Raw genomic sequence first — 57,671 nt, 5'->3', positions numbered from 1 at the left:
TTTCTCCCCCTAATAAATGGTTTCACAGCAGTTGATACTTTAAACCAATACGCCCTCCCCGATTGGCTTAATCCAGACCGTCGACTAGGTACTTGGGGTAACGTCATTCCAACGACCGACTTGAATTACTATCGCCTACAACGTCAAGAATGGATTTGCCCAAATGCTGAAGTCAGTAGCCAAAATGCACATTGGTGGACCAATGGACTGTACTTACAAAATCAAAACAATCAGTTTTATATGTACCGAAATCCAAATTTGATTTTAACTTGATTTTGCAGAAGTTAGTTTATACAAAAATACATAACGCAACATACGCTTACTCATCTCCTGTAAAACGATGCTATTGTTTAAAGTGTTTATTTTTTAATCTTAAACAACATCAGAACAAAATCATTTGATGACAATACCAAAATTTTGGAGAATGAAATGAAGAAAATTATTGCTAGTTCATTAGTTATGCTTTTTGTTTTAGCCGGCTGTAATACCGTCAAAGGTATTGGTGAAGATGTCTCTTCAGCAGGTAATGCTGTATCAAATACCGCTGAAAAAACCCAAGATGAAATCCGCAAGTAGTTAATATTTGCATCAAAACCTTATCAATTGATAAGGTTTTTTTATTGCTAAGTTTCGCATTCCAGAGATTAATCGCCTATTATAGTGCCGACTGTTTTATTGACTTTGAAATGCGCATGACCTCTTCTGCTACTCTCGATTTAAGCCTCCAACTTTTACGTCAGCCATCGGTTACACCTGTGGACCACAACTGTCAAAATATTATGGCTGAACGCTTAAAAAAAATTGGTTTCAACATTGAATCTATGCGCTTTGATGATGTTGATAATCTATGGGCACGAAAAGGTACTGAAGCACCTGTATTCTGCTTTGCGGGTCATACTGATGTCGTTCCTACAGGTAATTTAGATGCTTGGAACTCAGACCCATTTGCCCCTGAAATTCGTGATGGCAAGCTTTATGGTCGTGGCAGTGCAGACATGAAAACTGCCTTGGCTGCAATGGTGGTTGCATCTGAGCGCTTTGTTGCAAAACACCCAAATCATAAAGGCTCAATCGCGTTCCTCATCACATCAGATGAAGAAGGTCCATCGATCAATGGCACAGTCAAAGTGATCGAAACACTTGAGGCCCGTAATGAAAAAATGAAGTGGTGTTTGGTGGGTGAACCTTCAAGTACTCATCAACTGGGTGATATTGTTAAAAATGGTCGTCGTGGTTCACTCAATGCAGTACTGACTGTCAAAGGAAAACAAGGTCACGTGGCTTATCCACATTTGGCCATTAACCCGATTCACATGGCCTCTAAAGCCGTTTCTGAACTCTGTGATACGGTTTGGGATCAGGGCAACGAATACTTCCCTGCGACATCGTTCCAAGTGTCTAATATTCAAGCTGGTACAGGGGCAACCAATGTCGTCCCAGGTACCATGACCGTGACTTTCAATTTCCGTTATTCAACTGAATTAACCGCTGAAGAATTAAAAGCACGTGTTTTAGAAATTTTGGATCGTCATGGTTTAGTCTACGACATTAAATGGACACACTCAGGCTTACCATTCCTGACGCCAGTGGGTGAGTTGGTGAATGCGGCTAAAAATGCTATTCGTAATGTGACTGGTGTAGAAACTGAGCTTTCAACCTCAGGCGGAACATCTGATGGTCGCTTTATTGCTCCTACAGGTGCTCAAGTACTTGAACTTGGTGTTCTCAATGCCAGCATCCATCAAATTGATGAGCATGTGAATGTGGCTGATCTTGAACCGCTTGCTGAAATTTACGAACAAATTTTAGAAGGCCTTTTGGCATAAGCATTCAAACCCACATAAAAAAGGAACTCAGTTGAGTTCCTTTTTTATTACATTCAAACTTAAGCTTAAAGACCTAAACTCGCCTGAATTTTATTTAAATTCGGTACGTGGTAAGTCTCATCCCCCATACGGACTAGCTGGAAAATGGTGGGATCATTCACAGGGCTTTCATCATCAACAATTTCAGAAATACGTAAACGAATTGACTTCGGCATTTCATTACACATCAAAGCAAAGCGTTGAGAAGCATCATCTCCCTCAATCACCAGTGCCACCCCTTCCATTTGGTCTGGACGGTTGATGGCATAAACAGGCAGATGAAGATCGTGCCATTCCACCGTTTTCACTTGCGTATCACTATCGAGCGCTGAAAGTACAATATTTTGAGGCAAGAGCATGGGTTTTTTACCATGACACTCAATAATATAAGCATCAATAAAACCCGTTGATACTGTAATCAGATATTGCAATTCTTGCTGACTGATTTGCTCATTCATGCTCTTTGAAACATTTGCATTCATTTATTTACCCCTGCTTTTCAGCCAATAACTGCTGAATGTTGGCAAGTAACTCTGCCTCTTGGAATGGTTTGCCCATGTAGTGCGTCACGCCCAAGCTGAAAGCACGTTCACGGTGTTTTTCACCCGTACGCGATGTAATCATAATAATCGGCAAGTTCTGGTGAATTTCGTGGTGACGAACCAAGTTCGTTACTTCAAAACCATCCATACGTGGCATTTCAATATCCAGCAACATCAAGTCTGGTTTAACGCTCTCCAGCTGCTCCATCGCATCGACACCATCTTTTGCAGTCACAATATCAAAGCCTTGACGCTCTAATAAGCGCGATGTGACCTTACGAACCGTAACTGAGTCATCCACAATCATCACTAAACGACGCGTATCCTGATGACGACCAAAGTCACGATGATCAGCTGCATGCGTTACACGCTTGGTACTTAAAATCTGACGTGCAATGTTCTGACCATCTAAAATTAAGCATACATGGCCATCACCCAAGATCGTTGCACCCGCAATTGCACCAATGCTGGCAAACTGTTGTCCAACCGGCTTCACTACAATTTGCGCACGTGAACCAATCAGCTGATCAACCAATAATGCAATGGTTTGTCCACTGTTGCCTTTAATCAACAACACTGGCAATGAATGTCCAATATTACTCAAACGTGGAATCGGCTGATTGGATAAAAACTCAGATAAATACCGCAGTTTATAACTCACACCATCGATTTTGAATTGGTCATCTTTGCTGTGGAAATAGTGATCCAGTGCTGTTGGAGCAATACGCACAATACGATCAATCTGCGCTAATGGAATCGCATATTGTTGATCACCGGCTTTCACCATCAACGCATCACTAACCGCTACCGTAGTCGGTACGCGAATAATGAAGGTCGTACCGAATCCAATTTCCGATTCAACCGTGACATGTCCACCCAGTGCTTTAATTTCACTTTGTACCACATCAAGACCAACACCACGTCCAGAAATTTGCGTCACTTCTTTGGCCGTACTGAAACCCGGATGGAAAATAAACTGTAAGATTTCTTGTTTGTCTAGCACTTGATCGGCTTTAATTAAACCTAAGTTTAGCGCTTTCGCTTTAATCGTGCTTTCATCAATACCCTTACCATCATCTTTAAAACTGACGATAACGTCTGTACCTTGACGGCTAATGTTTAGTTCAATTTGGCCTGTCGCTGATTTTTTCGCAGCGCTACGTTGTTCCGTATCTTCAATACCGTGGTCGATTGCGTTACGTAGCATATGCTCAAATGGTGTTACCAAACGTTCAAGAATCGTACGGTCTAATTCACCTTCAGTGTTATGAACGACCAATTCCGTTGGACGGTTCAAGGTTGATGCGGTCTGACGTACAATACGCTGCAAACGTGGCAACATACGTGAGAACGGCACCAAACGTGTCCGCATTAAGCTTTCTTGAATCTCCGCTTGAATGCGGGATTGTTGTAATAACAAACCTTCCGCATCACGAATTTTTTCAGCCAAAGTGCTCTTGAAGTCGACCAAATCCGAAGCCGATTCGGCTAAGGATTTGGACAATTGATTGAGCGATGAATATTGGTCCATCTCCAAGGGGTCAAAGTCTGCGTAGCGCGAGTTTTCAGAACCGTGCTTCGCAATAATTTGACTTTCAAGCTCTCCTTCCATTCGACGTAACTGATCCGCCAAACGCTTAATTGCAAGCTCCATCTCGTTCAACGTATTGCCGAGTTGACCTAAATCCATCTCGATACGCGAACGGTTAATCGCATTTTCACCTGACAGGTCGATCATTTTCTCAACCAAATCAGCTGAGATACGGATCATCTCATTACCGCCATCCAAGTGAGTCGTTTCTTTCCACTCACCCAGCATTGCTGGCGGCTCAGTACCATCACCCTGCACAAACTCAAAACTTGGTACCGCATTGAGTAAATCAATTTGAGTTACACGCGTCGGTAATTGCGCAATCACATCCACATAATCAATAGATGCTAAGCTATTTTTCAGACCATCATAATTACTAAAATCACGTTTGAAGATGGCTTGTTTTAACCATTCAAACGCGGTTTGCAATAATGGGTCATATACGTTTGAACTAAAATTATGTACAGCAAATTGCTCAAATGTAGTTTCTAGCTCATAAGCAATCGCACCAACGGGTTCATTCTCCGCCATACGCGCGCCGCCTTTTAAGCTGTGCGCGGCACGTTGCAATTGTAGTAACACACTACGGTCACTACGTTGCTCAGTCCACTGTTTCAGTAAGCCATCCGTAGTCGCTAAAATTTCTTCGGCTTCTTCCAAGAAGGTTTCTTCAACAATTGATAAAAGACTGGCTGCTTCTTCTTGGACAAGTGACGGAGTATCCAGCTGTTCAACGACAGTAACGTCCGTGTTATCAACTACACTCGACGATTCAATCGCAGGTGCTGACTCAACCGAAGCTGCCTCAGCTTCAATCGTTCTATCTACATTAGATAAAGGTTCTTCAACTGCCGCAACAAACGCTTCAACTAAAGGCTCAGATGCTGTAGTTGTAACAGGCGTACCCTCAACCAGGCTCTGAATGTTATGCAGTACATTGATGGTCGCTGTTGCTGGATAATCAACCTTCTCCGTACGAATAACCTGAATTCGGTCTGCGACGTCATCCTGTACTAAGCGAATGATGCTGATCAACTGTGGCGTTGTGGCTATTTGCTGACGAATCACACGCTCATAAATAGACTCTAATTCGTGTGCAATCGAACCAATAAAAGGTGCAGAAATCATATTGGCACCACCTTTTAAGGTGTGCAAATAACGCATTAAATTATTGAGTGCCGCGGTATCATTGCCATTTTTAGACCAAGTATTGAGATCCTGATCCATCCCCATCAATAATTCTTCGGCTTCTTCCAAGAAGATATCGAGCAAATCATCATCAAAATCGGTATTGGCCGTATTCGATTGCTTGTACTGATGATCCGATGCAATTTGCTGCGAAATCTGCGCAAGATCAAGGCTTGGTTGTAAAGTATTTCTAGAAACAATAGCCTCAGCAACAGGTTCAGTTACCGTCGTCGAAGTCGATTCAACATCTTGCTGTACGAAGGCCATTAATTCATTCAGAACTTTATGCACTTCTTCAGTCAGAATGACGCGCTGACCCGCAGCTAAAGTGTCAAATAAATGGATAAATTCTTGATGTGCCTGACCAAATAACTCGTATGCATAATCTACATTGAGTAATTCTGGCTTTTCCAGTAAGGCTTGATAACCAGCATATAGCTCAGAAGTAAAGTCATGAATTCCTTGAGCAGCACGGTTATTGGTGAATTCTAGCAATTGTTTTGCTTGTTCACCTAAGTGCTGAATATATTCAGGATATTCAACCTTAGCACGCTGATCAAACTCAAACTCGGCATCAAGCAACAGATCAATATTTAACTCGATCAGCTTCGAGACCATACCTTGTGGGTTTAGCTCATCATCTACGTCTTCAATACTGAAACCATAGTTATCCCAAGCCGTAGTGAACGTGGCGTAAATCACGTCAAGCTGTTCGTTCGTACCACGCCCAAGCACATGTAAATAATCACGTACAAATTCAGCATATTGGGTGAGTAAAGAGATTTCCTTCGAGGTAGAAACGATCTCTTCTTGAACCAAGGTTTTAAATAGATTTTCGACTTTTGAGCTGGCATTAAAAACATGCTCAATTTGCGCCATAGACGAACTACCACGCAATGTATGTAAAGCACGGATTAAACTATTGTAATCTTGTACTTTGGTTTCATCCGCATTTAAGAACTGATCGATAGTCGCTAAATGGTCTTCCGCTTCTTCAATGAAGATCGCTAAAGTTTCTTCAAGGACATCATGTACTTGATCATTCTGTTCAGATGCGTCTGCAACTTGCGGCTCAGATTCAGCCACTTCGATATCTCTCAGCTCTAATCCCGTCACGACATCATTACTATTTAGATGATTAGACAGTTGTAGCAACTCTTCTAGAGCAGGTTCTAAACTTTGATTTTGTTGTAATTGTTGTCCAATTAAAACCAATGGACGAAGATCAAGATCAATTTCCTGCACCGCTTTGAATATCGGATACAGTTTAAATTGATACAGTTTGAATACTGTTTTAGCGAATTTTTGAACCGTTGCCGTGAGAGGCACAGCCCCTGAAATCACACGATTTAAGGTATCTTCAACCGCCCATGCTGTTTCACCTGCTGACTTTGCCCCCACCATACGACCAGAGCCTTTTAAGGTATGGAAGTGACGACGTATGCTCAACAAAGTTTCTTGATGGGTCGGTTCAGCGTACCACTTTTCAAATAATGGATCTAAGTCAACGAAGATTTCTTCAATTTCTTCAACAAAAATTTCAAGAATTTCTGCATCTTGATCTAGATAACTATCTTCCGGAAGCGTTGTCGTTTCAACTAAATGTTTTAATATTTCTTTCATAGCTAAGGCTTCTTGCGTTGTCAGCTACCCAAAAAAGGTGCATAAACTTCATTATAACCATCATCCCAAACCAGTCTTTTTGCTCAAGCTAATTGAGTTGATGTGTATCCTGATTTTGGTATGCCACTCAAGCAATGAGCAGCATACCTCCCCCAAAGCAAGCGCTTAATCAGGCAGTTTAAAGTCTGTTACAGACTCACGTAACGCTTCCGCCATGTTCGCAAGTTCAGAGACTGAACGTGCTGTATCGAACGTCGCAGTGGTGGTTTGTGAGGTAATTTCTTGTACGACATTCATCGTAGTTGCAATATGACCTGCAGACGCGGATTGTAGCTTTGCTGCATCCGAAATGTTTGCAATCAATTTCGCCAAATTACCCGATACGTTTTGAATCTCATCCAGTGCAACACCCGCATCCTTAGATAAGTTCGCACCGCGTACAACCTCAGACGTGGTTTGTTCCATCGAAATTACAGCTTCGTTGGTGTCGGTCTGAATGGTTTTTACCAGTGTTTCAATTTGTTTGGTTGCTGAAGCTGAACGCTCTGCAAGACGCTGTACTTCATCTGCAACTACGGCGAAACCACGACCTGCTTCACCTGCCATCGATGCTTGGATCGCTGCGTTTAAAGCCAAGATGTTCGTTTGGTCGGCAATATCGTTAATCAAGGCAACGATGTTACCAATTTCTTGCGAAGATTCACCCAAACGTTTAATACGTTTAGAGGTTTCTTGAATCTGCTCACGAATGATATCCATACCTTCAATTGAACGGTTTACAACGTTCGCGCCATTTGCAGCAATTTTTACTGAACGTTCTGCTACCACCGCTGATTCTTCAGCGTTTGAAGATACTTGGTCAATTGACATTGCCATTTCGTTAATCGCGGCAGATGCACCCGCAATTTCTTGCGCTTGGTGTTCAGATGCCTCGGCTAACTGGTTAGTAATCCCCTGTGTACTTGCCGTATATTGTGCAACCTCTTGAGAGGTTTCAGTAATACGCGATACAAGGTCACGTAATTGGTCAATTGCGAAGTTAATCGAGTCGGCAATTGCACCCGTGAAGTCTTCAGATACCGTTGCATATGAACGTAAGTCACCATCTGCAAGATCGGCAATTTCATCCAGTAAACGTAAAATCGCGTTTTGGTTACGGTCATATTCATCTTGTAGACGAGATACACGTTTTTTATCAGATTCGCCACGAAGTACGAGTAATTTAAATACGCAGAATAAGAAAGCAATCAGGGCTAGAATTAGACCTAAGGCAGGAATTGCAATCGCTAAACCTGTACCACCTGACAATTTGTTCAAATTGCTTAACAAAGCATCCGACTGTTCAAAAATCGATGATGACGCTTGGCGTACTTTAACGATTTGTGATGAGTTCTTTAAGACGGTTGCTGCTGCTGACTTCAGTACATCATCATATTCAGATTGAATACTGGTTAAAGAGTCACGCATTTCAGGGTCATTAATACGCTCTACACCTAAGTCCGCACTGCCATTTAACTGTGCGTTTAAATATGACGCGAAGGTTTCTGTATCTGAGCTAAAGTCATCCGCAGATTCACGTGAGTTGGCTGAACCGGTTAATACCGAACCAATTGAACGTAAAATACGTTCCGCAATGAATACTTGGTTTTTTGCAATCACGACTTGGTTGGCTGGCACATTTTGACGTGCCATTTGGTCAACCATTAAGTTGTATTCGGCCTGAATCCCAGGAATACTTTCACTAATCGCGATGTTGGTATCATAGAGTTGGTTAATGATTTTTTGTTGTGAGGCAATTAAATCAATATTTTCAGAAACTTTTTTCCACTGTGCATCTACTTCACGCAGTGCATCTGTACTCGCGTGAATATCTTTTACTGTTTCTAAATTTTCAGCAAAAGACTTTTGTGATTCTGTCAATTTTTTAATGGCTTCAGGTGTACCTGATGCTGTTGCTTCAGTTGCCTGACGCGAAATCGTTTGTGATAAAAGACGTAAATCACCCAAGCTACGGGTGAATTCGTTATTTCGAGGTACGCTATAGAATAGGTACAACAGTAAGAAAATTGCCAGTACGATACAAAATGCCGCACCCAAAATTAATGGCTTGGACTTTTCACTATCACCAAATACACGTGAAAACTGTTCCGTCTGTGATTGAAGTTTTGCTACTAAAGCATTTCCACCTGAGCGGTTACTGCTTCCATCCGTATTTTTCTTTTTAAGTTTAAAGCCCATGCAGCTTCTCCCCGATTTACGCCCTTATAATTTCGCGCGCGACAATGATATTAATTTATAAATTTTATAGATGCGTTCATATACTTTGGATTGTCTAATAAGCGACTGAATAAGAAAACATGCCATTGTTGGTTGTGTTGGTGAAAATACCCTTGGCAATATTCTTTTAAATTTCGATCTAAATCTTCGTGTTTAGAAAAGAAACTTTTCTTATTAAAGTGCTGAATCCCCAGAACTTGATCTACAACTAAACCGACATAGTGGTCATTGTGACTAATACAGAGTACTTTTTGAGTCGGTGAATACGCACTGCGATGCCCTGATACATAGTGCGCTAAATCGGCAACAGAAAGTAAACGTCCCCGAATATTGGCCAAACCCACAACCCAAGGTTGAGTATTTGGCACTAAGGTATATTTCGGAGGATAAATCACCTCTGCAACTTCACCTAATGGCGCAACGAAATATTGCCCCATCATCTCAAAAGCAATGCCCGACCAGCGGTTTACCTCATTTTCGTTTGAAACGTAGTTTTTATTACCACGTTTAGCAAGTCGAAGTAATTCGATAAATCCATTTGCTGCCATAGAGCTTATCCTGCGTTCAGGTGTTGCTTAATCACATCAATCAGTTGGTTTTCATCAACAGGCTTAGTTAAATAATCACATGCACCTTGACGCTTACCCCATACACGGTCTGTAGCCTGATCTTTAGTACTGACGATCACTACGGGAATGTGTTTTGTTGTTGCGCCACGCGCAATTTGACGGGTTGCTTGGAAGCCATTAACGCCTGGCATCACCACATCCATCAACACAAGATCAGGAAGTTCAGCTTGAGCCATGGTTACACCATCGGCACCATTCGACGCTTCAATCACTTCAAAACCGTGTTTCCCCAAAATTTCTTTAAAGCGGAATGTCTCTGTAGGTGAGTCATCCACAATTAAAATACGCGCCATAATTTCCCCCAATTACACTTATATTATTTATGCTGAAACGTGATTACGAATCGCATTTAATAATTCATCTTTACTAAACGGCTTTGTTAAATATTCATCTGAACCGACAACACGCCCTTTGGCTTGGTCAAATAGACCATCTTTGCTAGAGAGCATTACGACAGGAATATTTTGATAATTTTGTGAATTTTTGATTAATGCACACGTTTGATAACCATCTAGTCGTGGCATCATAATGTCGACAAATACGATATCAGGATTGGCTTGAGCAATTTTTGACAATGCGTCAAAACCATCGACTGCAGTCACCACTTCACAACCTTCGCGTTGCAATAATGTTTCAGCTGTGCGACGAATGGTTTTTGAATCATCAATGACCATTACTTTTAGATTCTGGAATTTATCGTCCATTTAATATGACCCTTCCCATTTTTAGAATGTTTGTAGAAACAGATTCGTAGACGCTTTACAAGTTACGTACACTTTTAACATATATTTACTTATATAGGACTTACGCAGTATTATTTATAGATTCTCTGTGGTAGCAGATGATTTTTATCGAGAATAAAGTCATCAATGAAGTTTTTGATCATTGGTCTAAATAACTTCTTCTGCCAACGATATACATTTTCAAAGATCCGCTCAAACTGGTTCTTTTGTATCTCAACGTAGGCCATCAAGGCTGAAAAAATATGATTCGAAATCAGTTTAGATCGTCTTACTTGAAACTTTTCAATATGACAAACCTGTTTAATCACTCGGTGATATTGTTCTATTTTCCAATGACTTGAATGTAATTCATGAAAACCCTCAAAGGACAATAAATCATCTTCATCTTGATGCACAATATAAAACCTCTGCTGTTCTTTTAACTGAGTCTTAAATAATTGTACAAAGCCAAAATCTTTAAGCCAGACCACTTGACCCTGATGGAAATTCGGCAATAAACGCAGTTGAAACCATTGTCCTTTTTCTGGGGAAACCTTACGGTTACAGTCGATACCAAACATAAATCGAATACCATATTTTCTTATGGTTTTTAGATTTGCAGTCGATGAATACCAACTATCACCTGTAATAAATTGAATCTTTGCACCCCAACTGAGTACTTCACTTAACATATCCATAAAGTAATCATTCTTGGTTTTACTTTCAGATTTGTCATAAATTCGGAAATTAATTGGAATATTTTGACCATTTTGATCTGTCGCATACAAGGTAATGAGATTAATACCCTTGACGGATCGGTGGTGTTTGCCTGACCAAAAATAGCTAACCAAGTCCATATGCTGACTATACGGTTTATCTAAAACAGTATCATCAATACTGACTATAAGTTTATTATTATCAATATGTTGAATTGCTTCTTGATATAGGTCGTGAGGTGTGTAGTCTTCACGCTCTAGAAAGCGATTTACACTATCATGCGAGATGTTATAAGTCTCGGCAAGTTGTGTGCAGCTAATAGAGTTCGGTTCTGTCATGAGAAAGCCCATATAAATGGGTAGTGTACAAGTTGCTGTAGAAGCATTTTTAATTCGTCTGATCACAGATACTTTATAAAGTATTTTAATACTTTTTTGAATCCGTCAATGCGTAAGTCCTATTATATTTTCAACGAACAGTTTCCGCATAAAACCACACTTCATCTTCTTTTTAAGAACGGCTTCACACTTTCGCATACCCGTCGATTTTTTTTTGACTGATTATATTTTTTATTCCTAAATTTACGACTAATATAGCACTATTTATTGCTTGTAAATAAGTAATTTAGTCAACTTTAAACTGGGGGTATCGATGCTTAGGGAGTTTAATCACAAACTTGCTTTGATCGTGAAAAAAAGGATGACTGCGAAAGTCATTTTGCTGGCTTTGCTAAGTTTGCAGACCATCTCGATTATGGCCGATCCACCTAAAGCGGTCTGGTATCGATATTACGACAGTAAAGGCATCGCGAACGTCAGTAGTAGTGTCACCCCCAACCATATTCGTTATGGTTATGAAGCACTCGATAGCAACATGCAAGTGATTCAACGGGCACGCCCATACAACGCAGAAAAAGATGCGCAATATGCGCCGCAACGTGCAGCAGCAGCCAAGCAACGCGAGTCAGATCTTAAATTAAAACGCGCTTATACCAACAGCCAAGTCGCCACTCAAAAACGCAATACTGCCCTTTCCTATATTTTAAAACAGATTAAGTTTCAGCAAGATGAATTAAAACAATTACAGAATGACCGTATCGGGTTCTTACGCCAAGAAAAAGAGAACATGCGTAAAGGCAAAAGCAATCCGAAACTACTCCAAGATATGATTGATTACAATTCCAAAAATATTGTGATGAAAAAAGAGCAAATACAATCGTTACAAAGTCACTATCGTAATACCAAGGCTGAATACGACAGAATTATTGCTCGTTTAAAAACACTTGAATAATCTGCGTCTTATTTACAGTGTGCTGACTTTCGCCGCTAGACCAAAGGATTTGACTCAATGCAGGCTGCACCATGTATAAAAACTAAATTAAGCCGCCAAGTGCTCCCTATTTTTAAACTCAGTCCGCTGTGTTTGTGCTTACTCCTCTCGGCCTGCCAAAAACAAGACGAGGCCACATCTCCGACTTCATCTACAGCTAAAATCGAGCTGATAGCACAAGACTTGGTTCAGTTCCAAGAAGGGCCTTCTATCCAACGTACCGCCTTTACTGGCACCATTCGAGCCGTCAACCAAAGTTCCATTCAGGCTCAAGTGACAGCGACAGCAACCGCAGTTTCAGTTCAAGTTGGACAAACCGTTCAAAAAGGGCAAGTGCTGGTTCGATTGAATAATCAAGATAATGCTGCGCGTCTTGCCCAAGCTCAAGCCAATCTTGCTTCAACCCAAGCCCAAGCCAATCTTGCAAAAAGCATGGTTCAAAGAAAAAAACGTTTACTCGATCAGGGCTTTATTTCTAAAGTGGAATATGAACAAAGCCTTGTAGACTATCAAGCTCAATTAGAAAATGTACGTGCGCAACAAGCCAATGTCGATATAGCCGAAAAAGCGGATCGCGATGGCACTATTTTAAGCCCGATTTCAGGAGTTATTACTCAACGTCAGGTAGAACCTGGACAAACAGTATCCGCAGGACAAACCCTATTTGAAATCATTGACCCGAGTCATTTAGAAATACAGGCCAAAATTCCAAGTGATCTACAAGCCGCTTTAAGTTTGGGAGAAAAAATTGAATATCAACTGCAAGGCAATCCGCAAAAACTGACAGCCAAACTTACTCGTATTTCCCCGATTGCAGATCCCGCAAGCCGTCAAATTGAGTTCTTTGCTCAGCCAATTGAAAGTATTAATTCATTGAGTATCGGGACCTTTGTAGAGGGTGACATACTTGGTTCACAGTCCATAACAGGCCAAATTATCCCGCTCGATACCATTCAGGATATACAAAACTCGCCTTATGTTTGGGTGATTCGCCAAAATAAAATTGAACGTGTTCACATAAAAGTCTTGGAACAACGCTATAGCAATAACAGCGCTGTAGTACAGAGACTACAAACTGGCGACCGTATCAGCCGTATAAAGTTTAATGAAAAAGATTTGCATCAAATGGTGACAATCAATCCATAAAATAAGAAAAGGTTGTTGCTATGTGGTTAACCCGTATTAGTGTGAAATATCCTGTTTTTACCATCATGATGATGTTTTGTCTGATGGTTTTAGGCTTAGCCTCTTGGCAAAGAATGGGTGTTGAAGAGTTTCCTGATGTCGATTTCCCCTTCGTCGTGGTTTATACCACCTATCCAGGAGCATCGCCTGAAACAGTTGAGTCTGAAATTACCAAGAAAATGGAAGACCAAATCAATACCATTTCAGGTTTAAAACAGGTCATTTCTCAGTCTAGCGAAGGCTTATCGACCATTATTGCTGAATTTGATCTCGATGTTTCTTCCGCTATAGCCGCACAAGATGTCCGCGATAAAATTGCACCGGTCACCGCTGAGTTTCGAGACGAAATTCAAGACCCAATTGTTGAACGTTACGATCCTTCTGCCAATGCCGTGATGTCAATTGTATTTGAATCACAAAACATGTCACTGAAAGAGCTCAGTTCTTATTTGGATCAGCGCATCGTTCCACAGTTTAGAACCGTTTCTGGTGTCGGGACAGTCAACTTGTTGGGTGATGCCAAGCGACAAATTCGCATACAGATTGAACCCCACAAATTACAAAGTTTTAGGATTGGTATTGACCAGATCATCAACACGCTAAAAGCTGAAAATGTCGAGGTTCCGGGTGGAACGTTGAAACATGGTAACAGTGAACTTGTGGTCGAAATTAAGTCTAAAGTGATTCATCCTTTAGCCTTCGGCGATTTGGTGATTGCCAATAAAAATGGTGTACCGATTTATTTACGCCAAGTTGCAAGCATTTCAGACAGCCAAGCCGAACTTGAGTCAAGTGCCTATTTAGATGGTAAAACTGCGGTTGCGATTGATATTTTACGCAGTTCCGATTCAAATGTGATTGACGTGGTCGACGGCACTTATGAGACCTTAGCAGATATCGAAAAACAGTTGCCTGAAGGCACCACAGCAAAAGTGGTGGTAGATTCATCCAAAGGCATTCGTAACAGCATCACCGATGTTGCACGTACGATTATTGAAGGTGCAGCACTTGCCGTTTTGATTGTCCTGCTGTTTTTAGGCTCATTCCGTTCCACTGCCATTACAGGCATGACCTTGCCGATTGCCCTCCTTGGCACTCTGACGTTTATTTGGATCTTTGGCTTTAGCATTAATATGATGACCTTACTGGCACTATCACTCAGTATTGGTCTACTGATTGATGATGCGATTGTGGTCCGTGAAAATATTGTGCGACATGCAGACATGGAAAAAGACCCGGTCACAGCAGCCCTTGATGGGACCAAAGAAATTGGACTCGCTGTTCTAGCCACCACCTTAACCATTGTTGCGGTATTCTTACCTGTGGCGTTTATGGGCGGTATTATCGGTCGCTTTTTCTATCAGTTTGGCGTAACCGTAAGTACTGCTGTGCTGATCTCCATGTTTGTCAGCTTTACTTTAGATCCAATGCTATCTGCACATTGGGCTGAAAAGCATAATCCACATAAACCACCCAATCGAGTCAAACGTTTCTTTAATTGGATTTCTGGCAAACTAGATAATCTCAGCCATGGCTATGAGAAATTACTCAAGCTTGCTCTACGCTTCCGACTCATCACCCTCATGGTTGCTGTGGCTTCGCTATTCGGTGCATTAGGCTTATCTAAACTAATTGGAACAGAGTTTGTCCCTGTTCCAGATAAAGGTGAGATCCGGATTAAGTTTGAAACACCTGTCGATGCATCTTTGGAATATTCACAAGCCAAACTGCTGCAAGTCGATAAAATTATTCAGCAGCACCCTGACGTTCGAGCAACCTATGCCGTGATTAATGGTGTTACGGATCGTGGTAAAAACCATGTCAGTATTCGCGTAACCGTTACACCACGTACAGAACGCAAGAAAAGCTTAACCGACTTAAACAATGAGTTCCGCCAACGCCTACAACAAGTGGGTGGCATTACCGTGACCTCAATTGCCTCCGCAGATGAAACGGTATCGGGCGGACAAAAGCCCGTGATGATTTCCATCAAAGGTCCAGACTTAGCCGAATTGCAAAAAATTTCAGACCGCTTTATGGCAGAAATTGCGCAAGTCAAAGGCATTGTCGACTTAGAAAGCTCACTTAAAGCCCCTAAACCGACTTTAGGCGTACATATTGATCGGGTCTTAGCCAGTGATTTAGGGCTATCGGTCAACCAAATTGCCAATGTCATTCGCCCACTGATTGCAGGGGATGATGTCACCACATGGCAAGATGACAAAGGCGAAACCTATGACGTTAACCTGCGCTTAACTGAAAATGCGCGTAGCTTACCTAGTGATGTACAAAACCTTTACCTCACATCGCAAAAAACAGATGCCAATGGTCAAGCTGTATTAATTCCCCTTTCTAGCGTTGCACATTTAGAGCAAAGTCTGGGGGCATCGCAGATTAATCGTCGCGATCTAGCAAGGGAAGTCTTAGTTGAAGCCAACACCGCAGGTCGCCCTGCAGGCGATATTGGTGCAGATATTAAAAAAATTGAAGACAACTTTGATCTTCCTGCAGGTTATAGCTTTGATACACAAGGTTCAAACAAAGACATGGCTGAATCTGCAGGTTATGCCATGACCGCAATCACCTTATCCATTGTGTTTATTTATATTGTGCTAGGTTCACAGTTCAATAGCTTTATTCACCCTGCGGCGATTATGGCTTCCCTGCCACTATCATTGATAGGGGTATTTTTAGCGCTCTTCTTATTTAACTCCACTATGAACTTGTTTTCTATTATCGGTATTATCATGTTGATGGGGCTGGTGACCAAGAATGCAATTCTATTGATCGATTTCATTAAAAAAGCCATGGATCACGGCGTTGATCGTTATCAAGCGATTATTAATGCGGGTAAAACACGTCTACGCCCTATTTTGATGACTACTAGTGCTATGGTGATGGGCATGGTGCCTCTGGCTTTAGGGCTAGGTGAAGGTGGTGAACAAAGTGCACCGATGGCACATGCAGTGATCGGCGGTGTCATTACATCGACACTACTAACCTTGGTGGTGGTTCCTGTGATCTTCACCTATTTAGATGACTTTAAGAACTTTATGCTGCGTCAAGTACGTAAAATCATGTCATAATAATCAACATTTTTCTGAGGTGGTGTCGACATGCCTCCTCATTTTTTATCGTATAATCTTTGACTTTCAAAGTTTAAAATTTTAGGACAGTTTCCATGCGCGCGAGTCGCTTTTTATTTGCAACGTTAAGAGAAACCCCAAATGACGCAGAAGTGATTTCACATCAACTAATGCTACGTGCTGGGATGATTCGTAAATTGGCTTCAGGTTTATACACTTGGCTGCCGATGGGCGTTCGCGTATTAAATAAAGTTGCAGCGATCGTTCATGAAGAAATGAACAATGCAGGTTCACTCGAAGTCCTGATGCCCGTAACTCAGCCAGCGTCTTTGTGGGAAGAATCTGGTCGCTATGTCCAATACGGTCCTGAATTGCTTCGTTTCAAAGACCGCCATGGCAACCCTTTCGTACTTGGTCCTACCCACGAAGAAGTTATTACCGATCTTGCGCGTAATGAACTCAAAAGCTATAAACAATTGCCTGCAAACTTCTATCAAGTACAAACCAAATTCCGTGATGAAATTCGTCCACGTTTTGGTGTAATGCGTTCACGTGAATTCATCATGAAAGATGCTTATTCTTTCCACGCAAACCAAGAATCACTGCAAGAAACCTATGACATCATGTATGGCGCGTACTGCAAAATCTTTAGCCGTTTAGGTTTAGATTTCCGTCCAGTACAAGCCGATACAGGTTCAATTGGTGGTTCAGGCTCACATGAATTCCACGTGTTAGCATCAAGTGGTGAAGATGATATCGCCTTCTCGACTGAATCTGACTATGCGGCAAATATTGAAATGGCTGAGGCCATTTTAGTCGGTGAACGTGCAGCGCCAACCAAAGCATTAGAAGTTGTCGATACACCAAATCAAAAAACCATTGCAGATGTCTCTAACTTCTTAAAATCTGATCCTGCACACTCTGTAAAAGCCTTGTTAGTGCAAGGTATTGCAGCCGAAGAAGGCCAAGCAACACCGGTAGTGGCATTGTTCTTACGTGGCGATCATGAGCTAAATGAAATTAAAGCCGAGAAGCATCCGCGCATTGCATCACCATTAACTTTTGCAACAGAAGAACAACTTGCTGCACTGGGTTTAACCGCTGGTTTCTGTGGACCACAAGGCTTGGTAGAAAAAGGCTTAACGGTCATTGTCGACCGTGCTGCATCAGTACTGTCTGACTTTGTTGCGGGTGCAAATGAGGTTGATAAACACGTGACTGGTCTAAACTGGGAACGTGATGCACAGTTCACCGAAGTTTATGACTTACGTAATGTGGTTGAGGGTGATCCATCTCCAGACGGTAAAGGTACGCTGCAAATTAAACGTGGTATCGAAGTGGGGCATATTTTCCAACTCGGTCAAAAATACTCAGAAGCTTTGGGCTGTAAAGTCCTAGGTGAAGATGGTAAACCATTTACGGTAACCATGGGTTGTTACGGTATTGGTGTAACACGTGTAGTTGCCTCTGCAATTGAGCAAAACTTTGACGAAAAAGGCATTATTTGGCCTATGGCAATTGCACCGTTTGAAGTTGCCATTGTGCCTATGAATGCACATAAGTCTCCACGTACTTTAGATGCAGCTGAAGCCTTATATGCTGAACTCACGGCAGCAGGTTATGATGTTTTACTGGATGATCGTAACGAACGTCCAGGCGTGAAATTCTCAGACCTTGAGCTTACAGGGATTCCTCACCGTATTGTGATTGGTGAGAAAGGCTTAGATGCTGGTACTTTTGAATATAAAGGCCGTCGTGATGCTGAATCTGTAAATATTTCTAAAGAAGAGTTGTTGGCGAAAATTGCAAAATAATTCATTTTAGAATGAAAAATCCCGTGTATATCGCGGGATTTTTTATTAGATCATATATCTAACAGAACTTTAAACCACCGTAGCAGTTTGATCTAAAGTTTTGCCCTTGTAAGCTTAAATTGGTCAGTGGAAAATCCAAAGTCGTCGTATTCATTGGAACATTCCCAACAACTAAGGCAGAACCACCGACACATCCTGTTAAAAGATTACCGCAATTTCGAGGATTGTCCGTTAGATCTTTATTAATACCCGCAATGGTTTGTTTTAATACTTCATTGGTAATTGCCACTTTGGTCGTTGGGCTTAAGCTACCCAGTTCGACTTCATCTTCCATTGCCAGCCACCAACCTTTATTCGCACCAACCGCAGCACCCGTCCATAAAATATCTTGGGACTGCAAGGATAATGATGCAGGGTTGTTTAAATACAGTGCATGAATTAAGCCTAAACTTTGATTGACTGTAATATCTGTTTTAAGCCCCGTAATATTGCCGGACACCTGTTTATCTAAGTTTAAAAAACCGAGTACTTTAGCTGTTAATTGTCCACTAAAATCAATTTGCCCAACAGTACCCGTCCCTTTTAAAGTTACATCCTTCATTCGAGTCCCCGACACAACTGTCGAATTAATCGTAAAAGGCGCTGTAGTCGAAGATAAATTTAAATTATAAGTATCAGACGTATATGAAATATCATAACAAGGGTCTAAAAAACCACCTACACAAGTTGTCCCAGAACTACTTCCGAGTAATCGTCCTTGCACAATACCATTCATAGTTAATCCTGTATCCGCAAAGGTCATGCTACGAGCTGCTGTCACTGCAGTACCTGATGCAGTTTTGGTTTTCATATATCCACTAAAGGTATTAATTCCATTGGGTATCGCATTATTATTTGCATCTACATCATTATTGGTACCTAATGTCATCAAACCTTTAATCTTTTCAGCACTGACACGAAAACCGAGTACTTCACGTGTTGCGGCTGAAGTCGGGTTTTTAATGGCAAACTGAATAAATGGATTTGTGATTAATGCCGAAGTTGCTGCACGCTGATCCGATGTATAGTTCGGGTCATCAGGCAGTCCACTTAAAGAAATATGATCGATATCGATATCACAACTGTTCGCTCGAATTGAATTATTGTCACCACCACATCCGAGTTGAAGCTTTTTAATATTGGCATTCAGCTCCAATTCGGCACTTAGAGCCAACTTATAAAAACCAATGTTTGATTGATTATATGTTTTCCCTTGTGCATCGGTTGTATTTGTACCCTGCTGAAACTCTAGGTTCATCAAAGACTGACCTTCGACTTCTGACAACTCCTCGTCATTTAAAGCGGTCATCGCATAACTTTGGCTCAAGCCTAATGTCGCTGTAATTAGAATTGAAATTAAAGACTTATTCATTTTATTTATTCCTTGTCATTCTTTTTAGCGCGGCATAATTCCTAATGTGCTGCGCATAGCTCCACCCGTAATGGCAATATCTGCAACCTTCTGCATGGTACCTGTTGGAGACAATGCAACCTCTGCTCTAAAAGCAGCTCCTTGTCCACCTGCTAATGCCTTATGGTTAAATTGCACTTGATTGTCGATGACAACTGCATCCTTTTGCATTTGAATTTTTCCATTAAAACCTAAGTGACCTTGCATTTTGTTCAAGTTAAAACTTGAGGTTTTTGTTGTTGTTCCATTGCTATCGGTATTACTGAGACTAATAAAACTGCCTTTTTTACTTTCGTTACTCAGGTCTGTGCTACTCAACGTATTAAACTCAAAATTGGATTTAAATGACAAATAGTTGCTTTGTGGTGTCCCGCCTACAGCCTCAAGCCCAGGAATAATAAAGAGTTCACCTTTACCATCTAACATAAAAGCAATCGATGCGAGAACATCATCTTTTTTGGCAAAATTATTAATCGGCACGACTTCTTTGGCACAACTATTCACCCCTGCTGGGCAGTTATACAGTGCACCCGGAAGCTGCCCGATTGCGATTTCAGCATTGGCAGCAAACAATAAATTATCAGCTTTGATATAGATTTCATTTTCATTAAAACCAATCACACCATTGGCTTTAAAATATGAGTCAATATTGCGTAAGCCTGTATAGTAGTTAACTTCTTCACCATGCTTACTCATCGCACCATCAATGACGATAATAGACGTTGTTTTAGGATTGCCCTGACTATCTTCACCATAGCCATCAGTTGATACCGCGATGTCATAGCCCAACCCATCCTTCACTGTTCCAGCGGTATTGGTATATTTCTTGGCAAAAAATACCGCATTGGCATTTAGGTTATAAATTGGAATACCTAAACCCCATGTTCCTTCATTAGTATTGTTTACTGCAATCGAATTATCTGAAATAAAGCGGGCTTTACGTGCAATGGCTTGAAAATCGAGCCCACGTACAGCAATAAAAGCCATATTTGAAGCATTGCCCGTTGGTGATGGGTTATAAATCAGCTCATAGTTTTGTGCACCCAATATCGTCTTAATTTGGTCATTGACCACAAAACCCATTGAGTTAGTGCGAATGTTATTGATATAAATCTGGCCAAAATCAATATAGGCATTTTGACTGTTTATTGCTGAATTGGGGTCAGTGGAAGTACGTACATTGAGCGGTGATAAATTTGAAAACTCGATGGCGTAACTGCCTGTACCAGTGTGTCCTAATTCAAACGTTGTTGGTGTGCTAGCACCAAGCAAACTATTCCCTGCACGGGTAAAGTCAGCCGATACATTTAAATGTAAGCCGCCAGCATTCTTAAAACCATAACCTGCAGATGCAACCACCTCATTTTCTTGAACATTACCGTTAACACGGTTGACCGTATTAAACTTAGCAACACCAGTCTGGTCAGCATTTAATGCGATCTTGCCATTGGTTAAAGCACCTGATGCCCCTATCCGAATTAAGTTTCGATGAGTCGAGTTTGCTGAGCCATAACGTAAATCAACGTTTAACCCCGGATTTGTGGCATTGCCTACACGGCTGTCATGTACATCTGTCTTATCTTCCACTCGACCTAAAACAACAATATTATCGCCAACACTACCCTTTGAGGTGAGAACTACACCTTCCGTTTCATCAATATAGAGATATCCATCAGCAGATAAATTGAAGTTGAAATCTTTTAAGGTTAAATCTTGATTATTTTGTCCATAACTAATACTAGCATTCTGCAATTTAAAATCTAAATGCACCTTTGAGTCACGGTTAAACAGACCATTCGTCGTTGCTAAGTACACTTCAAAAGGTGAAATAGTTGAAAGTTTAAAACTTCCTAAATTTTGATCTGTTTCGCCCGTTGCACAATTCGGCGAACACATCAGCATAATTTGGGCAGCCGTTGCGGTAAAAGGTGACACGCTGGCAGAGAGCTGAATGCCAACCCCTTGCGTACCATTGGCTAATTGTGTTGTTCCCACATCAAAATCGAGTTTGGTTTTAATGTTGTTATAACCAGTCGCCGTTTTAACTTCAATATTATGCAACCCCAGTTTAATCGGTGTTTTTCCGACTTCCGCAGGATCGACCCAATTCAGCTGTTTAATGTCAACTTTTGAAGCTTCATGGGTAATTGAAATACCATCTTGACCCGTTACATCACTTAAAATCTGATCATTCAAAGCTTGTAATGCATAACTTTGATTGGCTGCAAAAATACACAGTGTCAGAAGGTTTAATTTTATTATTTTATGCATTTCAATATCCTTTTGAAACTATATGTCTAACAGCGGCTACCCGCAGTACCCGAGCAGTTATAGCTAAAGATTTTTAGATTTCCATCTAGATGTAAGTTTCCATGGACATTTAAGCCCATAAAGCCTTGTTCCTGACCTTTATCAAAAGTTGGTACAGTTTTACTCGTACCATAACTGTTATACGTTGAGGTATTGAAATACTCATTTTCACCACTTTCCACTGAAAGGCTAGCAAAGCCCAAGTTACGAATTTTGAGGGGTTTATCATCGAAAAACTTTAACATCATTGCAGTTTGTGGCTTGCCTTCTTTATTCAGAATTGTGGTGCCTTCTAGCGAAAATTTATCAATTTGCATGGTGCCTTGGAACTGCTTAAACACCAGCCATTTTCGTTGCCCATTTTCCTTATGATTATTTGGGGAAATAGCGATACGACACAGTTCTAATAAAGCGCAATCTTGATTTGCGCGCATTTGATAATAGGCTTCAGTGACAATAGCTCGCCCATTTGCATCTACACCATTGATCCTAGAGATCGTATTTAAACTCATATCATTGGCATATTGGTGGTTGATCGATAGGGTTAAGCTCAAATCTGCACCACCCTGTCCAGTCACACCGACCAGTTCCTTATTATCCAAATCTACCAAACCCGCTTGAGACAACATGGATACAGACATCAACATGGTTACACATAATTTTTTCATCATGTCGGTATCCTATAGCCCTGTGGTCTTAATTTTTAAGTGTTGGATCAATACACCATCTATAGCAACCGAACCGAGATTTACAGGAACTGCTGTTCCAGTCCCGCGGAATACCACACCAGTAGATTGTGTCGCCGTATTGGCTTTGAGCGTATTGGTGGTCGGATCTCGTGTCACGCTACCAATCGAAATACTGCTATGTGTTGCGTTATTCCCTTGGTACTGAATCGCGGTACTCCCTGCCCCCGTTTGAGCAAAATTCGAACCACAATAGGCCACATTACAGGTTGATCCTTTATAGTCAGCATTGTTTCCACCCTGTACATCTGGGTAGTAGGTATAAATCTGCTTATAAATCTCAGGCACATTCGGAATACGCGTGACTTCGAGAATAATATTGCGTCCTTCCGAACCTACAACAAAAGGCTGATACATATTACCCAAGACCAAGTTAATATTTGGGCTGTATAAATAAAGTCCCTCGCTCACATCAAAAATTGGAGCCAATGAACGATCTAATGCGGGTGTGACTGCCGTACCGTCGTTGGTCGCAGCTGTGCTCAGTCGAAGGACTTTAGCATTCAATAGCGCTTTATTTGCGTCGTTGTTGGCATAGATTAATGTAGATGGATCATCATTAGTATTGATCCGAAGTAAGGCTGCCATCCCAAAGGTTTTATTTTGCTGGTCTAAGGTAGATGCTTGAGTTTGAAACATACGCACCTGTGAGCCATTTAAACTCAATCCATTGGCAACCGCTTGTAAACGTATTCTTTGATTTAAACTTAAATCAGGATCTGCTGCCGCGTTGGTTGTTGTTGGTGCACCAGTGATAGGGTCCACTTTATTTTGGGAATTCCAACTACGCGAAAAAGCATCCCACCATAGACCTAATTTAATATTATTATCTGTGTCACTCGCTACAACCGTTGCTAAAGACGCTTCCAGCCCTAGAAAACTTACATCTGAACTTGCATTCGACTGATGAAACTGTTTAATCCCCGTGGCTGTGCCAGCGCGAAATAACCAAGGATTAACATCGCTTCCCCATGTGAAGCCCTGATTACTGAAACGGCTATTGGCATTATTATCAGACCGCGAAAGCGCTAAACCATAAATAAAGATGTCCGCTTTGGTTCGTTTCGTGGTCAGATCATCAGCATTGGTATATTTGGAGTAGTTTTCACCCACAGGAATAATACGAATAAAGCCCGTGTCGTATTGTTGTGGATTGGCCACGCCACTGTTATAACTAGAAGCCGTGGAGAGATCATTAGCCCCTTGAAACACCATCTTGAAGTTTTCAGGAAGTAACGCAATGCCTTCACCCGTAGTATCCGCTAGAAATTCATCGGAAAGTGACTCAAGGGCAAATGTAGACTGCGCAAGCATGAGTCCGACAAGACTAGCTAAACAGGATTTTTTCAATCCTGCGGGATATATACGATTCGTCATCTCGACCATCCTTATTATTCGATGCTCCGCATCTTTATGTACTGCATCCTTTGCTTGGCATTCTACTCTGCGCACTATAATTTTTATTTGCGTCAACCAAAGCACTCTAATTCACAATTGATTATGCTGAAACTCAGCACAAATGCAAAACCAACTGTCCGATAATATTTATTTTCCGATGAATGAATTGACATAAAAAAAGCGGATCAATGATCCGCTTTTTTGAATATCAAAAACTTAGGTCTTCGGTAAAGTTACACCTGTTTGACCTTGGTACTTACCACCACGGTCTTTATATGATGTTTCACACACTTCGTCAGATTCGAAGAACAACATTTGTGCAACACCCTCACCTGCATAAATACGTGCAGGTAGATTGGTTGTGTTCGAGAACTCTAAAGTAACATGACCTTCCCACTCAGGCTCAAGTGGTGTGACGTTTACGATAATACCGCAACGTGCATAGGTCGATTTACCCAAACACACAGTCAACACATTACGTGGAATACGGAAATACTCAACGGTACGTGCTAAAGCAAATGAGTTCGGCGGAATAATACAAACATCAGCTTCAATGTCGATAAAACTTTTATCATCAAAGTTTTTTGGATCTACAATTGCCGAGTGAACATTGGTAAAAACTTTAAACTCACGTGCACAACGAACGTCATAACCATAGCTCGACACGCCATAAGAAATGAGTTTTTGACCATTTTCATCTAAACGAACTTGGTTTTCTGCATACGGTTCGATCATGCCGTGTTTTTCGCTCATTTCGCGAATCCAACGATCGGACTTAATAGCCATTTATTCTTTCCAAAAAAGCTTAATTTCAATAATTGCGTTGTACTTTAACTGAAATCGCTTTCAATGAAAATAAGCGCGTTTAAGTTCGCAAAATTTCTGTCTTTAATTACTAAATTAAAAGCTTAAAATCGCAGAATAGCTCAGTGGAATCGAAAAACTCATCAAAACCAGCGATGCTGTTTTTTGCAGGTTGGATTGGTTCAACCAACGAATTTTATTGGTTGCTAGAATTGATCCAATAAAAGTCCAAAAAAAGGCAATTGGAACAATCAAAACCAAAAACAGCGACATATGTGACAGATAATAATCTAGTTTTGTCCACGCAATGGTTGGGAAAATGGCTGAAGCAAACAATAATGCTTTAGGGTTCAATAGTGTTGCCAAAAACAGTTCACGTGCCCGAATAGTCGGTTGATTAAAACTCACTTCAGCATCGGCTGTACGCCATAATTTGATGGCCAAATAAATGATATAGCTTGCACTGAATAGTTTTAAAATAGTCGGCAATAAGGGCAAGTGTACGGACACTTTTCCAATAAGGAAGCCCCATGCCGTGATTGAAATGAGATAGCCAAAAGCTTCTGCTGGAATGAGACGCAAAGATTTACGAATACCGACTTGAATGCCCGAAGAGGCAAGTAAGGTATTGGTTGGTCCTGGAGTTAAAAGAATGGTTATCACTAAACCAATAAAAAACCAAGTGACCATATTCACAGACCCACATATATATAGCTATAAGCGTAATGACTTGCCATGCTGAAAGCAATCAAATTTAGTGAACCGTGATAACAGTTTTTTGTAATTTTCATTCAATACTTAACATAAATAACGTATAAGACCCTTACCCAATCTAGCATTCATAAAAATGACGCCACATGCTTTATTCTTTTTTCAAATCAATGATTTTATAAATCAAATAGACATGCCTAATGAAAAAAAACTATTCAAATGATTTTTAATCAGGGTGTGTTGACACTTTTAGCTTAAAAAATAGCGAAGTAGTAAAATCAAATCGCCAAACCCAATTTTACTATTCGCTATGCCTCGTACCATGCTGACAGATCAACACTGGCAAAAGTTGAAAGTTATTCTGCGTAATTTATCCATTCACCACAACTCAAATTTACGCAATTTTATTGAAGCTATTCTCTATAGAATTAGAACAGGCTGTCCGTGGCGAGATATTCCTTGTTGTTTTGGTCATTCAAACTCTATTTTCAAACGTTTTAATCGTTGGTCAAGCAGCGGTAAGTTACTTAGATTATTCAAATTGCTAGCCTCATGCCCCGATATGGAGTGGATTTTTATTGATGGCTCTCATGTACGTGCTCATCAACATTCTGCCGGCATAGCGAATCAATCTATTTCTAAAAGTGTAGGAGGAAACTCCTCAAAAATACATTTGATTGTTGATGCACATGGCAATCCTATTGATTTCATGATTACCGATGGAACCACACATGATGTTAAAGTTGCACCTGATTTAATATCAACATTAGATTTAAAAGAGACAAAAGTGGTATGTGCAGATAAAGGCTATGATTCAGAACCACTGCGTGAACAGATCAGGAAAACAGGGACTAAAGCGAATATACCAAAGAAAACAAATAGCCAATCGAACAATGACCATATGGACTGGTATTTATATAAAATCAGGCATTTAGTTGAAAATATGTTTTGTAGATTAAAGCAATTTAGAGGAATAGCTACTCGATATGACAAGCTCAAAAGAAATTATCAAAGTTCTGTTGCTTTAGCCTGTATATTTTTATGGCTACCTTTATAGGGTTAATTATGAACAGTAAATGTCAACAGACCCCAGTTACTTTTTAAAACATGCGTATTTTTATTCATCAATCTGATCACGCTAAGTCAAGGATAAAAGAGCCAAGTGAATGGCTTTGAAGATAATAAAACGAGGAAAAGTATATGAAAAAATGGACTCAACTCACGCTACTTTCAATTGCACTTGCGGGTCTAGGAGCATGCTCAAGTGACAATAAAACCACGACTTCAGGCGATGTTCAAACTGAAACTAGTCCACAAGCATCCGACAAACTCCAAAGTAAATTTGTCAACATAGCAACAGGTGGCGCATCTGGCCCGTATAACGTGATTGGCACCAGTTTGGCTGAAATTTATAATAAAACCTACGGGGTAAATTCAAAAACTCAAACCACAGGCGCATCAGTAGAAAATCTTAACTTACTCAAACAGAAAAAAGTTGAAATGGCTTTTGTCATGAGTGATAGCTTAACCGAAGCACTAAATGGCACAGGTAGTTTTGCCAGTGGGAAAATTGATAATGTCCAACAAGTGGCGGCACTCTATCCCAACTATGTGCAAATTGTGGCCTCAAAAAAATCAGGCATTAAAAACCTTGAAGACTTAAAAGGTAAGCGTATTGCTGTCGGTGCCCAAAACTCAGGGGTTGAAGTTAATGCGCGCACCCTCTTAAATGGTTTTGGTATTACTTACAATGACGTGAAGGTCGATTATCTGGGCTATGCAGAAGCCGCCGATGCTTTAAAGGGTGGAAAAATTGATGCTGCATTCTTAACCAGTGGTATCCCCAACTCATCCTTGATGGAACTGCAACAAGGTTTCGATTTACAACTGGTCGGGATCGATCCTGCGAAAGTGAAACAAATCGCCAAAAACCAAACCTATTTTCTATCTCTGAATATTCCGAAAGGCACTTATGGTAATGCAGAAGATATTCCAACTGCGGCCATTATGAATGCTTTAGTGGTACGTTCCGATCTTTCTGAGGATGATGTCTATAAACTGACCAAAACCTTCTTTGATAGTTTAGGACAATTGGCCAACTCACATCAGGCGGCGACAGAAATTAATCTGGAAACGGCTCAAAAAGGCGTAGTTGCACCTCTACACCCTGGGGCTAAACGTTATTACGACGAACTCGCAGCGAAAAAATGAAGCTAAAAAAAAGTGCAGTGTTTACTGCACTTTTTCTACTCGGTTTATGCGGGCTGCTGTTCTTACCTGTTCGCTATAGCGAAGTAACTGTTGCTCAAACGCAGTGCCGAATTTCAACAGCACAGTTTAATTTGCAGTGGAAACATTCAGTCGAAAAAACCCGTTGGATTGAAAACTATCAACGGGAGCAACAACACTTTATATTGCGCTACACCGACCTGATTTCTTTCGGTGCAGGCACACCGAATGACTATCCCATCATCTTTCAAAAAGACGGTATGGTCAGAATGAAAGTTTATCGGCGCATTGATCAAATCAACTGGATCATTTCCAAGAATATGCAAGGCAGTATCATCATTCACCAGAGCGTCTGGCCCATTTTTCAACAATATCCAGATTACACCTTGGTACAAATTACAGCACAACAACAGCCCTTGTGGAAAGCATGGCAGATCGGAGAATGCCGATGACTCAAAATGAAGACAAAGTTGCCCCTGAACAATTAGATGAGCAGCAACAACAAGCCATTTTAGAAAAATTTGATCGTGAGTCAGTGACTCGTTCCCCAAGCAACAAATCTGTGGCATGGTTCATAGCGGCGATTGCTATTTTCTATTCCTTATTTCATTTATTTATTACCTTTAATCCACTACCCGAACTGATTCAACGTTCCGCCCATGTCGCTATTGGTTTGGTTTTGATCTTTCTACTTTATCCTGCGCGTCAGTCCAGTTCACGACAAAGCATCCCTTGGTTGGATTGGTTACTTGCCTTAGCCTCTTTAGCAACCTTTTTATACCTTTGGAAAGAATATCAAGCCATTATGACCACACGTGGGGGTATTCCAAACACTTTAGATATTGTTTTTGCCATTTTAGCCGTGGTTCTGGTGGTTGAAGGTGCTCGGCGGGTCATGGGATGGATGCTGCCTATTTTAGGTTTAGTCTTTCTGTCTTACCCGTTTTTTAGCCACTATGACTGGGTCCCAGATCGTTTATTGACGCGTTCATATAGTATTAGTGATATTTTCGGGCAAATGTATTTAAAAACCGAAGGGCTTTATTCTTCCGCTATTGGCGCTTCAGTCACTTTTATTTTCCTGTTTATTTTGTTTGGTGCTTTTCTGGCGAAATCAGGCATGGGCAAATTGTTTAATGATCTTGCGATGGCACTTGCGGGACATAAACAAGGTGGTCCTGCAAAAGTTGCCGTCATTTCCAGTGGATTTATGGGCAGTATTAATGGCACAGCGGTGGCCAATGTCGTAGGGACCGGTTCATTCACCATTCCCCTGATGAAAAAAATTGGCTACCACAAAAATTTTGCAGGTGCTGTTGAAGCCAGCGCTTCTGTAGGTGGACAAATTTTACCCCCGGTGATGGGAGCCAGTGCCTTCATTATGGCTGAAACCACGGGTGTCAGTTATGGCACCATTGCCCTTGCAGCCACCCTTCCAGCTTTACTCTACTATTTAGGTGTGATGGCGCAGGTTCATTTCCGTGCTGGTAAAGACAATTTAAAAGGTGTCCCGAAAGCGGATTTGCCACGGGTTAAAGATGTCCTCAAGGAACGAGGGCACTTGCTTATTCCGATCGTGGCTTTGGTGTTTTTCCTATTTCAATCCATTCCTGTCAGTTATGCCGCAGTCTACACCATTGTCTTAACTGTGATTGTAGCAAGTTTCCGCAAATCGACCCGTATGGGCTTCAAAGAAATATTAGAAGCGCTCGCCGATGGTGCAAAGCAATCCCTTTCGGTCATGGCAGCCTGTGCTGTGGTGGGGATTATTATTGGTGTAGTGAGCCTGACCAGCTTTGGCTCTGTCATGACCTCCTCAATTATGAGCATCGGTGCAGGCAGCCTATTTCTAACGCTGTTCTTTACCATGATTGCATCAATGATTTTAGGTATGGGACTTCCTTCGATTCCAGCCTATATCATTACCGCGACCATGGCTGCACCCGCTTTGGCAAACTTTGATATTCCCACACTGGTGGCGCATATGTTTGTGTTCTACTTTGGTCTGTTTGCCAATATTACGCCACCTGTCGCCTTAGCCGCGTTTGCAGGTGCGGGAATCGCAGGGGGTGATCCAATGCGCACAGGTTTCCAAGCCTTGAAACTTTCTTTGGCAGGTTTCATTGTCCCGTTCCTGTTCGTCTATAACCCTGCCATGCTGATGATTGATACGGCCAATGTCGCAGTCAATGCACGTGAGTTTGCCTTTCCTGCATGGACAACTATTGTGAGTATTGTCTTTACCTCAGTGGTTGGGATTTTGGCACTGGGTGCAGCAGTTGAAGGTTACTTTAAAGTTGGTTTGAATTGGTTCTGGCGGATTTTCTTAGGTGCAGGTGCTTTATGTATGATTATCCCTGAAACTGTGACTGATATTATCGGGATTGTGATGGTGGTGATTGCGATCAGCATTAATATTATGCAAGCCAAAAAACAAAATCAGCCCTATTCACTCTCCTAAAAAAGCAAAAAAAAAGCCCAACTCAACAGATTGGGCTTTTTTTCATTTATGGCTGATTTAGAAAATACGGGTCTGGTCTTTTTCAGCCTGTGGCAGTGCGGCTGCAATTTTTTCAGCAATCTGCATATAGCTGTCTGCTGCACTGTCTTCGACTAAAACAGAAGGCTTACCCGCATCCGCATTTTCACGGATTTGTACATTTAAAGGCAAACGCCCCAAAAGCGGAATAGCATATTGCTCCGACAATTGATCACCACCACCCTTACCAAAAATTTGCTCTTCAAATCCACATTTTGAGCAAATATGGGTCGACATATTTTCTACAACGCCCATGACTGGAATGTGTACGCGGTTAAATAACTCAATGCCTTTGGTCGCATCCATAAGTGCCACGTTTTGCGGTGTGGTTACAATCACTGCACCTGTCACAGGAATACGTTGCGCAAGGGTCAACTGAATATCGCCTGTACCCGGTGGCATATCAATCATCAAGACATCTAAGTCAGGCCATAAGGTTTGATTGAACAGTTGCATCAACGCACCTGTCGCTTTCGGTCCACGCCAAGCCACAGGAGTATTATGATCACCTGTTAAATGTCCAATCGATAACACTGCCAAACCATAGGCATCTAAGGGTACAAAATTTTCAGCTTCAATCATCGGCGTTTTGCCCGCATTGCCCAACATAGTCGGAATACTTGGACCATAAATGTCCGCATCTAAGACCCCAACTTTTAAGCCGAGCTTTTGCAAAGCAAGTGCAAGGTTTACCGTGGTGGTTGATTTGCCCACGCCCCCCTTGCCCGAGGACACCAAAATCACGTTTTGAATACGCGGATGCTTCGGCACATCACGTTGTTGTGGCGCTGCTTTTTGAATAGGTGGATTGTTTGGATCAGTTTCAACGGGTTGTGCAGCAGCTTGGGCTGCTGAGCCTGAAGCATCAATCACTGGGGGTAAATTGCTTTTCGGTGCAGCCTCTTTTGCTTGGCTTGAACAGCTCTCACCTTCAGCATGCTGATGTCCATAGCCGCCTGACTTTTCTTTATGTCCCGTTTTTTGTTGAATCACATGCATGTTTAATTCTTTGATACCGCATGCTTCAAGCGCAACCGCCAAATCATCATGAATCTGTTGTAAATCATCGGCTTCGGCAGGAAAAGTATTGATGGTAATTTGCAGAATATTGCCCTGCACATTCACTTGAGTAATGCGGTCTTTCAACGCATGGTTTGAATTGGGCAAGATATAGTTTTGCAGTACTGTTTGGATTTCTTCTTCCTTTACCTCCTGCGCAGGAGAAAAAACTGATTTAAGAGAAGAAAGCCACGACATATATGTACTCCAAATTCGAGTATTCAGCTGAATGCTATAGTTTAACCACAAAACGAACTTAGGTTAAGTTCAGTATTTATGGATTATGCCATGAAATTTAATATTCCTAGCTTTTTAGTTGGTTTTATACGCTGAATATCAAAGGGCGAAGCTTAGTCGCTTAAGCTAACTGAAAAAATAAAATCGGTGAATTGGATCAAATTTGAACGTAAAGAATTGTAAGTACAATCCAATCTCCCCATTTAAGGTGATGTTATTGCATAGCAAAATATCTATATTCTATTGTTCTATCTTGACGCGATTTGGGGAGAAAAAAATGAAACTTTGGGCCGTGGTTGTTTTGGCTTGCACCATATCTAGCTTTAGTTTTGCAGATACATCAACCAATTCATTTAAAACCCCTGCGGGTCAAACGGTGACTATCGGTGATCAAGTTAAAGACATGCAGAAAAAAATCGATTTATCGCCAATTTCTATGTCCTCTACCCCAATCAGCAGTGCGCCGAATAGCCCACTTGAGACGGTATATGTATATGAAATTTCAAACTATCGTTATACCATCCGCACCGTAAACAATCAAATTCAGAGCATCATGTGGTTTAACTTGGACGCAGACCCTGCACTCAGTACACAGTCTACGCCATAGTATTAGCGAACATTTAAGGCCGACATTCGCCATTTCAGACGGATTAAGCTTGGTCGTCTTTTTTAAACTTTTGCAGTGTTTCTGTGGCTTTCTTTTTCAACTCGTCAAACTTTTCAGTGGCTTGCACCTTAAATTCTTCCAGTTTAATTTCGGCCTCATGCTTTAACTCTGTGGCTTTAAGTTTTGCCTCATCCAGTTTATGTCCTGCTTCAACTTTAAAATGATCCAATTTTTCCTGCGTAACTTGTTTCGCATGCTCGGCTTTGGCTTGTGCAGACTGCAACTTTTGCTCAAAAGCTGCATCACCTTCGGCTTTACTTTCTGTTGCGTTTTGCTTTAAGTCAGTCAGCTGCTTTTCAGCATCTAGCTTGGCTTCAGCGGCCTGATGTTTGACATCTTCCAGTACTTTCTCACCTTCCAGTTTTGCTGCTTGAGCTTTCAACTTCAAGTCTTCACCCAACTCATTCGCTTTGGTTTTTAAATCATCGAGTTTATTGTCATTCGTCATGTCACAGCCCTCTTTCGTATTTAAAATTTTGCTTAACTCAGAGTTATACCTTGCTTTTTAAGTGCTGACTTCATTTGCATCATTTAGAAACAATAGCTGTACAGGATGGAGCAATTTAAACACCATCCTGTACCACTCAACGGAAGAGACTAACGCTTTAAAGTACTGATAAAACTGATGACCGCAAACAGCCAAATAAACAAAATGAAACTGCGTGCTTGCGTGAAATGGGTCACGTCCGCACCGTGTACCATATTATGACGGCTGGCGGTGACACTCGAACTCGCGTCCATTTTCAATGCTTCAAGGCTCAGAAAATATGGATTGATTTCACTGGCAATTTTAACTTTATGCCATAGGCTTTTGACTTCATGGCCTTTCAAACCCGGCACGATTTTATACACATCGACAAACTTGGTTTGATTTTGCTTTAAATACCCATGTTCAATCAGCGCATCTGTCAAAATCCCTTCTATTTGACCATAAAGAACCGTAATGCACCCTGCATAACACTGCTGTTGATACAGTTTTAAAGTTTCTTCAATCACGCTGCGGCGCTGAGCTTGGAATGCCCCCAAATCCATCGTGTCGTAAGCGTCAAGCAAAGTCGTTTGGAAATAGTCCGTTTGAATTAAATCGGGCAACTGAAACTTAGTCATATCCGCTTCTTTTTCATGGGCTATTTGCCAGAAATACAACAGATTGAGCAAGTCATTGGCGATTGGTTCATCACTTTCATACTCAAGCTGATCGGCCATTATTGCAAAGTACGGATCTTCCAACTCGAGCTGACGGAGCGACTTGACCAATTGTGCATGTGGTCGACTACCCATTGAAGCAAGATATTGTTCAGCTTGTTGTAAAAGTCGATTGCCCAGTAGTTTAGTCGCTTGTGGATTTTGCGGAATTCGGGTCACGGGTTGGTCGAAATCAAAATCATCATCGATCATGGACGGTATACTCTAAATAGGCTGAATGTACTGAATAACACTATTATATAGCAGTGCTTAAAATTGAAGGCAGATTACTTCATCATTAGCTTTTAAGGTTTAGTGCTATTTTAATAACATCAGCAATAGTTTCGGAATTAATACCTCTCTTTCGAGCATGTTCAGAATAAAACCAACTGATTAATTCTTTATTGCCTTTGGAAGCATTACAACCAACACAACATAAGGCAATATTCTCTAATGTTTTAATATTGATATCATTAATGATGTGCTCCCATGATTTCTTTTTAGCTCTTTCAGTGCCAAATTCACAGCCACAATAAACACAACACTGATCACGTTCTAAAACTAGTTCTTCAATATTTTTGGGTATTCCCCATGAGTTAGACAAAATGATGTACACCTTCTTTTTTAAGATATTAAAAGCGATATTTTCGATCTTTGCACTATTGGCTCATGAATATTTGGCAATAGATCCATCTTCGGGCCGATCAATTCCTATGGGCTTTAGTCTCATTTGAAAACTTTTCACCGATTCACTTGTGCAAGTCGCGGCTATCTAAGGTAAAATCGTTGACCTTATATAAAATACGAATGAGAGAGTCATATCCGTGCGTAATATTTTAGTCACTAACGCCCTACCATACGCCAATGGCCCCATCCATATGGGACACTTACTCGGTTATATCCAAGCAGATATTTGGGTTCGTGCCATGCGTGCAATGGGACACGATGTGACTTATGTATGTGCGGACGATGCTCACGGCACAGCGATCATGCTACGTGCCGAAGCGAATGGTATTTCACCAGAAGATCAAATTGCCAATGTGCAAAAAGAACACATCCGTGATTTTGATGGTTTCGGTGTGCATTTCGACCATTATGATTCAACCCATAGTGATGAAAACCGCTCTCGTGCTTCTGAAATTTATGTGAAAAACCGTGAAGCAGGCAATATTGCAATCCGTCCTGTCAACCAGCTTTTTGACCCTGAAAAAGGCATGTTCTTATCGGATCGTTTCATTAAAGGCACGTGCCCGAAATGTAAGTCGGAAGATCAATATGGCGATGCGTGTGAAGTCTGCGGGACAACTTACAACGCAACTGAACTGTTAAATCCAAAATCGACTTTAAGTGGTGCCACGCCTGTAGAGAAATCTTCAGATCATTACTTCTTTAAACTGCCGAATTTCTCAGAATATCTACAAAAATGGACGCGTGACCAAGGTCGCTTACCTGTTTCAATTGCCAACAAACTGGATGAATGGTTTGAAGCGGGTTTATCTGACTGGGATATTTCACGTGATGCACCGTATTTCGGTTTTGAAATTCCAGATGCACCCAACAAGTATTTCTATGTTTGGGTAGACGCACCGATTGGCTATATGTCGAGTTTTGAAAACTACATTAAAGCTAAACGTCCTGATTTAAGTTTTGACGACTTTTGGAAGAAAGACTCTGACAAAGAAGTCTATCACTTCATTGGTAAAGACATCGTTTACTTCCACGCGCTGTTCTGGCCTGCAATGCTAGAAGGTGCAAACTACCGTACGCCATCAGGTTTATTCGTCAATGGTTTCTTGACGGTGAATGGTCAGAAGATGTCGAAGTCTCGCGGTACATTCATCAAAGCTGAAACCTATTTAGAGCACTTAAACCCTGAGTACTTACGTTACTACTTCGCATCTAAACTGTCTGATAAAGTTGAAGATTCTGATTTGAACTTGGATGATTTCGTTCAGAAGGTAAACTCTGACTTAGTCGGTAAAGTGGTCAACATTGCCAGCCGTTGTGCAAAATTCATCAACACCAAGTTTGATAATAAATTATCAGCAACTTGTGCAGAGCCTGAATTGGTACAAAGCTTTATTGATGCAGGCGACTCAATTGCGAAAGCCTATGAAGCACGTGAGTTCTCTGCTGCGATTCGTGAAATCATGGCGCTTGCAGATAAAGCCAACCAATATATCGATGAGAAAAAACCTTGGGCTTTAGCGAAAGTTGAAGGCGAAGAACAGCAAGTACACGATGTTTGTTCGGTCGGGATTAACCTGTTCCGTCAATTGGCTGTGTACCTTGCGCCTGTACTTCCGACTTTAGCGGCTCAAGTGCAAGCGTTCTTAAAACTAGACCACTTTGACTTTGCTTCTGCTCAAACGGCATTGGTGGATCATGAAATTGCATTGTTCCAACCTTTAATGCAACGTGTAGACCCGAAAGCGGTTGCAGCAATGGTCGATGCGTCTAAAGACTCTTTAGCGGCTGCGGCTGAACCTGTAAAAGTTGAGAAAAAGAAAGAGAAAAAAACTGCACCTGCGAAAGTTGAACCTAAAGTCGGCGAAGCTGCTCTTAACACAAGCACCATTGGCATTGACGACTTTATGAAAGTTGACCTACGTGTGGCTGAAGTTTTAGAAGCTTCAACGGTCGAAGGTTCTGATAAATTACTTCAACTCACTTTAAATGTAGGTGAAGCTGAACCACGTAATGTGTTTAGTGGCATTCGTGAGTTCTATCAGCCAGAAGACTTAAAAGGCAAATTGGTGGTGATGGTGGCTAACCTTGCGCCACGTAAGATGCGTTTTGGTATTTCTAACGGTATGGTACTTGCAGCGGGTAATGGTGAAGGTGTTTGGGTGATTTCACCTGAATCTGGCGCTAAACCAGGTGATAAAGTGTCTTAAGATTTAGATCTGAGATGAGAAAAAGCCTCTACGTTGTAGGGGCTTTTTTTACAATTATTTTTTTGTCGCCAAAATTCTTAGAGATTGTATGCTGATTTTTTTATGATGCCTGTACTCAAACAAAACATCATGGAGATTGAAAATGAGTAAGCAAACAACCCCACAAAATAATTCAGCTAATCAAACTAATCCAAACAAAGGAACAAATGGAACTAATATTGCCTATGATAAGACACAGGGTAATCGTGGTACACAGTTAAATCCAAATCGTAAAAAGTAATTTCTATATTTTTAAGAAGTGAACCGTACCGGGTTTGTCGGAGAGTCAATATTCTGAGAGACTACCCCGATGACAAAATTAAAATATACCCCTGAAATCAGAGAAAGAGCGGTTCAATTATTGATTGAATCTGAAAAAGATTATCCTTCTACTTGGGCTGCAATCACAGCAATTGCGCCTAAGATTGGTTGTACTCCTGAAACACTTCGTGCCTGGCATCAAAAGCATTTAGATCAGCAAAATCCTATTAAAGTACAACAGATATCTGATCAAGAAAAAATGAGGCAAATGGAACGTGAAATTAAAGAATTAAAGCGTGCCAATGAAATTCTACGTAAAGCAGCCGCTTTTTTCGCCCAGGCGGAGCTCGACCGCCCACACAAATAATGGTGGATTTTATCCATAACAATAAAGATCGATATGGTGTTGAAGCGATTTGTAGAATTTTACCGATTGCAGCTTCAACCTATTACCGGACTTTAGATCTCGCTGACAATCCAGAACATCGAGCGAAACGAGATCTACATGATGAGCATCATGCTGAACAAATTAAACGAATTTGGAAGGAAAGTTCAGGTCGGTATGGTGTACGTAAAGTCTGGCAACAACTGAAACGTGAAGGCTATATTATTGCGCGCTGTACTGTTGCTCGATTAATGCAAAAGCTAGGTATACAAGGTGTTTGGCGTGGTAAGAACAAAAAAACCACCCGTAGCCGAGATGACCAAAAACGGGCAGATGATTTAGTGAAACGTAATTTTAATGCTGATCATCCAAACCAACTATGGGTGGGTGACTTTACGTATATTCAAACTCATTCAGGCTGGGTCTATACCGCCTTTATTATTGATGTGTTCTCACGAGCAATTGTTGGATGGAAAGTATCTACACGGATGAATACAGATATGGTACTCGATGCACTTGAGCAAGCATTGCACGATCGAGGCATGCCAAAGAATGTGATTCATCATTCCGATAGAGGTGTTCAATATCTTTCCATTCGCTATACCAATCGTTTAGAAGCAGCAAATTTACGAGCTTCAGTCGGTACAACGGGTGACTCATACGATAATGCACTGGCTGAAACGGTGAATGGCTTATACAAAACAGAGGTGATTGAATATTTAAAAGCAGATTGGCAAGGTTTAGCGGATGTACAACTTGCGACACTAAACTGGGTGGATTGGTTCAATAAAGAACGTGTACATAGTGCGCTAGATTATGTATCACCTTTTGATTTTGAAGCAATGTACTATGATAAAATTAACCAGTTAGGTCAGGTGGCCTAACTTAAATAAAAAGTCTCCGACAAACCCGGTACGGTTCAATCGGTTCAAAGTGTTCTAGTGAATGCTTCTTTTATTTATTATTCAGGGGGCTTTTATGTACGCTTTAGCACAATTTCCATCGCAAGGTGATTTAATTAAATTTACTTATGATGCTTTAGGAGTTATTCCATCTAAGTCTGAACAAATTTTAGATTTAAAAGTTGAAAATAAGAGTTTCCAAAAAAGTTTACAACGCTTTGCAAAAGAAGAAGGTTCTAGTTTTTTAGAAAACTTTGATCTGCACATGGCTTTGTTGCACAAAGCTGTTCTTAAGGGCTTCTTCGGCAATATAATTTCCAAATGAAGAAGCCTACACACAAAATCTACCGCACAACCAATTGGCCTGCATATAACCGAGCTCTCATTAATCGTGGGAATATTGCCATTTGGTTCGATCCAAAAACACAATGGTATGCAGAACCACAAGGCAAACAAGGTCGAAGTAAAACCTACTCCGACATAGCGATTCAATGCTGTTTAATGATCAAATCTTTATTCAGACTCTCTTTACGTATGGTCACTGGCTTTGTGCAAAGTCTGATTAAACTTTGCGGATTAAATTGGACCGCACCAGATTACAGTACGCTTTGTAGAAGACAAAAGCATATTGATATTGCAATCAGCTACCAAAAAAGTAGCGATAGACTGCATCTACTCGTAGACTCTACAGGCATGAAGTTTCTAGGTGAGGGCGAATGGAAACGCAAGAAACATGGAGCTGAATATCGTCGCCAATGGCGTAAACTACATATTGGTATAGATGCCAAAACCCTACAAATACGAGCAGTTCAGCTCACAACCAATAATGTCAGTGATTCACAGGTGCTTGGTGATTTACTTAATCAGATTCCACAAGATGAGCAGATTGACTCTGTTTATACCGATGGAGCTTATGACACCAAGCAATGCCGTGAGGTCATTGCAGATCGGCAAGCGCATGCGGTGATTCCACCTAGAAAAAATGCGAAACCATGGAAAGATACAAAGATCAGTTCGCTAGAGCGAAATGAATTACTTCGAACAGTTAAACGTTTAGGCAGGACACTATGGAAAAAATGGTCAGGCTATCATCGGCGAAGTTTGGTTGAGACTAAGATGTATTGCATTAAATTGTTGGGGGATAAACTCAGTGCTAGGAATTTTGACAGCCAAGTGAATGAGATCCATGCACGCGTAGCTGTATTAAATAAATTTACAGAATTAGGCCGACCTCACACCCAAGTTGTCACTTAAAATTGAGTTACTTAGGATAACTCTGTCTTTTAAGCCTTTATGCAACAAAGCCTTTTTAATTCAGAATCTAGTTTTTCAGTTTTCTTTGCTTTAGATGGCATGAGGCATCCAAAACCCAATTTCTTTATCCCTAAATACCCCTTATCAACAATAAAAAAGGGCTTAAATTTTAATTTCCTCATGCTTTTTTTAAATATTTTAAAATCATGCATGCTTCCATGACTTCCACATACACTCAGTATTTCACCTGTTGTATAGTGCATAGATAGCTGAAATTTAAAGGTATGTCGCTTTTTTTTACCGCTATACCATTTCTTCTGTTTTTTTTGGACGTTGAACTAATATTTCAGTTGCATCAATCACAACAACTTCCCAATCCACTTCATCTCGATTAGGAAGTTGTTTTGGCAAGTTAAATTTTCCAGAACCGATTAAGGTATCTTCAATAACACGTGTGATACGAATTGCACTCGTTTCAGATACACCGTAACTCATACCAAGATGGAAAAATGTTCGATATTCTCTCCAATATTCTATACATAAGAGCAAACGATCTTCCAACGGTAATTTATGCGGTCGTCCTTTACCAATATGACGAGGTAAATGCTTATTTAGCTCGGCCAACATGAGGTTAAATGTAGCCCAACTAACACCGCTAAGCCTACGAAACTTAACGTCTGATAATTTTTGAATATCTTTGAATTTCATCCAAGGATTATCTCTTGAATTAAATAATTTGGTGGTGTTTCAAAAAGTATGCTGACATTAAATGAAGCCATTATTGATGTAAAAAAAGGCTCTGTACACGACAAATTTCACAGAACTCTTATCCTATCAGGCATCTGCCTTCTTAAAATTGCCAGAATTTCCTTAAACTCTTCTTTTTTCCCAAAACCAATTAAACGCTGAATCGCCATTTGAACATAGTCTAAACCATAGCGAAATAAACTCATTGAGAGTCGTCCATGCTTCTTTATTTTTATCGCTTTTTTTTGATCATGTTGCCATTCACCCGTTAAGTAGCACCAACAGAAGCTTATAGCTAAGACCGCAATCAATTTTTTCACTCGTCTAGGGTCTGTCAAGCGCGTATTTTCAAGATTGAATCCTCGTCCTTTGAGACAACTGAATAAGGTTTCAATTTCCCAGCGTAATGCATAATCCTGAATAGCATTGGCATTAAACTGAGGAGAAACGACGAGTAAAAGCTCTCCATTTTCTAACTGTAGTGCACTCATATATAGTTTCACCCGACCAACCAAAATCCGTCGTTTACGACATTCAATTTGACCAAGTTGAAGATGGCGAAATAAATCGCTAATTTTATGATTCTTCCCTAAATGATTGGTGACAATGAAGTTTTTTTAACACGAATGCAGAAGTTGATGTCTTGTTCAATTAACCATGTAAACCACTGCTCACCGATAAACTCTCTGTCTGCGAACACATTCACAATACGGTCTTTACCAAAAATGGATATAAAGCGTTGAATCAAAGCAATCCGCTCTTTCGTATCTGAATTTCCACGTTTATTAAGCAATGTCCAAACGATAGGTATCGCTATTCCACGATAAACGATCGCAAGCATCAGGATATTAATATTTCGTTTTCCCCATTTCCAATTGGTTCTATCTAAAGTCAGTTGCACTTTGTCGAATGAAAACATATTGAAAATCAACTGAGAAATTTGACGATAATCAAAATACTGACCTGCAAAGAAGCGCTGCATACGTCGATAAAATGATTGTGGTAAGCACTTGATGGGCAAGGCTTTAGATGCAGAAGAAAGATTACATGTTTGCTTTAAAATGATCACAAGCATGATGAGCGCAAAGCACTTTAAATGTGACTTGTTCCATTTTAGAGATTTGTTTAAGATAAGATATAACTCATTGAGATGTGTCATAGTATTCGTCGTTAGAAAACAATTATTGTGACATTATTTCAATGAGTTATCTATTTTTGTCGTGTACAGAGAAAAAAAGGTTAAGTCGAAAGCTTTAAAATGGTTTTCAATCTTTTTTGAAAAATTACAACTCCTTCTAAAACCGCGCCTAATTCGATGCCTTATTTTGCAATTATTACCTTCAATACCTACAGTAAAAAATTTACCAATACTTTGCTTGCAGTTTTTAAAAGCAGTTATGAAACTGTCCCAATGATCACTTGCAATTCGGGTGTAGTGAATACCTAATTGTTTAAGCTTTGTCTTCAATCGTTGAACTGTAGCTAAGTCTCTTTTACCCCAAACATAAGCAACAATCTCACCTGTTTCTCGATGGTAGGCGTAAATAAGCCATTGTTTATTATTTTTATTTCCAACAAAAGTCCAAAACTCATCAACTTCAAGAGACTCATAATGACTTTGTTTAGGCTGAATTTGGTAGGTCGATTCGGTTAAAGTACGTAAAACTTTACCGATACTGATTCGCTCAACTTCAGCGATATCTCGTATACCACTACCTCTGACCATCAACTGTAATATTTTTCGAGTAATGCCTGAATTACATCCTAGATAGCTCAGAGCATGGTCACCAATAAACTGACGTTTACAGTCTTTGCACTGATAGTTTTGTTTCCCATCTACTTTGATGCCATTTTTCTTTATACTGTCACTGAGGCAGGTTGGACATTTGATTTCTAGAGTTATTCGCATTTCTCTATTTTATCAAAATTCAACCTGCTTTGTTTCAGCATACTTTTTGAAACACCACCAATAATTTTGCTGATTAATTTAAGATCAAATAAATTGTACGTTTTTTGATTTATGACGGAAGTCTAATCAAAGGGATTATAACCATTTAGCTTTTAGTTACCTATACAAAATCCAGTTTTGTTGTTGTAAACCTTATCACTTCATTCCAAAAATAAGTTTTAAACCCAACACCGTCATCACTGCCCCTGCTGCGCGGTCAAATACGGCTTTAAACTTCAAATACACACGGCGCGGCTTTTCAGCGGACAACGCCACTGCAACCAACGAACACCAACCCGCATCAATAAAGAAACATAGGATAGGCAGTACATAATAGTAATAAGTTGGGATTTCTTTGGGTAAAAGTGCAGTAAAAATACTGGCTAGAACAATCGCAATTTTAGGGTTGGAGAGCTGGGTAATTAAGCCAGTCATAAAGGCACGGCGTAAAGTCATTGCTTTCGAGCTGGAATGATCTGCCTCAATTGGCTCTTTGGCGTGTTTAATAATTTTAAATGCGAGCCAAAGCAAATAGATCCCACCACAAATTTTTAAGGCCAAATACGCTGACGGCACTGCCAACAAAAAGGCTTGTAAGCCAAGTACAGCCAACAGACCAAAAACAGCTGCGCCTGTTCCTGTCCCCAGTGCGGTAAAGAGGCCATGCTTTCGAGAAATCGCAATCGAATTTTTTGCTACATAAATCGACGTCGGTCCAGGGCTCATTGCGCCTAACATTAATGCAAAGGCAATGGAGCCCAAAATCCAAAATGATTCCAAGAGTGACCTCTAAATTGAGAGAATTTATCAGCTGCGATTTTACGCTAAACAAAGTTTTTACGATATTCACTTTATCAGTTATTTTTCACATTTATATCGTAATCAAGCCACAGCTTGTACACCCATTATATTTTTTAATGATAAATAAAAAGCCTATTTTTAAGTAAATTCGGCATAGGCCATAGTGAAAACAACAATAGAGCAATTACTCAACAATAAACTTCAACATCAGTTATTTAGATCATATTCAATTTTAATAAAAAGACAAATGTGTATTAAAAATAGCCATCATGTTCTTATTTTTGATTACAAAATATAATGAGGGAATTGCTTCCCTTTTCATACATTTTTCATATATAAAAAGACTTACTATTTATAAGGTTTTATTTCTAAAAACCATATTTTTTAACTTCATAATTTTTAACATCATAATTACAGGTGAACCATGCAAAATAAGAAGCGCACCCCATTAGACGCGCAACAATCCCATCTTTGGATCATTGGTGGTGGTATCGCAGGTATGGCTGCTGCTGCATTTGCGATCCGTGATGCCAAAGTCCCTGCCAAAAATATCCATATTTTAGAAGAACTCGATATTTCAGGTGGCTCAATGGATGGTGGACATACTCCACATGCCGCGCAAGCTTGGGTAACACGTGGTGGGCGAATGCTGACCGATGAAACTTATTTGTGCCTATGGGATTTATTTTCCAGTATTCCATCTTTGGAAAATCCAAACGTTTCGGTACGTGAAGAATGTCGTGAGTTTAATGAACAAGTGAAAACCCACGCCAATGCACGTTTGATTGATGCCGAACATGTCATTGCGGATGCGGCAAAGCTTGGTCTGAATACACTACATCGTGCGCAGATGCTGCGCCTATTGGCTTCAAAAGAAGAAAAAATTGGCAGTCGCCGCATTGATGAGTTTTTTGATGAAGCCTTTTTTGAAACCAATTTCTGGCGCATGTGGCGCACGACTTTCGCTTTTCAAAAATGGCACAGTGCAGCAGAGTTAAGACGCTATTTCTTGCGTTTTATTCAAGAATTGCCACGCATTCATACCTTAGCTGGTGTGAAACGTACCAAGTACAATCAATATGACTCGATGATTCTGCCCCTACAGCGTTGGCTAGTCGCACAAGGTGTAGATGTACGTTTTGGACACTATGTCACAGATGCGGACTTCATTACCAATGCTGAAACCCAAGAACGCCATGCATCGCGCCTATATGTACAATTGCCTGAAGGCTCAGAGCAAATTAATCTGAAAGCCAATGATTTAGCTATTTTCACTTTAGGTTCCATTACTGCGGACTCACGTTATGGCGGTAATCATGACGTGCCTGCCCTCGTTCGTAATCGAGAAGACCATGGCTGGGCACTTTGGGAAACTTTGGCACAAAAAGCCCCAGACTTTGGCCGTCCAATGACTTTTTATGGTAATGTCGATGAACATAAGTGGGAGTCTTTCACACTGACTATGAAAGATGATGTGCTATTGAAACGTATTGTTGACTATACAAGTAATGAACCAGGCACTGGCGCACTGATGACTTGGTATGAGTCGGGTTGGCATTTATCCATTGTGATCCCTGCGCAGCCACACTTTGCCGACTTACCTGAAGGCCTGTATACCTTATGGGGCTATGGTTTCCAAATTGACCATATGGGCGATTACATCAAGAAACCAATGTCCGAAGCCACAGGGCAAGAAATCCTAACAGAACTGATTAAACAGCTCGGTTTTGACGACATTTTAGATCATGTTTTGGCAACGACTGATGTTACCACAGCCATGATGCCATATGCCTCTGCCCTGTTTGCCTGCCGTAAACCGGGGGATCGTCCACAGGTAATTCCACAAGGCTCACAAAACTTTGCCTTCCTTGGACAGTTTGTGGAAATTGAAGATGACGTGGTCTTTACTGTGGAATATTCAGTTCGTGGAGCGATGCTTGCCATTTATGAATTCTTTGGGGTCGAACGTGAAATCCCTGAAATTTACAATGGTCTGCTTGATCCAAAGGTCGGTTTGAAAGCTTTGGAAACCGTGTTCCACTAAGCTTTTAATAATAGTGATAAGAGCACCTTTATGTCGCTACTATTACATAGTTTAATTTAAGCAACGTTTGGATACGCGAGTGTGGCAGGGATGCCACACGTTATCCATCATAATAGGGATGTTATGTATGGATAACAAAGGCTTTTGCTTACTTTTGGCCTATCAAAAGTAAGGGTATTACCTACATAAACACCTTTTATACTTTATTGAAAGTTGAGGCCGTGTACACACCTAATTTTAAATTGGATAAAAAGAAAAATTAGATAAAACTTTATACCTCATTAGGGCTTGTTGAGAATTAACAAATGCTACTGATTAATTTACAATAGTACTATGGATAGATACATACTTACTGATGCCCAATGGGCAAAAATGGAACCTTTTTGCCTAGGTAAAGTGACCGATCGAGGTCGTAGTGGAAAAGATAATCGATTATTTTTAGAAGCAGTCCTATGGATTGCCCGTACAGGCAGTCCATGGCGTGATCTACCTCCTCATTTTGGTAAATGGAATACCGTCTTTAAAAGATACCGTGATTGGGTGAAAGCTGGTGTATTTGAAAATATTTTTGCATCTGTAAATGAAGATGTTGATTTGGAATACGCCATGATTGATGGAACGATTGTTAAAGTTCATCGACATGGGCAAGGTGCAAAAGGGGGACTTTCAAACAGTCTATAGGTAAATCTCGAGGTGGAATGACCTGTAAAATTCTTGCCTTAGTGGATAGTCTAGGCAACCTTATTAAATTTCGATTAATGCCTGGTCAATATCACGATTTAGTAGAAACCAAACCTTTAATTGAAGATGTTGATTTTCAAGCATTACTGGCTGATAAAGCATTTGATGCAGATTGGCTCATCCAAGAACTCAATGAACGTAAAGTGAAAGTGGTGATCCCACCTAAATCTAATCGAAAAGTAATGAGAGCATTTGATACGATTATGTATAAATGGCGTCATCTCATTGAAAACTATTTCTGTAAGTTAAAAGAATTTAAACGTATAGCGATGCGTAGTTGTAAAACAGATACGAGTTTTGAAGCCATGATTCAATTGTGCGCGAGTTTAATTAACTCTCGGTAATTCTCAACAGACCCTAGTAAATAAATTGACTAATCAACATAGGAAAAACATCTCCACGTTTTAAATAAAATCCCGAAACTGACTAAGTGCTTTTTTATCGCTTTCTCATGATTTTACATTTCATAAAAATTACAAAACTCACTTGCAGCTTTGATTGCACAGATGCAGCATAAGACTCATCTAAAACTTTAAAAATAAATCTATGAAACTAGCAGAAGCACTTTTATTGCGTAGTGATTTACAAACCAAACTCGCCTCTTTACAACAACGCATCAACAATAATGTGCTAATCCAAGAAGGCGATGAACTGAGTGAAGACCCCAATGCGCTGATTGGTGAGGCTTTTAGTGTGAATACAGAGTTATATCATCTGATTGCAAAAATTCATGCGACCAATGCACAAGCTAAAACTAGCACGGGCCAATCCATGCTCAGTGTTTTAAACACACGTGATTTGCTCACACAACAGCATCGTATTATTCAACAGGCCATCGACAGTTCACGACGTGAAAATGGTCGTTATAGTTCCAGTGAAATTCGCTGGGTTAAAACTATTGTGGTTGCAGACTTGCAAAAACAAGCCGATGCAATTAGCCAGCAACTCAGGCAAAATAACTTAGAGATTCAAGCTTCAAATTGGCAAATCGAACTGATCTAGCCAAATTGAGCCACAACAGTTTGGGCATATTGGGCGAGTACAAGGCCTTTTATACGTTTGTAAGGCTTTAATTCAACAAACGTCTGCAGGAAGTAAGACGTCTACTTCACATTTTCACAAATCTGGCGTAGCACAATGCATCTTTTATACTGCACATCGCACCTTGCACCACCATGTACTGACAATATGCCTCCCTATTTTTACCTATTAGTACGCATCAGCCTGTGTAGGCGTTTTCTGATTAAAAGCCATTTCTTGTGATGGAAGTTTATAGTCACGATCATGCACAGGAACACCACCAATAATCATGGTACGAGCCTCAGTTCTAGGCTGATTCAAATCCTTTTTTGCATCACACGCGGTCAGTTGAGTGAGCAATAAAACTAATACTAGGGTAGATAAGGTTTTCATCATATCCCCTCATTTATCATTATTGTGCTTTCAGCATAGCACTTTTATTTTTCCAATCCTATCGACTTTGTTACAACTCTTATCTATCTACATGATGGTTCTGTGCGTATTTTATTTATTAAAAGAAATATCAACTATTCATAAATAAAACAATAACATGAATGATTTAAGTTAACCAAAATTCGATCTAAATATTTATTCGACATATTTAAAAAACTATCTTGGCGGAGTCTTATCTTGTTTTATTCAATTTCTTCATCAGCCTGCGGCTCGCCCTACTTTTGTTTAGGCAAAAGTAGGCAAAACCATTGTCATCTGCAAAACCTGTTCATTTCTTGGATTCATTAAAATATAGCGAATAAAACATTATCTTATTTCTCTGTACACGACAAAAATAGATAACTCATTGAAATAATGTCATAATAATTGTTTTCTAACGACGAATACTATGACACATCTCAATGAGTTATATCTTATCTTAAACAAATATCTAAAATGGAACAAGTCACATTTAAAGTGCTTTGCGCTCATCATGCTTGTGATTATTTTAAAGCAAACATGTAATCTTTCTTCTGCATCTAAAGCCTTGCCCATCAAGTGCTTACCACAATCATTTTATCGACGTATGCAGCGCTTCTTTGCAGGTCAGTATTTTGATTATCGTCAAATTTCTCAGTTGATTTTCAATATGTTTTCATTCGACCAAGTGCAACTGACTTTAGATAGAACCAATTGGAAATGGGGAAAACGAAATATTAATATCCTGATGCTCGCAATCGTTTATCGTGGAATAGCGATACCTATCCTTTGGACATTGCTTAATAAACGTGGAAATTCAGATACGAAAGAGCGTATTGCTTTGATTCAACGCTTTATAGCCATTTTTGGTAAAGACCGTATTGTGAATGTGTTCGCAGACAGAGAGTTTATCGGTGAGCAGTGGTTTACATGGTTAATTGAACAAGACATCAACTTCTGCATTCGTGTTAAAAAAACTTCATTGTCACCAATCATTTAGGAAAGAATCATAAAATTAGTGATTTATTTCGCCATCTTAAAGTTGGTCAAATTGAATGTCGTAAACGACGGATTTTGGTTGGTCGGGTGAAACTATATATAAGTGCACTACAGTTAGAAAATGGAGAGCTTTTACTCGTCGTTTCTCCTCAGTTTAATGCCAATGCTATTCAGGATTATGCATTACGCTGGGAAATTGAAACCTTATTCAGTTGTCTCAAAGGACGCGGGTTTAATCTTGAAAATACGCGCTTGACAGACGCTAGACGAGTGAAAAAATTGATTGCGGTGTTAGCTATAAGCTTCTGTTGGTGTTACTTAACGGGTGAATGGCAACATGATCAAAAAAAAGCGATAAAAATAAAGAAGCATGGACGACTCTCAATGAGTTTATTTCGCTATGGTTTAGACTATGTTCAAATGGCGATTCAGCGTTTAATTGGTTTTGGGAAAAAAGAAGAGTTTAAGGAAATTTTGGCAATTTTAAGAAGGCAGAATCCTGATAGGATAAGGGTTCTGTGAAATTTGTCGTGTACAGAGATCTTATTTACACCATGCAGGTTGCAGATGACGTTTTCGAGTAGCATATTTCTTATCGAAATTAGATTAAATTAGAAAAACGCAAAGTAATTTACAAAATCTTACAGGATTCAATAGTTACAACGGACACTTTTGTCCGTTAAATAATAGCACTTCCAAATTAAATGAAATAATCACCATGACCAGTCGTCAACAGCGTGCAGCACAAAACCGTGAAGAACTGCTCGAAGCTGCGGTTCAGGTTTTTCGTACACACGGGATCAATGCCCCCTTACAACAGGTGATTGATGCCGCCAATGTCGGGCGGGCGACGTTTTATCGTAATTTTGCTGACCGTCGTGCGTTGGTGATTGCTCTCATGGAGCAAGCGTTGGAACGTCTCGCAGTTCGTGCAGAAGCATTTTCTCAATATGAAGATGGTTTTATCCGTTTAATTGAAAACCATGTCTATAACTTACCGTATTTAACTGCGCTGATGGAATATTGGCGGGTGATTGAGCGTAATGATCCCGTCATGGTCGATATCTACGCACGCCGCGATGCGATTTTACAGCCTTTGATTGATCAAGCCATTCGACACGGCGTATGCCGCCCCGATTTGACCACCCAAGATTACGCCATGATTACGGCCATTTTAAGGACTTCATTCCAAGGGCTGACCGATATAGAGCAACAACAACTTGCACAACGTGCGATTGAGCTCTTACTCAATGGTATTCGGGCATAAAGGTCACGACTCATGACACAGCCACCGCGTTTACTCGAACCTGCACCAAACTGGACTGCTGAAGAAAAACCAACCCTACCCGGCTCTCCTGCCGTGATTGCGCACTCCACGCCTAAGCGCTTAATATATTTTTTTATTGGCTTGTTTGTCGCACTGTCTGCAAGTCTCAGTAACGGTTTTATTATCGCGAATTTACCCTTAATTCAGGGTGAATATGGACTCACACCCTCTGAGGTAGCATGGATTCCTGCAGCTTATGTCATGGCCAATGTCAGTGCGAATCTGATTTTGTTTAAAGCCCGCCAACAATACGGTCTGCGTCTATTTTCTGAAATTGGTCTACTGATTTTTATTGTGGTTTTAGTTTTACACGTCTTTGTACATACCTTTGAAATGGCTGTACTGGTGCGTTTTATTAGTGGCATGGTTGCAGCACCGCTCAGCTCTTTAGGCATGTATTACATTATGCAGGCTTTTAAGCGAGAAAATTTTGGTCGCAGTATCTATTTGGCTTTAGGCTTCCAACAGCTTGGTATTCCCTTAGCATGGATCATTTCTCCGTACCTTATTGATGTCAATAACTGGAATGTGCTGTATACCTTTGAAATTGGTTTAGCCCTGTGCTGTTTTGCAATGGTGGTGTCGCTTAAATTACCCCGCAGTTTAAGAATTGCTGTTTTTGAAAAGCAGGACTTCTTCACCTTTGCCCTGCTTGCATCTGGTTTTGCTTTTTTGTCTATTGTGCTGACCCAAGGGCCTATCTTGTGGTGGTTTGAAGTGAAATGGTTAGCCTATTTGCTCATTGCAGGGTTCAGCCTAATTGTCATTGGTTCGGTCTACGAGCATTATCGGGTCAATCCTCTGATTATGACGCGTTGGCTGGGGACATCGTCCACGCTTCGTTTTATCATCGGTGCCTTTGCAATTCGCTTCTTAATGTCGGAGCAAAGTTATGCTGCCGTGAGTTTTCTCAAAACTATGGGCATGGGCCCCGATCAATTTGTCCCGCTCTATGTGGTGATCTTTTTAGGCATCGTGTCTGGTACCTTATTTAGTGCCATCACTTTTTCACGTGAACGGATTATTTGGCACTTACTATTAGCAGAAGCTTTGGTGTTGATTGCTTGCGGACTAGATTTTCACCTTACCAGTGATATTCGCCCTTCCAACTTTTACGGCAGTCAGTTTTTGGTGGGCTTTGCCAGTGGTGTGTTTATTGGTCCACTATTGATCACGGGTATCTTAAGCGCCATGCAAAAAGGCCCCACTCATATTGTCACGTTTATTGTTTTATTTTCTGCGACTCAAACATTTGGTGGCTTAGTCGGTTCATCGTTTTACTCTACCTATCAACAAGTCCGAACCCAAAACTATCGTGCTGAGATAATTCAACAACTCTCTGAAACCAATCCATTGATTGCACAGCGCCTTTTAGCGTATCAACAAAGTTCGCATAGTTACACGCTCGATCAGCAATTAGAACAACAACAAGCCCTAAAAAACTTAAATCAAGTGGTGACTCGAGAAGCTCAAGTGCGTGCCTATAACGATGTGATTAGCTTCAATGGCGTCGTGGCCATGCTGCTGTTGCTGTGGGGGACATTCCTGATTGCACGAAATCAATATCAACTGCGACAACAAGCGAAAATCGGTCCTGCCTAATGCCACTGTTCCCTATTTATTGAGAAATTGTTATGTCTGAAGATCAAAAACCAGTAGCACCCACTGAAACAACCGCAAGGTCTGAAAATGCCTCTCAGCCTGAACAGCCCGTGGCAGCAGCAACACCGATTACGCCGCCTTCGAGTAAACTAATTCCAACAGCGAAACGTACGCTGATCTTGATGTTTATTGTGCTGATCATCGGTATTGGCATCATTTTATGGGCATGGAAAATTGGGCCCTTTGACAGTGCTGTTGAGTCAACAGACAACAGCTATGTCAAAGGCAAAACTACAGTGCTTTCTTCGCAAATTAATGGCTATGTCAAAGATGTGTTGGTCAGTGATTTTGATCATGTCAAAAAAGGACAGGTGTTGATGCATATTGATGCCACGACTTATGACCAAAAAGTGACTCAAGCAGAAGCTGGGGTGGATCAAGCGCAGAATGCACTATCCAATCAAAGCCAAAGTATTGCACAGCGTAAAGCCGATATTGTGGCGGCAGAAGCCAAGGTCGAACAGGCTCGAGCAGCGTACCAACTGTCATTGGCACAACAGCAGCGCTATCAACAGTTAGGAGACTCTGGCGCAGCGTCTAAATCGGAACAAGACAAAGCCTTTGCTGACACACAAAATAATTTAGCCTTAATGCAACAAGCACAGGCCAATGTCTTGGTGGCAAAAGAAGCGCTCAAAACCGCACAAGTGGCTGAAACAGGACTCAAAGCGCAAGTAACCAATGCCACTGCACAACTGGATCAAGCCAAAACCACCAAAAACTACAGCAGCATTATCGCCCCGATGGATGGACAACTGGGTGAAGTGAACCCACGCGTGGGGCAATATGTGGCCGCAGGCACACAGTTGCTCTATCTGATTCCGCAGCAAACTTGGGTCACGGCTAACTTTAAAGAAACTCAAATTGCCAACATGAAAATTGGACAAAAAGCATGGTTCACGGTGGATGCCCTCAATCATCAGAAATTTACAGGCCATGTCGAGCAAATTTCCCCAGCGGCGGGCTCAGAGTTCAGTGTGCTTAAAGCTGATAATGCGACAGGTAACTTTACCAAAGTGGTACAACGTATTGCTGTACGGATTGCAATTGATCCGAATCAAACGGGCATTGAAAATTTACGCCCGGGCATGTCCGTGATTAGCTCGGTCGATACGCATGCAGCAAAGGATTAATCCTGTGAAAAAAATGCCCTTTTTCACTTACACTAAGCACTCAACCTGATTGATAAAAGTCCTATGTTTGAACAGATTGCGCAGTCCATTCCCTATCAGCACATCAGTGTTGGCGGGATCAATATCAGCATCAAACGTTTAGACTTGGTCCATCCACACATTTCAGGCAATAAATTTTTTAAACTGAAATACAATCTGTTGGCGGCGCAGCAACAAGGCTATAAAAAACTGCTGACTTTTGGCGGTGCCTATTCCAATCATATTGCCGCGACGGCCTATGCAGCGCAGTTATTTGGTTTTGAGAGTCTAGGCATTATTCGGGGCGAAGAACTAGCCAGTAAACCTTTAAATACAACCTTAAATACAGCACAGCAATTCGGCATGCAGTTGCAGTTTGTGTCCCGTGAAGTCTATCGTCAAAAGCAAAGCCCAGCCTACTTAGCACAGTTACAACAAGATTATCCTGAGTATTATGTGATTCCCGAAGGGGGAACCAATCCCCTTGCCATTCAAGGCTGCACAGAAATTCTCTCTGATGCGGATCGACAAAATTTCGATCTGATTTGTTGTGCCGTGGGGACGGGTGGCACCATTGCGGGTCTGATTGAAGCCAGTCATTCACAGCAGCAAATTTTGGGCTTCTCCGCGCTCAAAGGGGACTTTTTGAGTCGAGAACTACAGCAACTGACTGAAAAACGAAATTGGCAAATTACTGATCAATATTGTTGTGGTGGTTATGCCAAAACTAATGCTGAACTCTTGCAGTTTATCCATGCTTTTGAACAGCAACATGACATTCCACTGGAACAGATTTACACAGGCAAAATGCTGTTAGGCTTAACCGATTTAATTCAACAAGGTTCATTCCCCAAAGATCATCGTATTTTGGTGATTCATTCAGGTGGGTTACAAGGTCGTTTAGCCGCGCTTTAGATAGTCCTGAAAAAGCAAAAAAGATGGTCTATAATGCCCTGCTTTATTCTCCCGTGAGTGTGTCATGTCCGCAAATCAATATGATGTCTTAATTTTAGGTGCAGGTGCATCTGGCTTAATGACAGCCTATATGGCAGCTCAACGTGGACGTAAAGTGGTGGTGGTAGAAAAAGCCAATAAAGTCGGCAAAAAAATTCTCATGTCAGGTGGGGGTAAATGTAACTTTACCAACCTCTATGTCGAGCCAAGCAACTTTATTTCACATAATCCGCATTTTGTGATTTCAGCCCTCACTCGTTATACCAATTGGGACTTTATTGGGATGGTTTGTGAGTACGGCATTGAATATGAAGAGCGTAAACACGGTCAGCTGTTCACCCTAAAAGGTGCCAAAGAAATTTTAGCCATGCTATTGAGCGAGTGTGAAAAAACAGGTTTGGTCGACATTAAAACCAACTGTGAAGTGAAAGCCATCACCGCACTCGATGAGCAAGGTTTTCAAATTGCTACGACACTGGGTTATTTTGAAGCCGAATCTGTGGTCATTGCGTCGGGTGGTTTATCTATTCCGACCTTAGGTGGCTCAGGGATTGGCTATGAAATTGCCAAACAATTTGGTCATCATGTTTATCCAACTCGCGCAGGTTTGGTGCCTTTTACCTTTTCAGACAGCTTTAAAGAAGTGACCACACGCTTAAGTGGCAACGCGGTTGATGCGACTTTATCGAATGACTTAAACGCTTTCACCGAAGCCCTTTTATTTACCCATCGTGGACTCAGTGGGCCAAGCTCGCTACAACTGTCGAATTATTGGGATGTAGGACAAAGCTTCAAAATTGACTTTCTACCAACTGTGGATTTGCACGACTACTTAAAAGCCAAGAAGCACAGTCAACCCAAAGCCCTGCTTCGCACTTTATTGGGTGAACATTTGCCTAAAAGTGTGGTGATTGAACTGCAAAACCTCATTTGGCCTGAACTAGCTGAAACAGCGATTGGTCAACTGTCGGATGAAAAACTTGAGCACATTGCCACGCGCTTGCATGCGTTTGAAGTCAAACCATCAGGAACCGAAGGCTACCGTACTGCTGAGGTGACTTTAGGTGGCGTAGACACCACTGAAGTGTCCTCGAAAACCATGGAAAGTAAAAAGCAAAAAGGCTTGTACTTTGTCGGTGAAATACTGGATGTCACAGGACATTTGGGCGGCTTTAACTTCCAGTGGGCATGGTCATCTGCGCATGCCGCATCAGAATATGTCTAAGCCATGTGCTTAAAACTATAAATTATTCCAAATAGTCCGTGCGTAGCAGTGCACACTGCTTTTGCTTCTGCTGACGGGCAAGTGCTAAGTCCATTTTCGCAATGGCAATATGGACATGGCTCGGCTGAAGCACTGAACGTTTCATCATCAATGTTTTTTTTAATATTTGTATCATCTGTTTTTTCCTTTTTAAACTGCAATTTATAAAAATAAATCGTGAAATGTCCATACCGCTATCACAAAAGTATAGGCATGTAAGTATTTCTAATTTATGAAATATCCATATTCCACATGCATCAAACATACCAAATTAAATTTCATTCAACACTATAGACTTTTGTATTATTTTTCATCAGATTTATCCTCATCACGGCCTTCAGTTGCCGCAGTCGGTATTCTTTCAGCATTAGCGTGTGTTGTTGTATTGATCTTTGGTTTTGCAAATACAAATTTATAAGCACTCACAAAAAATCCAACCGTAATACCCGCGATGATGATTGGGGCAAAATATTTATTTGGGGCTTTTTTTGACATCAGTTTACTCCAATAAAAAACACCAACCGCCATCAGCGGTCGGTGTTTAGTGTGATTAATTTAGTCTGGATCTTTGGGGTGAACGTCAATATCTTGTTCAGCTTCACCCGTTGAACCAAAAGGTTTATGCGCAGGATCGACCTCTGCTGTAGTTGGAATATCATCTGCATGTTGATATTCCTCTGCAACCGTTGGTGTATCCATTTGCTCTTTCAGTGAGGCATGCTCTTCTTTGCCCTGTGCGGATTGCGTGCTTTCAGCTTTGGCCTGATAAAGTGGATTCGGTTGCGTACCTTCTTTTTTGGCTTTATCTAACAAATCGGTCAAAACCCGTTCCGCAGGTTGACGCCCACCGAGGCCAAAAGCCAGTGCAAAAGCAATGGCAACCGCACCCAGCGTTAAGCCAAAGGCCAAGTTTACAATGGAGTCTGCGATACCCATTGCCCGCAAGCCCATCGCCAATACCAAGCCAATGATCAAGACACGAACAATGTTCGCCACCCAACGAGAGCTGTTGTATTCACCACGCTCAATCACCTGAGCAACCAAGTTCGCCAGCCAGAAGCCCACGCCCAGAATGACTGCACCTAATAGGATGTTTGCACCAAACTGGATAAACATCGCAATCAAACCACTGATCTGTTCAAAGCCGAGTCGATTTGCTGCTTCAGAGACTGCAAATAACATGGTAAAGAACACAATGAAATAACCCACGACGCAAGATGCTTTGGTGTTTCCTAAGAAACGTTGCAAGCCAACTTTGTTTGGAATGTCATCTACACCTGTTCCCGACAAGACTTCAACCACAAGGCTTGCGACAAAACGTGACACCACATAGGCCAAGATTAAAATCAATGCCGCCGCAATGATGTGCGGAATCGCATTCATAATTTCATACAACATGGCCGTCGCAGGTTGAGAAATTGCATCAATCCCTAAAGCTTCAAACGCAATAATCAGCGCTGTGATAATAACGATTGCAAAAACAAAAGATCCGAGCACTTTGGCCAAATCTGAGTTTTTAAACAGTCCTACTTTTTCAACCTGTTTTTGTACATCTAGACTTCTCAATAAACCCTCAATAATGCCCCGTACAATTTTTGCCAGAATATAGCCCGCAAAAACAATTACACCCGCAATAAAGATATTTGGCAGATACAGTACGGCTTCATTGACCATATTCTGGATCGGAAAGAGCAGCCCAGTCAGACCGAGTATCGACAAAACAATGGGTAAGAATAGTAATAAAATCAGCCAATAGACAATTTCACTGATGTTTTGACTCAGCGTACTGACTCCGACATCCTGGCTGAGCTTTTCATCTAGCTGAGTCCGATCCAGTCCTTTTTGTAAACCCACTTTGACCAGATTTGCCACAATCCAGCCGATAAAACCCACAGCAACAGCAGCCAGTAGTTGTGGAATAAACAACAAGAACTGTTGAACCATATTACTAAATGGCCCACTTACACTGGTGAGATTGAGAACATTGAGTGCACCGATCACCGCAATAATCAAGATGAGCCAAAACACAACTCGAGAAATAATATTTTCAATATTTGAGCGATGACCAGTAGCACTGGAAAGTTTTTGGTTGGTCCCGATTTTGGTTAAAACCTTTTTCACAGCACCTGCAATCAATAATGCAATAATCCAACCAATGATCAGGATGGCGATTGCGGACAGGATCGGGTGAAACTGGTCCCAATAATACATCGCATCAAATCGACCCTGATGCCCTACATAATCATTCATTTTGTTCTCCCTCTTGTTGTGTCTACATCACAGCGACCTTTGCTCAACTACAGATTTTAGTTTTGAAGTGATTGTCTGCCATGAGGTATGAATGAGAAATGGAATACCTTTTGATGACTGTTAAAGAAAAAACCCCTGTACATTACAAGGGCTTTACTCACATTTAGCGATCTGTTGCAGTCGCCGTATTGCTATCGGTGGCTACCGCTTCGTCACCTGCTGTTGCAGTGGTGCTGTTATTGGGTGTTGCAGGCTCTGCACTCGGATTCGGATGTCCTGGAGGCGCCTCATTCGGATTTGGCTTGGTATCTGCAAACATATAAAATAATAATGCGATTAAGAAAATTCCGACCAATGCCAATATATACAAGGGCACGCGTTTTTTCTTCTGCCGCTCCTCTGGCGTTTGCACATGGGACGGTTTATTGAAATCATGTGGCATAGCTCCCCCTCAATTTTCTATTATCAAGTTGTCGAGTTTTTATACTAACAACTGCTTGTGTAGCATTGTGTTTCAAAGCATAGTGAGATAGTAAACAAACGCTTTATTTTGATCTAAGTTATTATTTTTTATATTTTTAAAAACAGTCACTCTTCTGTCAATTCAGTGTTAAAAGTCATATAAAAAGTATTTCATATAGGCATAGACAAAAAGAGTCTGGCGAACAGCGCTCTTCAACTGAATTTGCGCTATAATTATGCACCTTGTTT

The 57,671-nt window shown here is 40.9% G+C and carries 52 protein-coding genes, 1 pseudogene and 1 other annotated feature (1 of these 54 cut by a window edge); of the genes and pseudogenes, 26 read left to right on the top strand and 27 right to left on the bottom strand.

The window, feature by feature from the left end; all coding sequences use genetic code 11:
• The 3 genes from HUK62_RS05955 to dapE form a co-directional block, all read left to right on the top strand.
• A protein-coding gene (locus tag HUK62_RS05955; protein WP_176537360.1) for a DUF1853 family protein crosses the window boundary here: on the top strand, positions 1–273 show its final stretch. 606 nt of this gene lie to the left of the window's left edge; only the last 273 of its 879 coding nucleotides appear in the window; its start codon lies off the left edge, out of view; the stop codon is at positions 271–273.
• A 156-nt stretch (positions 274–429) separates the two neighbouring features.
• A complete protein-coding gene (locus HUK62_RS05950) occupies positions 430–576 on the top strand; it encodes an entericidin A/B family lipoprotein (protein ID WP_126035781.1) in 147 nt (48 codons plus the stop codon).
• A 116-nt stretch (positions 577–692) separates the two neighbouring features.
• Entirely contained in the window at positions 693–1,826 is a 1,134-nt protein-coding gene (gene dapE, locus HUK62_RS05945) for a succinyl-diaminopimelate desuccinylase (RefSeq protein WP_176537359.1), read from the top strand.
• Between the two features lie 65 nt (positions 1,827–1,891).
• Here dapE and HUK62_RS05940 read toward each other — a convergent pair whose 3' ends face one another.
• The 7 genes from HUK62_RS05940 to HUK62_RS05910 form a co-directional block, all read right to left on the bottom strand.
• Positions 1,892–2,347 (bottom strand): hypothetical protein, encoded by a 456-nt coding sequence (locus HUK62_RS05940; protein ID WP_058952133.1) that lies wholly within the window; start codon positions 2,345–2,347, stop codon positions 1,892–1,894.
• Between the two features lie 4 nt (positions 2,348–2,351).
• Positions 2,352–6,809, bottom strand: coding sequence for an Hpt domain-containing protein (locus HUK62_RS05935; RefSeq protein ID WP_176537358.1), 4,458 nt, complete (start codon positions 6,807–6,809; stop codon positions 2,352–2,354).
• Positions 6,810–6,974: 165 nt separating this feature from the next.
• A complete protein-coding gene (locus HUK62_RS05930) occupies positions 6,975–9,047 on the bottom strand; it encodes a methyl-accepting chemotaxis protein (protein ID WP_004981158.1) in 2,073 nt (690 codons plus the stop codon).
• A gap of 50 nt (positions 9,048–9,097) precedes the next feature.
• Positions 9,098–9,634, bottom strand: a complete 537-nt coding sequence (locus HUK62_RS05925) for a chemotaxis protein CheW (RefSeq protein WP_004694490.1) — start codon at positions 9,632–9,634, stop codon at positions 9,098–9,100.
• 5 nt (positions 9,635–9,639) lie between these two features.
• Positions 9,640–10,008 carry a response regulator gene (locus HUK62_RS05920; protein WP_004694491.1) on the bottom strand — a complete coding sequence of 123 codons (369 nt, stop codon included), beginning with the start codon at positions 10,006–10,008 and terminating at the stop codon, positions 9,640–9,642.
• A gap of 27 nt (positions 10,009–10,035) precedes the next feature.
• On the bottom strand, positions 10,036–10,419 hold the full coding sequence (pilG, locus tag HUK62_RS05915) for a twitching motility response regulator PilG (protein WP_004694493.1): 384 nt from the start codon (positions 10,417–10,419) through the stop codon (positions 10,036–10,038).
• A 110-nt stretch (positions 10,420–10,529) separates the two neighbouring features.
• A complete protein-coding gene (locus HUK62_RS05910) occupies positions 10,530–11,558 on the bottom strand; it encodes a transposase (protein ID WP_176536921.1) in 1,029 nt (342 codons plus the stop codon).
• 247 nt (positions 11,559–11,805) lie between these two features.
• On the opposite strand from HUK62_RS05910, the gene HUK62_RS05905 reads away from it, so the two are divergent.
• The 4 genes from HUK62_RS05905 to HUK62_RS05890 all read left to right on the top strand — a co-directional run bounded on the left by HUK62_RS05905 (position 11,806) and on the right by HUK62_RS05890 (position 18,568).
• On the top strand, positions 11,806–12,444 hold the full coding sequence (locus tag HUK62_RS05905) for a hypothetical protein (RefSeq protein ID WP_078425398.1): 639 nt from the start codon (positions 11,806–11,808) through the stop codon (positions 12,442–12,444).
• 57 nt (positions 12,445–12,501) lie between these two features.
• Entirely contained in the window at positions 12,502–13,629 is a 1,128-nt protein-coding gene (locus HUK62_RS05900) for an efflux RND transporter periplasmic adaptor subunit (protein WP_176537357.1), read from the top strand.
• Positions 13,630–13,649: 20 nt separating this feature from the next.
• Positions 13,650–16,754 carry an efflux RND transporter permease subunit gene (locus HUK62_RS05895; protein WP_176537356.1) on the top strand — a complete coding sequence of 1,035 codons (3,105 nt, stop codon included), beginning with the start codon at positions 13,650–13,652 and terminating at the stop codon, positions 16,752–16,754.
• A gap of 95 nt (positions 16,755–16,849) precedes the next feature.
• Positions 16,850–18,568 (top strand): proline--tRNA ligase, encoded by a 1,719-nt coding sequence (locus HUK62_RS05890; RefSeq protein ID WP_176537355.1) that lies wholly within the window; start codon positions 16,850–16,852, stop codon positions 18,566–18,568.
• Positions 18,569–18,626: 58 nt separating this feature from the next.
• Here HUK62_RS05890 and HUK62_RS05885 read toward each other — a convergent pair whose 3' ends face one another.
• From HUK62_RS05885 to HUK62_RS05860, 6 genes are all read right to left on the bottom strand, one after another.
• Positions 18,627–19,979, bottom strand: a complete 1,353-nt coding sequence (locus HUK62_RS05885) for a hypothetical protein (RefSeq protein WP_176537354.1) — start codon at positions 19,977–19,979, stop codon at positions 18,627–18,629.
• A gap of 24 nt (positions 19,980–20,003) precedes the next feature.
• The gene (locus HUK62_RS05880) at positions 20,004–22,289 is read right to left on the bottom strand and encodes a DUF6160 family protein (RefSeq protein ID WP_176537353.1); all 2,286 of its coding nucleotides are present in this window, start codon (positions 22,287–22,289) and stop codon (positions 20,004–20,006) included.
• A gap of 26 nt (positions 22,290–22,315) precedes the next feature.
• On the bottom strand, positions 22,316–22,999 hold the full coding sequence (locus tag HUK62_RS05875) for a hypothetical protein (RefSeq protein ID WP_176537352.1): 684 nt from the start codon (positions 22,997–22,999) through the stop codon (positions 22,316–22,318).
• A 9-nt stretch (positions 23,000–23,008) separates the two neighbouring features.
• Positions 23,009–24,451 carry a hypothetical protein gene (locus HUK62_RS05870; RefSeq protein WP_176537351.1) on the bottom strand — a complete coding sequence of 481 codons (1,443 nt, stop codon included), beginning with the start codon at positions 24,449–24,451 and terminating at the stop codon, positions 23,009–23,011.
• A 237-nt stretch (positions 24,452–24,688) separates the two neighbouring features.
• Positions 24,689–25,258 (bottom strand): dCTP deaminase, encoded by a 570-nt coding sequence (dcd, locus tag HUK62_RS05865; RefSeq protein WP_004694514.1) that lies wholly within the window; start codon positions 25,256–25,258, stop codon positions 24,689–24,691.
• Positions 25,259–25,372: 114 nt separating this feature from the next.
• Positions 25,373–25,966, bottom strand: coding sequence for a LysE family translocator (locus tag HUK62_RS05860; RefSeq protein WP_176537350.1), 594 nt, complete (start codon positions 25,964–25,966; stop codon positions 25,373–25,375).
• A 331-nt stretch (positions 25,967–26,297) separates the two neighbouring features.
• On the opposite strand from HUK62_RS05860, the gene HUK62_RS05855 reads away from it, so the two are divergent.
• The 4 genes from HUK62_RS05855 (at position 26,298) to HUK62_RS05840 (ending at position 30,677) form a co-directional block, all read left to right on the top strand.
• Entirely contained in the window at positions 26,298–27,044 is a 747-nt protein-coding gene (locus HUK62_RS05855; protein ID WP_004645384.1) for an IS5-like element ISAba31 family transposase, read from the top strand.
• A 143-nt stretch (positions 27,045–27,187) separates the two neighbouring features.
• Positions 27,188–28,198, top strand: a complete 1,011-nt coding sequence (locus HUK62_RS05850) for a TAXI family TRAP transporter solute-binding subunit (RefSeq protein ID WP_176537349.1) — start codon at positions 27,188–27,190, stop codon at positions 28,196–28,198.
• Positions 28,195–28,668 carry a DUF1850 domain-containing protein gene (locus HUK62_RS05845; RefSeq protein WP_176537348.1) on the top strand — a complete coding sequence of 158 codons (474 nt, stop codon included), beginning with the start codon at positions 28,195–28,197 and terminating at the stop codon, positions 28,666–28,668. Before HUK62_RS05850 ends, HUK62_RS05845 begins: the two co-directional genes overlap by 4 nt.
• A complete protein-coding gene (locus tag HUK62_RS05840; RefSeq protein ID WP_176537347.1) occupies positions 28,665–30,677 on the top strand; it encodes a TRAP transporter permease in 2,013 nt (670 codons plus the stop codon). Before HUK62_RS05845 ends, HUK62_RS05840 begins: the two co-directional genes overlap by 4 nt.
• Positions 30,678–30,734: 57 nt before the next feature.
• Here HUK62_RS05840 and apbC read toward each other — a convergent pair whose 3' ends face one another.
• Positions 30,735–32,012, bottom strand: coding sequence for an iron-sulfur cluster carrier protein ApbC (gene apbC, locus HUK62_RS05835; protein WP_176537346.1), 1,278 nt, complete (start codon positions 32,010–32,012; stop codon positions 30,735–30,737).
• 316 nt (positions 32,013–32,328) lie between these two features.
• Here apbC and HUK62_RS05830 point away from each other — a divergent pair, with 316 nt between their 5' ends.
• The gene (locus tag HUK62_RS05830) at positions 32,329–32,658 is read left to right on the top strand and encodes a hypothetical protein (protein ID WP_176537345.1); all 330 of its coding nucleotides are present in this window, start codon (positions 32,329–32,331) and stop codon (positions 32,656–32,658) included.
• 43 nt (positions 32,659–32,701) lie between these two features.
• Here HUK62_RS05830 and HUK62_RS05825 read toward each other — a convergent pair whose 3' ends face one another.
• From HUK62_RS05825 to HUK62_RS05815, 3 genes are all read right to left on the bottom strand, one after another.
• Positions 32,702–33,166: a hypothetical protein gene (locus HUK62_RS05825; protein ID WP_176537344.1), complete on the bottom strand. Its 465-nt coding sequence runs from the start codon at positions 33,164–33,166 to the stop codon at positions 32,702–32,704.
• A gap of 149 nt (positions 33,167–33,315) precedes the next feature.
• The gene (locus HUK62_RS05820) at positions 33,316–34,116 is read right to left on the bottom strand and encodes a hypothetical protein (protein WP_176537343.1); all 801 of its coding nucleotides are present in this window, start codon (positions 34,114–34,116) and stop codon (positions 33,316–33,318) included.
• An 85-nt stretch (positions 34,117–34,201) separates the two neighbouring features.
• A complete protein-coding gene (locus HUK62_RS05815; protein ID WP_159153540.1) occupies positions 34,202–34,507 on the bottom strand; it encodes an HNH endonuclease in 306 nt (101 codons plus the stop codon).
• A 220-nt stretch (positions 34,508–34,727) separates the two neighbouring features.
• On the opposite strand from HUK62_RS05815, the gene metG reads away from it, so the two are divergent.
• From metG to HUK62_RS05790, 5 genes are all read left to right on the top strand, one after another.
• Complete coding sequence (gene metG / locus HUK62_RS05810) at positions 34,728–36,800, top strand: methionine--tRNA ligase (protein ID WP_176537342.1); 2,073 nt, start codon at positions 34,728–34,730, stop codon at positions 36,798–36,800.
• A 142-nt stretch (positions 36,801–36,942) separates the two neighbouring features.
• A complete protein-coding gene (locus HUK62_RS05805; RefSeq protein ID WP_176537341.1) occupies positions 36,943–37,080 on the top strand; it encodes a hypothetical protein in 138 nt (45 codons plus the stop codon).
• A 69-nt stretch (positions 37,081–37,149) separates the two neighbouring features.
• Positions 37,150–38,369, top strand: a protein-coding gene (locus HUK62_RS05800) for an IS3 family transposase (protein WP_176537340.1) whose coding sequence is annotated in 2 segments (ribosomal slippage) — positions 37,150–37,426 and positions 37,426–38,369 — 1,221 coding nt in all. Because the reading frame shifts where the segments join, the coding sequence is not laid out codon by codon here.
• Positions 37,425–37,541, top strand: a sequence feature (AL1L pseudoknot). It overlaps the preceding gene by 117 nt.
• Before the next feature lie 94 nt (positions 38,370–38,463).
• Complete coding sequence (locus HUK62_RS05795) at positions 38,464–38,712, top strand: hypothetical protein (protein ID WP_176537339.1); 249 nt, start codon at positions 38,464–38,466, stop codon at positions 38,710–38,712.
• A complete protein-coding gene (locus HUK62_RS05790) occupies positions 38,709–39,641 on the top strand; it encodes an IS5 family transposase (protein WP_176537338.1) in 933 nt (310 codons plus the stop codon). Before HUK62_RS05795 ends, HUK62_RS05790 begins: the two co-directional genes overlap by 4 nt.
• 29 nt (positions 39,642–39,670) lie before the next feature.
• On the opposite strand, the pseudogene HUK62_RS05785 reads toward HUK62_RS05790, so the two are convergent.
• The 5 genes and pseudogenes from HUK62_RS05785 to HUK62_RS05765 form a co-directional block, all read right to left on the bottom strand.
• A pseudogene (locus tag HUK62_RS05785) lies at positions 39,671–39,907 on the bottom strand (hypothetical protein); the annotation flags it as partial.
• A gap of 37 nt (positions 39,908–39,944) precedes the next feature.
• Positions 39,945–40,349, bottom strand: a complete 405-nt coding sequence (locus HUK62_RS05780; RefSeq protein WP_176537337.1) for a transposase family protein — start codon at positions 40,347–40,349, stop codon at positions 39,945–39,947.
• A 107-nt stretch (positions 40,350–40,456) separates the two neighbouring features.
• Positions 40,457–41,547 (bottom strand): IS4 family transposase gene (locus tag HUK62_RS05775; RefSeq protein WP_100607964.1). Its coding sequence is split into 2 segments (ribosomal slippage): positions 40,457–41,007 and positions 41,007–41,547, totalling 1,092 coding nucleotides; the frame shifts between segments, so codons are not numbered across the junction.
• Between the two features lie 33 nt (positions 41,548–41,580).
• On the bottom strand, positions 41,581–42,297 hold the full coding sequence (locus HUK62_RS05770) for an IS1-like element ISPa14 family transposase (RefSeq protein ID WP_176537336.1): 717 nt from the start codon (positions 42,295–42,297) through the stop codon (positions 41,581–41,583).
• 195 nt (positions 42,298–42,492) lie between these two features.
• A complete protein-coding gene (locus HUK62_RS05765) occupies positions 42,493–43,116 on the bottom strand; it encodes a LysE family translocator (RefSeq protein WP_078388386.1) in 624 nt (207 codons plus the stop codon).
• Positions 43,117–43,561: 445 nt separating this feature from the next.
• Between HUK62_RS05765 and HUK62_RS05760 the strand changes: the two genes are divergently transcribed.
• The 3 genes from HUK62_RS05760 (at position 43,562) to HUK62_RS05750 (ending at position 46,924) form a co-directional block, all read left to right on the top strand.
• Positions 43,562–45,181 carry an oleate hydratase gene (locus HUK62_RS05760; RefSeq protein WP_176537335.1) on the top strand — a complete coding sequence of 540 codons (1,620 nt, stop codon included), beginning with the start codon at positions 43,562–43,564 and terminating at the stop codon, positions 45,179–45,181.
• Positions 45,182–45,514: 333 nt separating this feature from the next.
• Positions 45,515–46,266, top strand: a protein-coding gene (locus HUK62_RS05755) for an IS5 family transposase (protein WP_176537334.1) whose coding sequence is annotated in 2 segments (ribosomal slippage) — positions 45,515–45,851 and positions 45,851–46,266 — 753 coding nt in all. Because the reading frame shifts where the segments join, the coding sequence is not laid out codon by codon here.
• A gap of 202 nt (positions 46,267–46,468) precedes the next feature.
• Positions 46,469–46,924 carry a DIP1984 family protein gene (locus tag HUK62_RS05750; protein WP_176537333.1) on the top strand — a complete coding sequence of 152 codons (456 nt, stop codon included), beginning with the start codon at positions 46,469–46,471 and terminating at the stop codon, positions 46,922–46,924.
• Between the two features lie 207 nt (positions 46,925–47,131).
• Here the strand turns inward: HUK62_RS05750 and HUK62_RS05745 are convergent, their stop codons facing one another.
• The gene (locus HUK62_RS05745; RefSeq protein ID WP_010326228.1) at positions 47,132–47,335 is read right to left on the bottom strand and encodes an NF038215 family lipoprotein; all 204 of its coding nucleotides are present in this window, start codon (positions 47,333–47,335) and stop codon (positions 47,132–47,134) included.
• 448 nt (positions 47,336–47,783) lie between these two features.
• Here HUK62_RS05745 and HUK62_RS05740 point away from each other — a divergent pair.
• From HUK62_RS05740 to HUK62_RS05715, 6 genes are all read left to right on the top strand, one after another.
• A protein-coding gene (locus HUK62_RS05740; RefSeq protein ID WP_176536768.1) for an IS4-like element ISAba1 family transposase occupies positions 47,784–48,874 on the top strand; the annotation gives its coding sequence in 2 pieces (ribosomal slippage) (positions 47,784–48,324 and positions 48,324–48,874; 1,092 coding nt in all).
• A 196-nt stretch (positions 48,875–49,070) separates the two neighbouring features.
• Positions 49,071–49,619: a TetR/AcrR family transcriptional regulator gene (locus tag HUK62_RS05735; RefSeq protein ID WP_176537332.1), complete on the top strand. Its 549-nt coding sequence runs from the start codon at positions 49,071–49,073 to the stop codon at positions 49,617–49,619.
• 12 nt (positions 49,620–49,631) lie between these two features.
• Positions 49,632–51,281, top strand: a complete 1,650-nt coding sequence (locus HUK62_RS05730; RefSeq protein WP_176537331.1) for an MFS transporter — start codon at positions 49,632–49,634, stop codon at positions 51,279–51,281.
• Positions 51,282–51,313: 32 nt separating this feature from the next.
• Positions 51,314–52,474, top strand: coding sequence for an HlyD family secretion protein (locus HUK62_RS05725; protein ID WP_176537330.1), 1,161 nt, complete (start codon positions 51,314–51,316; stop codon positions 52,472–52,474).
• 63 nt (positions 52,475–52,537) lie between these two features.
• Positions 52,538–53,407, top strand: a complete 870-nt coding sequence (locus HUK62_RS05720) for a pyridoxal-phosphate dependent enzyme (protein ID WP_176537329.1) — start codon at positions 52,538–52,540, stop codon at positions 53,405–53,407.
• A gap of 64 nt (positions 53,408–53,471) precedes the next feature.
• A complete protein-coding gene (locus HUK62_RS05715; RefSeq protein ID WP_176537328.1) occupies positions 53,472–54,671 on the top strand; it encodes an NAD(P)/FAD-dependent oxidoreductase in 1,200 nt (399 codons plus the stop codon).
• Positions 54,672–54,693: 22 nt separating this feature from the next.
• Here the strand turns inward: HUK62_RS05715 and HUK62_RS05710 are convergent, their stop codons facing one another.
• The 4 genes from HUK62_RS05710 to HUK62_RS05695 all read right to left on the bottom strand — a co-directional run bounded on the left by HUK62_RS05710 (position 54,694) and on the right by HUK62_RS05695 (position 57,402).
• Positions 54,694–54,846, bottom strand: coding sequence for a hypothetical protein (locus HUK62_RS05710; RefSeq protein ID WP_176537327.1), 153 nt, complete (start codon positions 54,844–54,846; stop codon positions 54,694–54,696).
• 167 nt (positions 54,847–55,013) lie between these two features.
• Entirely contained in the window at positions 55,014–55,205 is a 192-nt protein-coding gene (locus HUK62_RS05705; RefSeq protein WP_176537326.1) for a hypothetical protein, read from the bottom strand.
• Positions 55,206–55,265: 60 nt separating this feature from the next.
• A complete protein-coding gene (locus tag HUK62_RS05700; protein WP_176537325.1) occupies positions 55,266–56,960 on the bottom strand; it encodes a mechanosensitive ion channel in 1,695 nt (564 codons plus the stop codon).
• A gap of 163 nt (positions 56,961–57,123) precedes the next feature.
• Positions 57,124–57,402: a hypothetical protein gene (locus HUK62_RS05695; protein ID WP_159151709.1), complete on the bottom strand. Its 279-nt coding sequence runs from the start codon at positions 57,400–57,402 to the stop codon at positions 57,124–57,126.
• Positions 57,403–57,671: the final 269 nt, after the last annotated feature.

The organism is Acinetobacter sp. NEB 394 (genome assembly GCF_013374795.1).
Lineage (GTDB): Bacteria > Pseudomonadota > Gammaproteobacteria > Pseudomonadales > Moraxellaceae > Acinetobacter > Acinetobacter johnsonii.
Note: the sequence above shows the minus strand (reverse complement) of the source record. Positions and strands in the feature narration are given on the sequence as shown.

What these genes read in the sequence shown, in the direction of transcription:
- HUK62_RS05950 (WP_126035781.1), top strand. Translation starts at nt 430, where the DNA reads ATGAAGAAAATTATTGCTAGTTCATTAGTTATGCTTTTTGTTTTAGCC.
- dapE (WP_176537359.1), top strand. Translation starts at nt 693, where the DNA reads ATGACCTCTTCTGCTACTCTCGATTTAAGCCTCCAACTTTTACGTCAG.
- HUK62_RS05940 (WP_058952133.1), bottom strand. Translation starts at nt 2,347, where the DNA reads ATGAATGCAAATGTTTCAAAGAGCATGAATGAGCAAATCAGTCAGCAA.
- HUK62_RS05935 (WP_176537358.1), bottom strand. Translation starts at nt 6,809, where the DNA reads ATGAAAGAAATATTAAAACATTTAGTTGAAACGACAACGCTTCCGGAA.
- HUK62_RS05930 (WP_004981158.1), bottom strand. Translation starts at nt 9,047, where the DNA reads ATGGGCTTTAAACTTAAAAAGAAAAATACGGATGGAAGCAGTAACCGC.
- HUK62_RS05925 (WP_004694490.1), bottom strand. Translation starts at nt 9,634, where the DNA reads ATGGCAGCAAATGGATTTATCGAATTACTTCGACTTGCTAAACGTGGT.
- HUK62_RS05920 (WP_004694491.1), bottom strand. Translation starts at nt 10,008, where the DNA reads ATGGCGCGTATTTTAATTGTGGATGACTCACCTACAGAGACATTCCGC.
- pilG (WP_004694493.1), bottom strand. Translation starts at nt 10,419, where the DNA reads ATGGACGATAAATTCCAGAATCTAAAAGTAATGGTCATTGATGATTCA.
- HUK62_RS05905 (WP_078425398.1), top strand. Translation starts at nt 11,806, where the DNA reads ATGCTTAGGGAGTTTAATCACAAACTTGCTTTGATCGTGAAAAAAAGG.
- HUK62_RS05900 (WP_176537357.1), top strand. Translation starts at nt 12,502, where the DNA reads ATGCAGGCTGCACCATGTATAAAAACTAAATTAAGCCGCCAAGTGCTC.
- HUK62_RS05895 (WP_176537356.1), top strand. Translation starts at nt 13,650, where the DNA reads ATGTGGTTAACCCGTATTAGTGTGAAATATCCTGTTTTTACCATCATG.
- HUK62_RS05890 (WP_176537355.1), top strand. Translation starts at nt 16,850, where the DNA reads ATGCGCGCGAGTCGCTTTTTATTTGCAACGTTAAGAGAAACCCCAAAT.
- HUK62_RS05885 (WP_176537354.1), bottom strand. Translation starts at nt 19,979, where the DNA reads ATGAATAAGTCTTTAATTTCAATTCTAATTACAGCGACATTAGGCTTG.
- HUK62_RS05880 (WP_176537353.1), bottom strand. Translation starts at nt 22,289, where the DNA reads ATGCATAAAATAATAAAATTAAACCTTCTGACACTGTGTATTTTTGCA.
- HUK62_RS05875 (WP_176537352.1), bottom strand. Translation starts at nt 22,999, where the DNA reads ATGATGAAAAAATTATGTGTAACCATGTTGATGTCTGTATCCATGTTG.
- HUK62_RS05870 (WP_176537351.1), bottom strand. Translation starts at nt 24,451, where the DNA reads ATGACGAATCGTATATATCCCGCAGGATTGAAAAAATCCTGTTTAGCT.
- dcd (WP_004694514.1), bottom strand. Translation starts at nt 25,258, where the DNA reads ATGGCTATTAAGTCCGATCGTTGGATTCGCGAAATGAGCGAAAAACAC.
- HUK62_RS05860 (WP_176537350.1), bottom strand. Translation starts at nt 25,966, where the DNA reads ATGGTCACTTGGTTTTTTATTGGTTTAGTGATAACCATTCTTTTAACT.
- HUK62_RS05855 (WP_004645384.1), top strand. Translation starts at nt 26,298, where the DNA reads ATGCCTCGTACCATGCTGACAGATCAACACTGGCAAAAGTTGAAAGTT.
- HUK62_RS05850 (WP_176537349.1), top strand. Translation starts at nt 27,188, where the DNA reads ATGAAAAAATGGACTCAACTCACGCTACTTTCAATTGCACTTGCGGGT.
- HUK62_RS05845 (WP_176537348.1), top strand. Translation starts at nt 28,195, where the DNA reads ATGAAGCTAAAAAAAAGTGCAGTGTTTACTGCACTTTTTCTACTCGGT.
- HUK62_RS05840 (WP_176537347.1), top strand. Translation starts at nt 28,665, where the DNA reads ATGACTCAAAATGAAGACAAAGTTGCCCCTGAACAATTAGATGAGCAG.
- apbC (WP_176537346.1), bottom strand. Translation starts at nt 32,012, where the DNA reads ATGTCGTGGCTTTCTTCTCTTAAATCAGTTTTTTCTCCTGCGCAGGAG.
- HUK62_RS05830 (WP_176537345.1), top strand. Translation starts at nt 32,329, where the DNA reads ATGAAACTTTGGGCCGTGGTTGTTTTGGCTTGCACCATATCTAGCTTT.
- HUK62_RS05825 (WP_176537344.1), bottom strand. Translation starts at nt 33,166, where the DNA reads ATGACGAATGACAATAAACTCGATGATTTAAAAACCAAAGCGAATGAG.
- HUK62_RS05820 (WP_176537343.1), bottom strand. Translation starts at nt 34,116, where the DNA reads ATGATCGATGATGATTTTGATTTCGACCAACCCGTGACCCGAATTCCG.
- HUK62_RS05805 (WP_176537341.1), top strand. Translation starts at nt 36,943, where the DNA reads ATGAGTAAGCAAACAACCCCACAAAATAATTCAGCTAATCAAACTAAT.
- HUK62_RS05795 (WP_176537339.1), top strand. Translation starts at nt 38,464, where the DNA reads ATGTACGCTTTAGCACAATTTCCATCGCAAGGTGATTTAATTAAATTT.
- HUK62_RS05790 (WP_176537338.1), top strand. Translation starts at nt 38,709, where the DNA reads ATGAAGAAGCCTACACACAAAATCTACCGCACAACCAATTGGCCTGCA.
- HUK62_RS05780 (WP_176537337.1), bottom strand. Translation starts at nt 40,349, where the DNA reads ATGAAATTCAAAGATATTCAAAAATTATCAGACGTTAAGTTTCGTAGG.
- HUK62_RS05770 (WP_176537336.1), bottom strand. Translation starts at nt 42,297, where the DNA reads ATGCGAATAACTCTAGAAATCAAATGTCCAACCTGCCTCAGTGACAGT.
- HUK62_RS05760 (WP_176537335.1), top strand. Translation starts at nt 43,562, where the DNA reads ATGCAAAATAAGAAGCGCACCCCATTAGACGCGCAACAATCCCATCTT.
- HUK62_RS05750 (WP_176537333.1), top strand. Translation starts at nt 46,469, where the DNA reads ATGAAACTAGCAGAAGCACTTTTATTGCGTAGTGATTTACAAACCAAA.
- HUK62_RS05745 (WP_010326228.1), bottom strand. Translation starts at nt 47,335, where the DNA reads ATGAAAACCTTATCTACCCTAGTATTAGTTTTATTGCTCACTCAACTG.
- HUK62_RS05735 (WP_176537332.1), top strand. Translation starts at nt 49,071, where the DNA reads ATGACCAGTCGTCAACAGCGTGCAGCACAAAACCGTGAAGAACTGCTC.
- HUK62_RS05730 (WP_176537331.1), top strand. Translation starts at nt 49,632, where the DNA reads ATGACACAGCCACCGCGTTTACTCGAACCTGCACCAAACTGGACTGCT.
- HUK62_RS05725 (WP_176537330.1), top strand. Translation starts at nt 51,314, where the DNA reads ATGTCTGAAGATCAAAAACCAGTAGCACCCACTGAAACAACCGCAAGG.
- HUK62_RS05720 (WP_176537329.1), top strand. Translation starts at nt 52,538, where the DNA reads ATGTTTGAACAGATTGCGCAGTCCATTCCCTATCAGCACATCAGTGTT.
- HUK62_RS05715 (WP_176537328.1), top strand. Translation starts at nt 53,472, where the DNA reads ATGTCCGCAAATCAATATGATGTCTTAATTTTAGGTGCAGGTGCATCT.
- HUK62_RS05710 (WP_176537327.1), bottom strand. Translation starts at nt 54,846, where the DNA reads ATGATACAAATATTAAAAAAAACATTGATGATGAAACGTTCAGTGCTT.
- HUK62_RS05705 (WP_176537326.1), bottom strand. Translation starts at nt 55,205, where the DNA reads ATGTCAAAAAAAGCCCCAAATAAATATTTTGCCCCAATCATCATCGCG.
- HUK62_RS05700 (WP_176537325.1), bottom strand. Translation starts at nt 56,960, where the DNA reads ATGAATGATTATGTAGGGCATCAGGGTCGATTTGATGCGATGTATTAT.
- HUK62_RS05695 (WP_159151709.1), bottom strand. Translation starts at nt 57,402, where the DNA reads ATGCCACATGATTTCAATAAACCGTCCCATGTGCAAACGCCAGAGGAG.